We start from the raw sequence: 57,671 nt of genomic DNA, 5'->3' as shown, positions 1-57,671 counted from the left end.
AGGCTTCTATATCACAGGTCTCTGGAATTTTTTCTCTCATACTAATTACTTCTGTCATAGATAATTCTCTCGCAAGAACTATTCTCTTTACTCCCTGTTTATGCCAAAAAATTGCTGACTTATAATTTACATTATTTGCCTGTGTACTTAGGTGAAGCTCGAGATTAGGTACAACTTCTCTAGCAGTCATTATTATTCCAGGGTCCGCAACAATAGCGGCATCTACACCAAGTTCATAAAGCTCCTTAAGATATTCCTCAAGTCCCTCCATATCTTGGTTATGAGGAAAAACATTAAGTGTTACATGTACTTTTTTATTTCTATCATGAGCATACTTTATACCAGCCTCTAATTCCTTATTTCCAAAGTTATCTGCAAAAGCTCTTAAGTTAAGTTTATTTCCACCTAAATATACTGCGTCAGCTCCAAAATCAATAGCAGTCTTAAGTTTTTCCAAATTACCTGCTGGGGCTAAAAGCTCAGGTTTCTTGTTCATATTTCTATCTCCTCCTTGTAACAGCTATACCATCACCCATCGGTATAACAGATGTAATAAGGTTTTTATCTTCATTAACTAATTCTAAATACTTTTTCATCCTTTTAACTATAGTTATCTTTCTTCTAACTACTAGTTCCTTCGATGCTACCATACCCTTATAAAGAGCATTATCGGCAATAATGATTCCTTCATCATTTAAGAGTCGTAAACACTCCGGAAGGAAATGGTTGTAATGACCTTTTCCCGCATCCATAAATATAATATCATACTTTTCAACAAAAGCTTTAATTATATCCATACAATCGCCTTCATAAATGTTAATAACATGCGAAAAGTTTGCCGCAGCAATATTTTTTTCAGCCTGTTGTATCATTTCAGGGTTTCTTTCTATTGTATCTATCTTTTCTATCTTATCATATGCATTGGCCATGACAAGTGCTGAATACCCTACAGCAGTTCCAAGTTCCAATATTTTTTTAGGTTTTACTATCTTAATCATAAGTTCAAGGAAATTAGCTACCTCTTTCTGTACTATAGGCACTCCATTTTCCCTTGCGCTTTTCTCCAGTTCGGCTAAAAATCCTTGTTTTTCAGGAACTAATGATTTTATAAAATTATCCATATAGTCATAGGTTATATTGCTCATAAATTCCTCCATTAGCAAATTCACATTGAATTCTTATATATTGTTTCTAATTAATCTAATTTATTATACATACTTCAATGATTTAAAACATAGTTTTATATATAATAAATTAATAAATTGTTAGAAACTTTACTACAAGTATCCAATGTGAATTTTAAGTATTATTTATCCTGATATTTTCTTACAGCCCTAAGATGTTCACTGTATGTCCGACTAAAATAATGGCTTCCATTATTTTCAGATACAAAATACAAATAATTAGTTTTGTCTGGTGCAGCCGCAGCTTCAATAGATTTTTCTCCTGGATTACATATAGGTCCTTCAGGTAATCCAGCATACAAGTAAGTATTATAAGCTGATTTAACTCTATAGTCTGAAGGTTTTAAATCTGCTTTATGTTTACCTATTGCATATTGAACCGTAGCACAGGACTCAAGCTTCATATTTCTTTTGAGTCTATTATAAAAAACAGAAGATATGATTTTTCTTTCCTTTTCCTCTTTGGCTTCACCTTCTATAACAGATGCCATCGTAATAATATTATCCATTTTCTTACTAGTTATAACAACTCCAGTTGTCTCCTCGATGCTTCTAATCTTCTCTTCGAATATTGAAAGCATCATTTTTATAATGCTCTCTCCAGAAGCTCCTTTTTTAATATTATAAGTGCTTGGAAATAAATAACCTTCCAATGCATACTTGCGTTTAGTATCCTTCTTAATATAGCTTGGCAATTTATAATGCTTAATACTCTTTATAAAAGACGTTTTGCTAATAATTTCATATTTTTCTAAAACCGCTGCAATCTGATCTATCTTAAAACCCTCTGGTATTGTTATTTTCACTACGTCTTTCGGTAAAACCTCTTTAGTCTTATTCATTGAGGCAAGTAGTTTTTCAATATCCATATCATCATTAATTTTGAAAACACCTGGTTTCAGTTTCAGCTGAGCTGATAAATTGTTCTTACTTATATAGTATTTTATTATAAACAGATTTTTCATTTTCTTATTTTGAGATAAACTGTTAAGGACATTATTTAATGTATAACCTTGCTTTATCTCAAACTTTTCAGTGCCTTTTATGTTCTTAAGAGGATGTGTAACTACACCTTTATAATATTTCATACCTCCTAATACTAAAATCATTATAAGTAACCAAAATATTATAACAGTTTTTATGAGCTTCTTAATCATAATCTCTTCCACCTAAAATCTAAAATTTATTTGGTAAACCATTATATATGCAAATAAAATATAAGATTTTTTAATAAATAACTGTTTAAATTAAAACCCTGTTTAATAGAGATAACCTTAGAGTTCTGTTTAAACAGGACAGGACTCTAAGGAAACTTGTCTTTAGGCCCGAGACCTGTCCCGGAGATAACTGAAACTATAGTATTTTTCAATAAAAGGATTAATTTTTTAACTCTTTTATCTAAATTAAGCCTGATTTCTTCTAGCAGATTTCTTTCTAAGATCTGTATCAAGTATTCTCTTTCTCATTCGTATACTCTTAGGTGTGATTTCTACAATTTCGTCATTGTTTACAAATTCAATACACTGCTCAAGTGACATTTCTCTAACAGGAACAAGCTTTAATGCATCATCAGAACCTGATGATCTTGTATTTGTAAGATGTTTCTTTTTGCACACATTAACCTCGATATCTTCAGCTCTTGAACACTCACCTGCTATCATGCCTTCATACACTTTAGTGCCTGGTGTTAAGAACAGAGTTCCTCTTTCCTGAGCGTTAAAAAGTCCGTATCCTATAGCTTCTCCTGACTCAAATACTACAAGTGAACCTCTTGTTCTTTGCTGTATATCACCTTTGTAAGCATCATATCCCTCGAAAACATGGTTCATTATTCCATTACCCTTAGTATCTGTCATGAATTCACTTCTAAATCCAATAAGACCTCTAGCTGGTATAATAAACTCTATTCTTGAATATCCGTTTACAGCAGATGTCATATTAACCATTTCTGCTTTTCTAGGTCCAAGCTTCTGCATTACTGGTCCTACAAAGTCCTCTGGAACATCAATAGTCAAATATTCCATTGGTTCTAATGTTTTTCCATTTTCTTCCTTAAAAATAACCGTTGGCTTAGATACCTGAAGTTCATAGCCTTCTCTTCTCATAGTTTCGATAAGAATTGATAAGTGAAGTTCTCCTCTTCCGCTAACTTTAAAACAATCTGGTGACAATTCTTCCATTCTTAAACTTACATTTGTTTCTAATTCCTTAAGAAGTCTGTCTCTTAAATGTCTTGAAGTGACAAACTCTCCTTCTGTCCCCGCAAAAGGTGAATCATTTACCATAAAATTCATGCTTAGCGTAGGTTCATCTATTGCTACAAATGGAAGTGCTTCCGGATTAGCAGCATCTGCTATGGTTTCACCAATTGTTACATCACCAATTCCGCTTACTACTACTATATCACCTAGCTGTGCCTGATCAATTTCAGTTCTCTTTAATCCATCATACGTAAATAAGCCTGATACCTTAACATTTCTTGTGCTGCCATCTTTATTTATTACAGCTACGTTCTGATTTCTCTTTATTTCTCCTCTTTCTATTTTACCAATAGCAATCTTTCCTACATATTCACTAGAATCTACTGTAGTGATAAGCATCTGAAGTGGCATATCAAGATATCCCTTGGGAGGGTTAACATGCTCTATAATTGCCTTAAATAATGGTTCCATAGTTGTGCTTTCATCATTCAACTCTTTCTTAGCATATCCCTGTTTAGCTGATGCATATATTACTGGGAATTCAAGCTGGTCATCATCTGCTCCAAGCTCTATAAATAAATCAAGTACTTCATCAATGACTTCTGATGGACGAGCATCAGGTCTATCTATTTTATTAATTACAACCATAGGTTTTAACCCAAGTTCTAATGCTTTCTTAAGTACAAATTTCGTCTGTGGCATAGTACCTTCATAGGCATCTACTACTAGCAGAACACTATCTACCATTTTTAATACTCTTTCAACTTCTCCACCAAAATCTGCATGTCCTGGTGTATCAACGATATTTATCTTTACATCGTTATATTTTACCGATGTATTTTTAGAAAGTATTGTAATTCCTCTTTCTCTTTCAAGGTCATTAGAATCCATAACCCTTTCCTGAACCTTCTCATTGCTTCTAAAAACATGACTCTGTTTTAAAAGAGCATCTACTAATGTAGTCTTGCCGTGGTCTACGTGTGCTATTATTGCAACGTTTCTTATATCTTCTCTAATGAATTCTTTCATAAGTTCCTCCTAAATAATTTTAAACGCTATTAATAATTGGGTACACATCTAAAGCGGATGTCCCCAATTGTCAAAAGTGTGCAAATCTGAATATGATGCTTTAAAATATAAATGGTACACCCCTAAAGGTGATGTTCCACATAAATAAAATTGGATACAGGCGTACCCAATTTTATTAATATCATATTAATTCTAATATTCCAGACATATCTTGTCAACTTTTTATTAAATATATCAATTATATTTCCATTATTATAGGAAGTATCATTGGTTTTCTCTTAGTTTTCTCATATAGAAAATTTCTAAGCATATCTTTAATATTAGTTTTTATTGTAGCCCAATCAGTAATATGATTTTCCTCACAATTTCTCAATGCTTCCTTAACAACTGCTCTAGCACTTTCCATAAGATCCTCTGACTCTCTCACATATACAAAACCTCTCGAAATTATATCCGGACCGGCTATTACATTTCCACTTTCCTTCTCCATAGTAACAACTACTGTGAGAATTCCATCCTGAGATAAATGTTTTCTATCTCTAAGTACAATATTTCCTACATCTCCAACTCCAAGCCCGTCAACAAAAACATTGCCTGATGCAACTGTTCCATTTTTTCTTATACCATCTCTATTTACCTCAATTACTTCTCCATTATCCGCAATAATTACATTTGCAGGACTAAGTCCGAGATTTATAGCGAGCTCTGAATGCTGTTTAAGATGCCTGTATTCTCCATGTACTGGAACAAAGAACTTAGGCTTAACAAGTGTATGCATAAGTTTCAATTCTTCCTGACAAGCATGGCCTGATACATGTACATCAGCTAATGCCTCATAAATAACATCAGCACCATTTTTGAACATCTGATTTATAACTCTCGATATCAGTTTTTCATTTCCAGGTATTGGACTTGCTGATATTATAACCATATCTCCTTCAATTATGCTGACTTTTTTATGTTCATTGCTGGCCATTCTAGAAAGCGCAGACATAGGCTCACCCTGGCTCCCTGTAGTTATAATCGTAATTCGTTCAGGAGGATATTTATTTATAGCATCCACACTGATAAGACTTTCATCCGCAAATTTTATATATCCAAGTTCTGTAGCTACAGTTACTATATTTTCAATACTTCTGCCAGATATAGCAATCTTTCTATTAAACTTTTCTGAAGCTGTTATTATCTGCTGTATTCGATGTACATTCGAAGCAAAAGTAGCAACTATTATTCTTCCTGTAGCTTTTGCAAAAAACTTTTCAAACGTCTCTCCTACAGTGCTTTCAGACATGGTGTATCCCGGTCTCTCCACATTAGTACTATCAGCCAGCATAGCAAGGACGCCTTTTTTACCTAGCTCAGCTAATCTAGCCATATCACATACTTCTCCATCAATAGGAGTGTAATCTATCTTGAAATCGCCTGTATGAAGTATAACTCCTATAGGAGTGTGTATGGCTATAGCCACTGAATCCGCTATACTATGATTAGTTTTAATAAACTCTACTGATATAGAATTTAATTTCACTATGTCTTTCGGCTTCACTCTTACGAGTTTAACACTGCTTAAAAGGCCATGTTCCTTAAGCTTAGTCTCCACTATACCTAGTGTAAGCTTCGTTCCATATACAGGTACATTAAGCTGCTTAAGTACATATGGAAGAGCTCCTATATGATCCTCATGTCCATGAGTCAAGAAGATTCCTTTTACTTTGTCTATATTCTTTATTAAATACCCTATATCAGGTATTACTATATCTATTCCGAACATTTCTTCATCTGGAAATTTCAATCCACAATCTATTACTATAATTTCATCCTTATACTCGATAACCGTAAGATTTTTTCCAATCTCATTTAGTCCACCAAGAGGAATTATCTTAATCTTTTCTTTATCCCTCCGCATCAAATCGTCCTCCTCTATTTCTGCTTGCTGGCACATTCACTACACAGTCCAAAGAATTTTACACTGTGATTTTCTATTTTAAAATTATATTTGTTTTCTATGTTTGATTCAAGCTCTTCTAGTAGATCACCCTCTACCTCTATTACTTTGGAGCACTGCAGGCATATTAGGTGATGATGCTGGTGATTTTCATTTTCATGAACCAGCTCATACCTATTGCAGTTATCACCCAAGTCCAGATGTGAAACAAGCCCTATATCCTCTAACAATATTAACGTTCTATAGACAGTTGCGAGTCCTATCTCTGGGCAATCTACTTTAACTAAATCATAAATCTCTTCAGCAGTTAAATGTTTACCTTCATTCTCAGATATAATGTCTACTACGGCCCTTCTTTGTGGAGTTAATTTATATCCTTTTTCCTTTAAATTATCCTTTAATTTACTGTTTTCACTAATCCTTTTATCCGACATACTACAACCTCTCTCAAATTTTTATTTAGCGTTATTTCGATGTAACAATAACCCATAGAATATATAATAAGATTTGTTGTTTACACTTCTTCATCATCTGAAAAAATAGTGTTATATGCGTCGCAAACTATCTGAAATTCTTCTTCGTCTTCAATAGTTATAAGAGAATATCCCCCATTTTCATCATTTTCAATTCTTAATGCAATGGCTTCTTCTTCACTTCCATCCGAAGGTACAACTATAACATACTCTTTATCTTCGATATCAAGTTTTGTTACTACATCAAATTCTCTTTCTTCGCCATCTTCATCCTTCAATACTATCTTTTCCATATCATTTTCCAATAATTATCACTCCTTTTTATTAAGACTTAATCTGTCCAAATAGCCTTGCAATATATACATTGCTGCTATCTTGTCAACTATTTTTTTTCTTTTACTTCTTGAAAGATCTCCCTCTAACATAGATCTATGTGCTGCTACAGTCGTAAGCCTCTCATCCCACATTATTACTTCAATATGCAAAACATCCATTAATTTTTCTGAAAATTTTATAGCCTTTTCACCTTGTGATCCTATTGTTCCGTTCATATTTTTAGGCAGTCCTAATACTATTTGTGTACAATTATAGTATTCTACATATTTTCTTATTTCATCTATATCATAGTTAATATTTTTTCTATGTATAGTATCCACACCTTGTGCTGTAAAACCTAAGGGATCACTAACAGAAACTCCTATAGTCTTCTCCCCGAGATCTAATCCTAATATCCTCATTAAATTATCACTTCCGTTAAAGAAAAAATGCCCCGAAGGGCATTTCTCATTTTATATCCAAATAAGATTTTAAAACTTCTTCAAGAATATCATCACGTTCCAGTTTCCTTACTAAAGCTCGCGCACCATTATAATTGGTTATGTAAGTAGGATCACCAGATATCAAATAACCAACTAACTGGTTAACTGGATTATACCCTTTCTCTTTTAGTGAATCATAAACTTGAGTTAACACTGCCTTTGTCAAATCACTTTTATTATTAATAAAGTTGAATTTCATTGTATTTTGTTTATTATCCATATTTTACTGTATAAATCATACGGTATGATTTTAACAGTTCTCACCCCCTTGCCATAATTTAATCACAAGGTAATTGGCTTAAGCCACTTCATTTTTCTCACAAAAATGTATTTGCCGCATATCGTTAACTCTATTATAAAATAAAATCTTTAAAAAGTATACTATTTTACTGAACTTTCCAATACTTTTTCTACTCCAGCTAAAGCATCTTTCAATTTTTCTCCATACTTTCCACCAGCTTGAGCCATATCCGGACGTCCTCCACCGCTGCCTCCAACTACGGCAGATATCTCTTTTACAAGCTTTCCACAGTGAATTCCTTTCGACAGTACGTCTTTAGTAGCCATAGCAATTATTGATACTTTTCCTTCAAATTCAGATCCTAAAACTACCACTCCGCTCCCAAGCTGAGATTTTATTTTATCGCCAAGGTTTCTCAATGAGTTTGAATCAAGACCTTCTGCTATTTCTGCTACATATCTTACTCCATTGACTTCAGCCATACCTTTTAATATATCCTGTTCAGCAGAGCTTGCAATTCTGCTTTTTAATGTTTCTATTTCTTTATCCTTATTTTTTAATTCCTGAAGAGTATTTTGAAGTTTTGAAACAATTTCTTTTGAGGATGTTTTAAGTAGTTTTGCAATTTCATCAATCTCTGTCAGTTTATCATTGAAATTTTTAAGTGAGTTAATTCCAGTAACAGCTTCTATTCTACGTACTCCTGCTGCTACACCGCTTTCACTTACTATCTTAACAAGTCCGATCTCTCCTGAATTACTTACATGAGTTCCTCCGCACAGTTCCATGCTAAAGTTTCCTACTTCTACAACTCTTACTACATCGCCATACTTTTCATCAAATAATGCCATTGCACCTTTTTTCTTTGCTTCATCGATACTCATTTCCTCAGTAACCACAGGCACAGCTTTCATTATTTCATTATTTACAATCTTTTCTATCTTATCAATTTCTTCTTCAGTTACTGCTGTAAAATGTGTGAAATCGAATCTAAGTTTTTCATCGTCCACGTAGGAACCAGATTGATGAACGTGATCACCAAGTACTGCTTTAAGTGCTGCTTGAAGCATATGTGTTGCCGTATGATTTTTTCTTATATTATTTCTTCTTAGTACATCAATTTCAAAGTAAGCGGTATCGCCTTTAGAAATTTCTCCGTCAAGCACTTCTACTAAATGAAGAATTTTTCCTGATATATTCTTTTTGCAATCATATACATATGCTTTAAATCCAGCGCCATATATTATTCCTTTATCTCCGACCTGGCCTCCCATTTCAGCATAAAATGGAGTTTCACCACATACTATTATACCTTTTTCTCCCTTTGTAATAGTATCGGCAAAATCCTCATTTTTTATTAATATATCAACTGTAGATTTTGATTTTGTTTTATTATATCCATTAAAAACTGTATTGTATTCCTTAGAAATACTGTTAGTTATACCTTCGTCATTTCCCATATAGTTTGAATCTTCTCTTGCAGACCTTGCTCTCTCTTTCTGCTTTTCCATTTCTTTGTTAAAGCCATCTATGTCTATGCTTATTCCTTTTTCTTCAGCTATTTCCTGGGTAAGCTCCATCGGAAAACCATAAGTATCATATAATTTAAATGCAGATACTCCATCAAGTACTTTTTGATTTTTTGCCTTAAGATCATCTAAATACGATGTTAATATGTTCATTCCTGAATCTATTGTTTCAGAAAAACGCTGCTCCTCTATCTCAATTATGTTTTTAATATATTTTTCTTTTTCTTCTAACTCGCTATATGCACCTTTGGAATTCTTTATAACAACATCGCATAATTCTGAAAGAAAGCTACGATCTATACCTAAAAGTTTTCCATGTCTTGCTGCTCTTCTAAGAAGCCTTCTAAGTACGTAGCCCCTACCTTCATTAGAAGGAAGTACTCCATCGCTTATAAGGAACGTTACACTTCTCACATGATCAGTAATTATTCTTATAGATATATCATTTTGAATATTTTCACCATATTTTTTATTTGCTATCTTGCATACAGCATCAAGCACAGCTCTTATCGTATCCACTTCAAATATGCTGTCTGTTCCCTGCATTATTCCTGCTATTCTCTCAAGTCCCATACCTGTATCTATGTTAGGATGCGAAAGCCTATTATATACTCCATTTTCATCCTTATCAAACTGAGTAAAAACAAGATTCCAAAATTCTACTATCTTGTCTTCGTCTCCAGCCTTTACAAATTCCTCTGCTGTTGTTATCTTCCCTGCACCTCTATCAAAATGTATTTCTGAAGAAGGTCCACAAGGTCCTTGACCTATCTCCCAGAAGTTATCCTCTTTACCTAATCTGAATATTCTTGCAGGATCTATATCAGTGGATTTTGTCCAAATATCATAAGCTTCATCATCATCTAGGTAAATAGTTACATATAGCTTATCTTTAGGCATCTTAAGCACTTCTGTTATAAACTCCCAAGCCCATGGAATTACTTCCTTCTTAAAATAATCTCCAAAAGAAAAGTTTCCTAACATTTCGAAAAAAGTTCCATGTCTAGACGTTTTTCCTACATTTTCTATATCGCCTGTCCTTATACACTTCTGACAGGTAGTTACTCTGTTCCTTGGAGGAACCTGAAGTCCTGTGAAATATGGTTTTAGTGGTGCCATTCCAGCATTTATAAGTAATAAACTCTTATCATTTTTAGGTATTAGAGGAAAACTCTCTAACCTTAAATGTCCTTTTCCTTCAAAAAACTTCAGATAGGCTTCTCTGACTTCATTAAGTCCCATGTATTCCATCGTTATCTCTCCTCATATAAAAATTAAAGCTTCCATCCACACAAAGGGACGAAAGCATTTTTCGCGGTACCACCCTAATTGCAAAGTATATAAACTTTGCAGCTCATTTGGTAATTACAGCTCATAGACAGCTTCAACGATATCGTCAGAAAATTTTCACCAGCCATTTTCTCTCTATATAACTACCTTCGTTTACTAATCCTAATCATCGCTAACTATATTCAAATTCATACAGCAATTATAAAATATTAAGCATTTTATGTCAATACATATAATAATCTACATCCTCTTTTATTACCTTTAGTACCACCGCTACAGGTACGGCCAGCACCATACCAAAAAGTCCTCCTATTTTTCCTCCTATTATCAATAATATAATAATCACAAGCGGATGTATATTTACAGTATCACCAGTCATCTTAGGTGCTATTATATCACCCTCCACCTGCTGTATTAAATTCAGACATATCATAAGCCAAAGCAATTTTTTAGGAGCATTTAGCGCGCCTATGACAAGTATTGGCACAGCTCCAAATATGGGGCCGAAATAGGGAATTATATTAAACACTCCATTTAATAAACTTAACATAAGCGGAAATTTTATTTTAAATACAATAAGCACTAAAAATGTCATAATGATTACAATGAAGCTTAATAAAAATTGGGTTATGACGTAACGTGAAAGCACTATATTTATATCATATAAAAAATTTCTAAGTAGCCTTCTTTTTCTTACAGGTACTAACATCATGATAAACGTTGATAGATTCTTTCCATCAGTAAGAAAGTAATAGACTATTATAGGTACAACAGACAGTGAGAAAAGCTCATCGCCTTTCTTCATAAGATTTTCTACTATGCCGCTGCTAAAAGCTTTTATTCTGTTTTCAACTTTAAAGCTTACGTTACTTAGAAGCCTGCTTGTATATTTATTCTTAAAATATTTATCTACAAATATATTTACTTTTTCTGTAAAATCATTAATTTGTGAAAGATTTGTAGATATATTTACAATATCTTTTAGTACTCTTGGCATAAGATAGAACAGCATAATACCTACAGTAATAAACAGCACAAATAAAATCAAAATACAGGAAATTTTTTTACTCATCCCTTTTTCCACCAATTTTGATTGAATTGGTAATAAACTATATGCAATTATTGCAGACAGCGCAACTACACTAAATGCATCCTTTAGTATAGGACTTTTATATACAACAACAGCAAACAATAAAACCAATATGGTAATTACGATAAACTTAATCCTCTTATTCATAAATCTATTTCCTCCATATGGTGCCTTACACTGTACAAGCAGTAGCTATCTTTTCCGTAATAAATAACATTTTTGTCACCGATTATTATTCTACTGGTTGTTATTATCCTTTTTCCTACTATTATCTTATTAATAATACCTGGTGATATAATAAGCGCTCGTACATCAAATTTATCGTCAAATATTATGTCCTCTATTATTCCTAGTATATTTCCTTCACGATCGATTATCTCCATCTTTTTTATAGAGCTTAAATATATACCATTGGGGTCTTCATCAATATTTATAACTATTCTTCTGTTATAATACACTATATCCTTTGCAGAAAATCTTTTGACTTTTGCTAACATAAATCCACTTGGATTCACACTAAAGCCTGTAACTTTATTTTGATCAAAACTCAATAAAATATCATTTATATAACCTAATTTTTTCCCTCTAACATTCATCACAGTCATGTTCATGAAATTTCTGCTTTTGTATAACATATATATTCACCTTTCCATAGTTTCCTATGAAACTAGTATCCCAAAAAAATAAAAAATGAATCCAGGATAACTGGATTCGTTTTTTACTTTTTATCTAAGTGTCATACTTCTTACTTTTCCAACTGCTGTTTTAACAGCAGCTATAACTTCATCCACCTCTTTTTCTGTACTTCCATCTCCAAGCGTAAGCCTTAATGATCCCTTTGCAAGTTCGTGCGGAAGACCTAATGCTAATAGTACATGAGATGGATCAATTGCTCCTGATGTACATGCACTTCCGCTTGATGCACATATCCCTTCATTATCTAATAAAACAAGCACTGCCTCTCCCTCTATACCTTTAAAACAAACATTGACGTTTCCTGAAAGTCTACTTTTTCCACTTGGCCCATTAAGTATTGTACCAGGTATTTCCATTAAACCGGTAATGAGTCTATCTCTAAGTTTACTTATTCTCATGCTGTTTTCGTTCATATTTTTTACTGCAAGTTCCAATGCCTTACCTAATCCGACTATTGAAGGTATATTTTCAGTTCCGGCTCTTCTGCCTCTCTCCTGCGAACCACCATGCAGAAGATTATCAATGTGCACATTTCTTCTTATATAAAGAACTCCAATACCCTTAGGTCCATAAAATTTATGAGCCGCCAATGAAAGCATATCGATGTTCATTTCATCCACATCTATCGGAACATGTCCTGCTGCTTGAACAGCATCAGTATGAAAATACACATTATTTTTCTTGCAAATATTTCCTATAGCTTTTATATTTTGTATTGTACCAATCTCATTATTCGCAAACATAATAGATACCAATATAGTATCTTGTCGTATAACTTTCTCCAATTCATCAAGGTTAACAAAACCTTGCTTATCTACGGATAAATAGGTTACATCAAAGCCATGTTTTTCCAAGTAGTCACACACATGCAATATAGCGTGATGTTCTATTTTTGTTGTAATTATATGTTTTCCTTTATTTCTATTTCCAAAAGCAATTCCTTTAAGGGCCCAGTTATCTGCCTCTGACCCTGAAGCCGTAAAAAAGATTTCAGATGCCTTTGCATTTATAGCAGCCGCTACCCTGTCTCTGCTTCTATCTATTGCTCTTCTAGTCGTTCTCGCAATAGAATAAACTGACGATGGATTACCATAGTTTTCAGTAAAATACGGCAGCATTTCCTTCAATACTTCCGGTTTAGTATACGTAGTAGCCGCATAATCCATATATATAGTTTTATTCACATCAATCACACTCCAAAGATTATATATATCATGCGTTTATTCCATTTATCCTTTTATAGTCATTTACTATATCCATAAGTGTCGTAGTTTCTAATACTTTATCTATACTTACCTGTATTTTTTCCCATAAAAGTCTAGTAGCACAGCAGTCCTCATTGCTGCAGAAATTGTTGTCTAAGCATTCGGATATTTCTATAGGTCCTTCAAGCACATCTATAATCTGCGCTACTGTTATATCATTAGGATCTTTTCCCAGCACATATCCTCCCTGTGCTCCTCTAATACTTTTTATGAGTCCAGCTTTTCTTAATGGTGAAAATAATTGTTCTAAATAGTACTCAGATATTTTCTGCCTCTCTGCAATACTCTTTATTGATATTGGTTCATCACTATAATATATGGCCAAATCAACCATTGCCTTAACTCCATATCTTCCTTTAGTAGACAGCTTCATTTAACCACTTCCTTAATTCCGAGTTATTTACTAAACTTTATTTCTTTTTCAGAATAACAATTTTTATTAAGATTGTCAAATGCAATCCTGTTTAAGACTATTTAGTTATGAATACTAAACAAGGAATTAGAAATGAAGGTATGTACTTTGCCAGCTTTTAAGTATACGTAAAAGCACATAAGTTCTTTCTAACTTATGTGCTTATTTGATTTTATATTATGTTCTAAAATATTAATTAAATAATTTTTTTATTGTTTCACTAAGCTTTTCAATTTCATCACTAAAATTGTTTATCATATTTATTGTTAATGCATGATTCTGTATTTATAATATTCAATTATAAAGTTGCAACAATGACTGACTTTATTGAATGAAGTCTGTTTTCTGCCTGATCAAACACAACAGAATGCTTGCTTCTAAATACTTCATCCTCTACCTCCCTGATGTCTATTCCAAGCTCTTTATATTTCTTAGCAGTTTCGGTGCTAAAGTCATGATAAGCAGGAAGGCAATGCATAAACAACACATCTTCATTTTCTGTAGCTTTAAGCATGTCCATTGTAACCTTATAATTTGATAGTAATTTAACTTTCTCTGCTGTCTTATCCTCTTCTCCCATTGATGCCCATATATCGGTATATATTACATCAGTCCCTTTTAAATCTTCAATGTTATCTGTAACTATTATTTTGCCTCCGCTTTTCTGTGCCTCTTCATTAGCTTTTTTCAACACTTCTTCATCAGGTTGAAGTTCTTTGGGACAAAAAGCTACATATGTCATTCCCATTTTACTACATCCATACATTAGCGCATTGGACATATTATTTTTGGCATCTCCAACAAACACAAACTTGATACCCTTTAATGGTTTTTTTATGTGTTCTTCAATTGTTATGAAATCGGCTAATACCTGCGTAGGATGATCTTCATCTGTAAGACCATTCCATACTGGTACACCAGCGTATCTAGCTAATGTTTCCAATGTTTCAGGCTCATAGCCTCTAAATTCAATACCGTCATAAAATCTTCCAAGTACTTTAGCAGTATCCTCTATAGATTCTTTCTTACCTATCTGTGAATTACTTAAGTAGGTAACGTGTGCTCCTTCATCATAAGCCCCTACCTCAAATGAACATCTAGTCCTCGTAGAAGTTTTGTCAAATAGAAGTACAATATTTTTCCCCTCTAAAAGCTTACCTCTTATTCCAGCTCTCTTTTTACTCTTGAGGCTGTGAGCTAAATCCAACATATATCTTATCTCTTGAGCTGTAAAATCCATTATAGATAAAAAATTTTTCCCTTTTAAATTAATAGGCATATAAATCACTCCTTTGTATTAATATACATATGTATGTTTAAATATACATATATTATACACCAAGAAATCTTACTTTGCACAGTTTTTTTGAAAAAATTTAAAATTATTTTTTATAAATATTCATAATCATAGAATATACCAGTAAAATAAAAGCAGCGAAGTGCTTGATAATGTGTATCCAACACTTCACTGCTTTATATAAAATATATGTTATATTTGGCTTCCCATCTTTCTAAACTTTTCATATCGATTTTTTAATAGCAAATTCACATCTGATAAAACTAATGATTCCATTTCTTTTACCAACTCTTCTCTCAGATTTTTTACCATTAAATCTACATTCTTGTGTGCCCCACCGTCTGGTTCCTTTATTATTTTATCTATTACTTTTAGCTTAAATAAATCACTTGCAGTAAGTTTCATAGCCTCGGCAGCCTTTTCGGCTTTGGCTGCATCCTTCCATAGAATGCTAGCAAACCCTTCAGGAGATAGAATGGAATAAGTAGAGTTTTCAAGCATCCATACTTTATCAGCTACAGCTAACGCTAATGCTCCGCCACTACCGCCTTCACCAATCACAACTGAAATTATAGGTACTTTTAGATTCACCATACTGATTAAGTTATCTGCAATAGCTTCACCTTGACCTCTTTCTTCAGCTCCAATTCCGCAAAACGCACCTTGCGTATCAACAAAACAAATTATAGGTCGTTTAAATTTTTCAGCTTGCTTCATAAGTCTTAAAGACTTTCTATAACCTTCAGGGTTAGGACATCCAAAGTTTCTATAAAGTTTCTCCTTAGTATTTCCACCTTTTTCTTCACCTATAATAGTAACAGGCCTTCCGTTTAAGCGCCCTATTCCTCCTATTATAGCAGTATCATCTCCAAAGCACCTATCTCCATGTAGTTCAATAAAGTCTGTGAATATATTATCAATATAAGTTTTAGCAGTTGGCCTTTCCGGAAGTCTAGCAATACCAACTTTTTCCCATGCACTTTTTTCTGCTGACATCATACTCTATCTCTCCTTATGCAGCCTTAAAATTTTGCTTAGCTCACTTTTCATATATTTTCTTTCAACTATTTCATCAATAAAACCTTTCTTTAGCAAAAACTCTGCACTTTGGAAACCTTCTGGAAGTTCCTGATTAATTGTTCCCTTTATTACCCTTTTTCCTGCAAAACCAACTAAAGCTTTAGGCTCAGCTAAAATTATATCACCTTGCATAGCAAAGCTAGCAGTAACTCCGCCAGTGGTAGGATCTGTAAGTACTGTAATATATAGCAGTCCCTTTTCACTATGCTTAGCAGCAGCCGCACTTACCTTTGCCATTTGCATAAGAGATATTATGCCTTCCTGCATTCTGGCACCTCCAGAAGTAGTAAACACTATTATAGGCTTTGCATTTTCTGTAGCATATTCGAAAGCCCTTGCTAATTTTTCACCTACTGCATAACCCATACTCCCCATCATAAAATGACTGTCCATTACACCTATAACTGTTTCTTCTCCATCTATCTTTCCAATTCCAGTAACAACTGCTTCATTTATTCCAGAGCTTTCTCTCGCTGCTGCTACCTTTTCTTCATACCCTTTAAATTTAATTGGATTCCCTCCTGAAAGTACTTTATCAAATTCTTCAAAACTTTCCTTGTCTACTAAATATTCTATTCTCTTGTAAGCCGACAGTCTAAAATGATAATTACAATATGGGCAGACTTCATAACTGTTATCTATATCATCTTTATATAAAATTTTACCACAACCGCTGCACTTAACCCAAAGTCCATCAGGAATTATAGGTTTGTTCTCCTCTGATATACTGTCAAAACTAGTTGTGCTTACTGTTATATATTTATTTTTTTTGAATAAATCTCTAAGCATATTACTTCACCATCTTATCTTTTAAAAATGACGTATTATAATTCCCTTTTACAAATTCTTCATTTTCCAATATATCATATTGAAATTCTATATTATTCTTAGGTCCTTCTATAATTAACTCATACAGCGCTCTTTTCATTCTTGCAATAGCTTCTTCTCTATTTTCACCATAAGCCATAATTTTAGCTAACATTGAATCATAATATGGAGGAACAGTATATCCCTGATATATTGAACTGTCCATTCTTATACCTGGTCCACCCGGAATGTTTATTTCTGTTATTGTACCTGGAGACGGTTTAAAATTATTCTCCGGATCCTCAGCATTTATCCTGCATTCAATTGCATGACCTTTTATCACTATATCACTCTGCTGATATTTTAATGGTTCTCCACTAGCTATTTTAATCTGCTCTTTTACTATATCTATTCCTGTTACCAGTTCTGTTATTCCATGTTCTACCTGTATTCTGGTATTCATTTCCATAAAATAGTAGTTTAGATCCTTATCTACCAAGAATTCAATAGTTCCTGCATTCTCATAATTAACGCTTTTAGCCGCTCTAACAGCTACATTTCCCATTTCTTCTCTCAACTTTTCATCTATTAATGCTGATGGTGCCTCTTCCAGTACCTTCTGATTTCTTCTTTGTATTGAACAGTCCCTCTCGCCAAGATACACTGCATTTCCATATTTATCAGCTAATATTTGAATTTCTATATGATGTGGTTCTTGAATATATTTTTCCATATAGAGACTTCCATCTCCAAAGCAGCTTTCAGCTTCAGAAGCAGCAGTATTAAAAGCATTCTCAAGTTCTGATTCGCTGAATACAATTCGTATTCCTCTTCCGCCGCCGCCTGCAGAAGCTTTTATCATTACTGGATATCCAATTTCTTTAGCAGTTATAACAGCATCTTTTATGTTATTTAAAGTACCTTCCGTTCCTGGAACTATTGGTACTCCTGCCTTTTTCATCATTTTCCTTGCTTCTGATTTATTTCCCATAAGCTCCATACTCTTGTCGCTAGGCCCTATAAAAGCAATATTGCATTCATTGCATATTCGTGCAAATTTACTATTCTCAGACAAAAAACCAAAACCTGGGTGTATTGCCTCAGCTCCAGTAATAACAGCTGCACTTATTATATTCTCAATGTTTAGATAACTATCTTTTGACGCTGCCGGTCCTATGCATATAGCCTCATCAGCTAATTGAGTATGTAAAGAATATTTATCCGCCTCAGAATAAACTGCCACCGTGGAAATATTCATTTCACGGCAGGCTCTTATTATTCTTACTGCAATTTCTCCTCTATTAGCCACTAAAATCTTCTTAAACATATGTCCTCCTTATGCTCTACTGCTAAAATAAAAATATATTATTTCCCTATAGCAAACATTATCTCGCCTTCACACGCCTTCTGGTCACCAACAAAAGCTGTACCTTTACCTACTCCAAAGGTTCCTCTCATCTTAATTATTTCAACCTCCAAGGTAAGAGTATCTCCTGGAACCACATTTCTTCTAAACCTTGCTTTATCTATACCAGCAAAGTAAGCAATCTTACCTTTATTTTCTTCCAAACTAAGTATAGCAACTGCTCCTAGCTGTGCCAGAGCTTCAACAATTAATACACCAGGCATGACTGGTTCTTGAGGAAAATGTCCTTGGAAGAAATATTCATTCATTGTCACATTTTTGATTCCTCTAGCCTTTTTTCCTGGCTCTACAAGATCGACCCTATCCAATAACAAAAACGGATATCTATGTGGTATAATCTTCTGAATTTCTTTTATATCCATATATCTCCTCCTATTTTCTTATCTTAAACATAGGTTGACCGTATTCCACCATATCACCATCATGAACTAGAATATCAATAATAGTTCCATCTTCCTCTGCTTCAATTTCATTCATCAGCTTCATAGCTTCGATAATACAAATAACCTTTCCCTTTTCTATTCTCTGTCCTACCTCAACAAAAGTTTCCTTATCAGGAGATGGTGATGAATAAAAAGTTCCAACCATAGGTGACTTTATATAACTTATATCTTCTGCTTCTTCAAACTTCTTTTCTGCAATTCCTTCTTCTATCTTATTATCAACATTTGATACCTTTTTTTCTATCTTTTCCTGTTTTACTTCATTGAATGCTTCTGAACTGGTTACTCCAGACTTCTCAAGCTTTACTTTCATTCCTTCCCACTGCACTTCCATAGATGAAAGTGCAGACTTTTCCATCATTTTAATTAGTTGCTCTACAACATCTAAATTCATAATATCCTCCTAAAAACACTATCTATTCCACTTTTTAAGTACTATTGAAGCATTGTGACCTCCGAAGCCTAGTGAGTTAGAAAGCGTATAATCTACCTGTAACTCTCTTCCTTGGTTTGTAATATAATCCAAATCACAGTCTTCGTCAAATTCCTTATATCCTATTGTAGGGGGTACATAGTTATCAGTTATTGCATTTGCACAAACTATAGCTTCAACAGCTCCTGCTGCTCCCAAAAGATGCCCAGTCATAGACTTTGTAGAACTTACAGGAACTTTATATGCATATTCACCAAAAGCATTTTTTATTGCAGCAGTCTCAAATTTATCATTATAAACCGTGGATGTACCATGAGCATTTATATATGAAATCTGTTCCTTTTCAATTGCTGCTTCCTCAACTGCCTTTTTCATTGCCATAGCAGCTCCTTCACCACTTGGATCCGGTGAGGTTATGTGATATGCATCACAAGTAGCTCCATAGCCCACTACTTCACAGTATATATGGGCATCTCTTTTTAATGCATGTTCCAAACTTTCAAGTACAACTATACCTGCACCTTCTCCAACTACGAAGCCACTTCTATCCTTATCAAATGGTATTGACGCTCTATTTATATCGTTGCCGGTATTTAAAGCTGTAAGCGCTGTAAATCCTGCCATAGATATTTGTGTTACAGGTGCTTCTGCACCTCCTGCAATAATTACATCAGCTTCTCCATTTTTAATTAACCTAAAAGCATCACCGATGGCATTAGTGCCTGTGGCACAAGCTGTTACTACATTTGTGCACATAGCTTTAGCACCATATTTTATAGCTATATTTCCTGCTGCCATATTTGAAATAATCATAGGAATAAGCAGCGGTGAAACTCTGTCAGGTCCTTTGGCTTTAAGTTTATCATACTGATCCTCTATAGTAGATAACCCTCCTATGCCAGATCCAACAACAACTCCAAATCTGTATTTATCAATTTTTTCTAAATCAATACTGCTATCTTCTACTGCTTCCTTGGAAGCAGCCATAGCATACTGGCAGTATTTATCCATCCTTCTGCCTTCTCGTTTATCCATATAGTCTTCATACTTAAAGTTTTTTACCTCTGCTGCTATTTTAACCTTATAATTGCTAACATCAAAACTTTTAATATAGTCTATACCATTTTTGCCATTTTTGCAATTATTCCAGAATTCTTTTACGTTATTACCAATAGGCGTTATGGCTCCCATACCTGTAACAACCACTCTGTTTTTGTAATCATTAGTCATGTTAAACCATTCCTCCATCTATATTTATTACTTGACCTGTAATATAAGAAGCACTTTCTGAACATAAGAAATTAACCAATTCTGCTATATCCTCGGGTTTGCCAGCTCTTCTTAATGGAATACTATCAAGCATTGCCTTTTTCTGTTTTTCAGGAAGTACATCTGTCATTTCAGTTTCTATATATCCAGGTGCAACTGCATTTACAGTTATTCCTCTTGATCCAAGTTCCTTTGCTGTACTCTTAGTAATACCTATTATCCCTGCCTTTGAAGCACTATAGTTAGCCTGACCTGCGTTTCCAATAACACCAATAATTGAAGAAATATTAACTATTCTTCCTTTTCTCTGTTTAAGCATTACAGAACTTACATGCTTTGTGCAATTAAAACAGCCCTTTAAATTAACATTAATGACACTATCAAAATCTGCTTCTTTCATTCTCATGATAAGAGCATCTTTTGTTATACCAGCATTATTTACGAGTATATCTATCTTTCCAAATTTATCTACTGCAGCTTTTATCAAGGCTTCTGCATCGTCGAATTTGCTTACGTCTGCTTTTACAGCTATAGCTTCCACTCCTTCAGCTTCTAAGAGCTTTACTATCTCATTTGCCTCATCTTCACTCTTTCTGTAATTCACTACTATATTTATTCCTGATTTAGCTAATCTAAGAGCTATGGCTTTACCTATACCTCTTCCGGCTCCAGTTACAATAGCACATTCTCTATCTGACATATAAAATTCCTCCGTTACACAATTTATTTTAAACCTTCAACAGCATTTTTTAAACCTTTTAAATCTTGAACATTAAATATTTTTGCTTTTCTGTTTATTTTTTTTGCAAAAGAACTCAATGCTTTTCCAGGTCCAATCTCAATAAATGTATCTGCTCCATCTTCAATAGTTCTTTCTATTATATTCTGCCAGAGCACAGGACTCATTGCCTGTTTCTCCAGAATATCACGGACATCATTATGGCTTTTAATATAATTAGCAGTAACATCCGTAAGCACAGGTATTTTTATTGGATTTACATCAATTTTATCTAAATCTATTCTAAGTCTTTTGGCTGCACTCTTTAACATGCTGCTGTGAAACGGTGCACTAACCTTAAGACTTACATACCTTCCACCATTATCTACTACTATTTTTTCAGCCTTTTCTAAAGGCAATACCTCTCCAGCAATTACAATCTGTCCAGGGCAATTGAAATTAACTGGTTCAGCAACACCAAATTCTGAAACCTGCTTGCATATTTCAATCACTTTATCTGTCTCGAGACCAATAACTGCCGCCATCTTTCCAATACCAACAGGTACGGCCTCCTGCATATACCTTCCTCTGTTTCCTACAAGCTTTACTGTATCCTTAAAATTTAATACTCCGCTGTAAGTTAATGCAGAATATTCTCCAAGACTGAAACCAGCCGTCATATCTCCGAATATTCCACTAACCTCTAAAGCTTTTAACGCTGCCATACTCGTAGCATATACCGCCGGCTGAGTCACTTCTGTAAGATTAAGCCTATCTTCCGGTCCATTGAAGCATATATCTGAAAGACTATATCCTAAAGCCTCATCTGCTTCCTCGAATAACAATCTACACTCTTTGAAATTCTCGCTGAGTTCTTTTCCCATGCCTACATATTGTGCTCCCTGTCCAGGAAACATAAATAATATTTTTCCCATTATCTTACCTCACCTGCAAATTTACCTATAGTTTCTTTAGCTTCTGCGAAGATTTCCTTGATGATTTCTTCAGCGGACTGTTCTTTATTTATCAAACCTGCTATCTGGCCTGCCATTACAGAACCCATATCTATATCGCCATCATTTACTGCTTTAGGAAGAGCACCTTTTCCAAGTTCTTCGTAACATTCAAGTGCAGCATTCTCACTTTCTAACTTTTGAAACTTTCTTGTAAGTTTATTTTTAATTACTCTAACAGGGTGGCCTGTAGGTCTTCCTGTTACTATTGTATCTATATCTTTTGCAGCCAATACTCTATTCTTATAATTTTGATGTACCCTGCATTCATTTGCCACTAAAAATCTAGTTCCAAGCTGAACTCCTGCAGCTCCTAACATAAAGGAAGCAGCTACCCCTCTTCCATCTCCTATACCACCTGCTGCAATCACAGGTATGTTAACTGCGCTTACAACCTGAGGCACCAATGCCATCGTAGTAAGTTCTCCAACATGACCACCAGATTCACAGCCCTCAGCAATAACTGCATCTACACCTGTTCTTTCCATTCTAATTGCTAATGCTACTGAAGGTACCACGGGAATAACCTTTATACCGTGTTCTTTCCACATTTTTATATACTTACCAGGGTTGCCGGCACCTGTAGTTACTACTTTAACATTTTCTTCACAAACCACTTTAGCTAGCTCTTCTGCATTATCGCTAAGCAACATTATATTTACACCAAACGGCTTATCAGTAAGCTCTTTTGTTTTTCTTATCTGCTCTCTAACATAGGAAACGGGTGCATTAGCTCCTGCAATAAGGCCAAGTCCTCCTGCATTACTAACAGCAGCTGCCAGAGAGCTGTCTGCTATCCAAGCCATTCCCCCTTGAAATATTGGATATTGTATATTTAATAGACTGCATATATCATTATTAAACATTTATTTTCCTCCTATCGAATAGGTCAGATTTTCATCTGACCTATCTTATATAAATTCTATATATTCCCAACTTTCATTTAATTTGCACTTTCTTTATTTCCTTCTATATATTCAATTAGATCTCGAACACCGCTTATATTGTCAGTATCCTCTATTCTTACATTAAACGCTTCTTCTACTTCAATAATAATTTTAAATAAGTCCAATGAATCTACTCCTAGGTCCTGAAAGACTGTGTCCACTGTAATTTCTTTTCCTTCAATCCCAAGCTGATTCGTAATTATTTCTTTTATTTTATCTAACACCATATAACCCTCTCCAGTGCTTTATATTATTACCATTTTACGAGTGCAGCACCATGGGTAAGTCCTCCCCCAAAGCCGACAAAAATAAGAATATCCCCTTTTTCCAAAAGTCCTTTTTCATTCAGCTCATCCAATGCAATTGGTATTGTTGCACTAGAAGTATTCCCATAGTTTTGCAAATTAATATAAAACTTAGAAATATCAACTTTTAATCTTTTGCTTGTAAAATCTATTATTCTATAATTTGCTTGATGAGGTATTATATATTTAACCTCGTTAATGTCTATAGAGTTATCTTTAAGTATGTTTTCTATCCCTTCTGCCATAACAGTAGTAGCGAATCTAAATACTTCTCTGCCTTCCATTGATATAAATCTTAACTTATTTTGCTGATTAACTTGATCCATAAATGCATTATTAACAGGTACCGCATCACACTTTAATGCATGCCCCTTACTTCCATCAGCTCCAAGTTTTATTGACATTATCCCTTGTTCATCACTACTGCTTAAAATAATAGCCCCAGCGCCATCGCCGAAAAGTACACACGTATTTCTATCCTTCCAGTCTATAATTTTCGAAAGCACCTCTGCTCCTATTATCAAAATATTATTATAAGTACCTGATTTTATCATTTCTCTTGCTACTTGCATAGCATATACAAATCCTGAACAAGCGGCATTTAAATCAAAAGCAGCTGCATGCTTAGCTCCAAGAAGACCTTGCACAATACAGGCAGTAGCAGGAGTAAATGCGTCTGGTGAAACTGTTGCCACAATTATTAAATCTAATTCTTCCGCACTCATCTCAGCTGATTCCAAAGCTTTCTTGGCAGCTTTAAACGCTAAATCTGATGTATTCTCTCCTTTTGATATTCTTCTTTCCTTTATACCGGTTCTTGTAGATATCCACTCGTCACTAGTATCTACTAACTTTTCCAAGTCAAAGTTAGTAACAATATTATCTGGAACATATCTACCAGTACCTTTAATTTTTACATTTCTCATTCTTGTTCTCCTTGCTGCATTTATCTATTTTTTTAATTTTATACTTTTCTTTAAAGAAGTTACTCAAGTTTTCTAACGCATTAGTAAGTATTTCCTTTTCAATCTCATTTAATCCTTCAGTAGTAATTTTGATCATATCGTCATGAAACTTCTTATGTATCCTAAATGCTAGCTTACCTTTTTTTGTTAATTGTATCTGAACTACTCTTCTATCCTCTTCTATTCTTTTTCTTTCTACGTAACCTTTTTTTATCAACTTTTTAATAGCAGTTGTAAGTGTACCAACTGTAATATTTAAATCCGCAGCCACCTCAGACATGCTTCTGGCTTCATACATACCTATAGCATTTATTGTATGTATCTCTGTTACTGATATGTCGTTAAACGCACCGGACTGCAAGGCTGATTGTTCAATATATAAAATATCATCGAACAAATCTACCAGTAATTCATTAATAACTCTATAGGTTTTGTCCATCATTAATGTTCCTTTGCTTAGTATTTATTACTTGTACTTATATTTACTTTCAAATATTTTGATAATCAAAGTATATTACAAAGGAATTTTTATGTCAACATTAATAGGGGCTTGACGAGCCCCTATATTATAAGCAAACATCAGTAAAACCTTGTAACTGCTTCTTCTTTTAAATATACTATGCCTTAGTGTATCTAGCATAACATAATCTGCTCTGAGCTCCGAATTTTAAAAAGCCTTAAACTAATACTTTTTAAAATTGAAACCTAATATATCTATCTCTTCCTTCTTATCTAAATTCTTATCATAATTTTTTCGAAGTTGTATAAGGTTTAAATGATCAAACCCGCACTCACGATATAGTTTAATAGCACCAGTATTTCTTGGTATAGCATCTACAAACATTGAAACTACTCCTTCTAGAAGAATATTGTACACCGTTCCTTCTTTTGTCCAGCATTTTAGGTCTTCTTCAGATTCTTCATCTATCTGCCAATACTCCTTAGGAGCATTATTGAGTTTTCTATGGTAATTCATTAATTGTGTAATCATCTTTGCTGTTACTGAGAACAACTCTTTTGACATTTCTCTTATGACAATATTCACTTTCTTCACCTTCTTTAGAAAAATATTTTACTTCCTGTTAATCTTCTATAAGCAGTTATGTCCTTTTAGATATCTTAGATTAATCAAATTTTGATTTGCTTTCCACCAGTTTTTACTCAATGCCCATTCTTCTGGATATGCACCCCAATCCCAGTTAATGTTCCAGGTTCCATCATCATTCATTGTTTCAATGATAAATTCCACTTCATAATCTGCTAATTCTTTATTATCATTATAAAAAACACTATCAGGAGTAATCATAAAATATGATGGTTTGCACACATAATCTGTTTTCCATCTCTCTTTCTCATCTTCTATTGATAGCTTTACTTTTCGATTAATACTCTTACGCAGTTTAACCATGTCTATAATATTTGTTATTTTAGCTTTTTCACAGTACCCACAGAAACTTATAAAACAGGATAGTTCATGCATACCTTCTGGTTCTTCAGTGCTAAAAAACTTATGTACCGCTTTTTCAGCTATTTCTGAAGCTAATCCGTACAGTTTTGATTGTTTATCAGCAAAATACAGAATAAATCCAACCAGGCTAATGGTAGGATTATACCCCCAATGTTCAACTACATTTCCACGATCAGACCACCATGGGGCATGTGGATAGTCATCATTGCTAGGTATTTCTGCATACCAGTATCCTTCATGAAAGTCCTTTCCGCTTTCAAGATAAGATAATATTCCTTTTACTATCTCATTATTTTTATCAGTAATCCCCAATTCATGCAAAACTTCTGTGGCACACCAGGTTTGTATTGGCGCTGAATTCGGATTCCAGCTGTCTGCTTCAAGTGCATGTCCAAATCCACCATCTTGATTTTGATAAGCACCTAAAGCTGCTAATACTTCTTCTTTGGTTCCATTTTCAAAATGATATTTCCATCTAGCTATATCCAGTGGTCTCGCATTTCTATACATCCATCTTTTAACTAAGTCAAATTGACTTTTAGAAATTTTCATTATTTATTCCTCCAATTGTTTTATTCATGCTATTCCACTACTTCAGATATAAAAACACATTATTTCCTTGCTAAGTATAAATCTATAGTGTCATATATTTTTATAACATCATCATATTCCAAAATAGCATTTTCAATTTCACTTTCAAATAACTTTTTAATATGTTCTGGCATGGTTCTATGATCTGAATAAGTATTTAACAAAGAAATATAATCAGAAGAGGAAAACTCTCTTGTCTGATGATATAACTTCACTTCTACATCTCTAAACCCATAGGATTGTATTTTTTTCGAAATACTTCTATATCTTTCCACATCATTTTCTATCATCTTCTCACCTGAGTACCTATATTTCTGATATATACTCTGTATTCTTTGATGAAGCTGATCATTTTCTCGTGCTACAAAAGGCTTATTCCAAAATAGTGCCAAGATTCCATTCTCTTTTAGTAATTTTAATATCTTTGGATAACCTACTTCTTCAGGAATCCAATGAAACGCTGTAGCAGAATATAAAAGGTCAATACTGTTATCCTCACATTTAAAATTCTCAAATGAAGTATTATATACACTAAAATTCTTATAGTCTTTAAATTTATCTTTTGAATATTCTGCAAGGCTTTCACCAAGTTCAACAGCCATTAATTCACAACCAGCCTTAAGAAATGGACCTGTTGCTTGTCCAGTTCCAATTCCAACTTCTATCACCTTACTATTTTGATTCAGATTTGAATAATTTATAATCTCTTCAAATAACTCCTTACAATACGTTGGTCTCCATTTATCATAATTCTTAACATTTTCATTAAACGTAAGTCTCTTATCCCTCTCAGGATTCAACTTCCAAATACTATTGAATTCATAATATTTTGATTCAATTCCATCCTCAACAAAGCTATCGATTTTCACAAACCCTGTTTTTTCAAGCAATCCTATCGAACCATGATTAAAAGAATATGTAAAAGCTCCTATTTTGTCTATGCTGTACTTATTAAACACTTCCCCTATAAAAATTTTTGCAGCTTCTGCTCCTATACCTTTTCCCCACATTTTCTTTTCAAAAATCACAATACTAAGCATAGCCATTTTCTCATCAGCCTCATCTATGCCGTAACACCAGATATCACCAATGTATCTTCCATCATAACAGATTATTTTTCCGTAACTTGTCGCTTCTTCTTTTAAAGATTCCTCAAATAATCTTAATGCGTCCTCTAATGATTTAGTATAGAAAGGAAATAATCTTTGAAGCTCTTTATCTTGGGTTTTATTCCAATAAGTTTCAACATGCTCTCTCGTTCTTGATTTTAGTAAAATATTCACATATACTTCCCCCTAAATTATTTTTCAGCAATTCTATAAAATGTGTAATCTTCAGGCCTAATTGGCTTTTTTATGCCGCTAAACCAATCCTCTTTACAATCAAAACCTAATTTTTGTGCAACTGCAATTGCAAACTCTCTGTAAGCTGACCCAAACGCTGTTATAATATTGCCATCTGTAACGAGCGGCGCCTTTATTATATCGTTTCTGTTAAGAAAGCTATACTCATCAATATCTTCTTCAAATAGGCCTACACAATACTTTCTTCCTTCAAGTACTCCTGCCTTTGCCAATAATATTGGTGAACTTGAAATACTTCCTATTGTGATATCCTTGTTACCTTTAAATTGCCTTAAGAAGTCTATATACCTTTCATCCTCAATAACATTCGGAAAACACCACATACCTGGTAATATTAAGCAGTCATATTCCTTAATGTCAAATTCCTCAAATGTCTTATCAGGAATAAAATGAAATCCTTCCTCACTATCTACAGGGATTTTTTCAGCAGAAAATACTACAATTTCCTTTTCAAAATTTTTGAAGATTGCTGCTGCAATGCTCATTTCATAATTACTAAAATCTGGGTAAATTAATACCGCTGCCTTTTTTTGCTTTGCCATAGTCTATCACCTCATATTTTTTTATCCGTATCCATAGAATTAATTGAAAAATAAAAATACCCTGGTGCAATTTTTATAACTACTCCAGAGTAAATTAATTCAAATATATTCTTTAAATAACGTCAAAAACTTTTTTTATCTATAACAAACTATATTCGGAGCAGCTATAAAATTAGATTTAAGCCCATTAATCTCTACACACAAAATCCACAACTATATCTCTATATTTTTCAGGTTTATTAAGATGAATAAAAATGCCGCAATCCTTCACAACAGTCAACTTAGCTTCATCTACATTATCTAAATATAAGTTCATATACTCATTGCTTAGAACACAATCATGTTCTCCTTTTATCAGCAATGATGGGCATTGAATTTGTTTTATAAATTGCAAGCTGTCCTTGTATATTTCAGGATCAGTTATTATTTTTTGTAAATGCATATAGCTATTTGCCCAATGCTCTTCAGGCAGCTCATTCCAAGGCTTGTCGTAAAACACTTCTTCTCTTATAGTATAGCTGATAGTAAGCCAATTAAAAACTAGTTCCTTAAAGTTATTATTCTTTAAAACATAATTTTCAATTTCTTTTGCACTCTGTTCAAATCCACTATTTCTAAGAATTCTAATTGCTTTTCTGTAAAAAGATTTAACTGCATATAACAGATCGAAACTTGGATTTTCAAAAACTAATTTTTCAATATACTCCGGATATTTTACCTCATACATAAGTGCAAGATATCCGCCAAAGGATTGTCCCAATACAGACCACCTATCAATTTTTAAGTTTCTTCTTAAATCCTCACAATCCTCTATTATGGTATCTACACTGAATTCATTTTCATTATAGATTTTTTCTGATCTTAACACGCCTCTTTGGTCAATCAGTATAACATTCATATATTCGGCTAATAATTCTGCTTCATGCTGAAAAGTATAACAACTTAATCCTGGTCCTCCATGTAAATATAGAATAGTTTTTTTATGACCATTATTATAAATCCTTGTGTATATTCTTTTGCCATCTCTCATTGCAATCATTTTTTCTTCCAAGTAAAACACTCCTCGTCTATTTATAAAATATATTCTCTGTTAAAAAACATTTATTCAAATGTCTATAGTTCTTTCAACGGATTAAGAGTAATATTTGTTACTGGTAGTCTATTTTTAATGGTACACCGCTTATTTCGAATATATTCTTTTTTTCTGTCGTTCAGGCTTCTATTCTTTTCTAATTTGTTCATTTTTCTTATTCTATCTAGTCATATACTATAAATATCGGTATCTTCTTTTGAAACTCTATAATTCTCATTAAAATAATAATAAATATATTACTATCATACCAATTATATTATATATTACCATATGTTGCAAAAAAAATGTGACCGCAGGCATTTAATCTGCCGCGGTCACAACCTTTTTTAGGCTAACTCTATTTTTCTGTTTTTAAAATATACTATATTTAAACCAATTGTCCTACACATATCTTGAGCTGTAGCAAAATATGCACCTATATTTTCTTTAACATGTGCATCTGAAGCTAAAGTAACATACTTTCCGCCAAAAGATCTGTAGACCTTATATATCTTTAATAAATTATCAATAGCCATTCTATCATTCAACCTTCTGGTATTCAGTTCTAAAACTATACCTTTATCTATAACAAGCTTTAAAATAGCATCTATCTTTTCTTGATATTCCTCATAGTGCAATTCTTTATCTTCATATATCGCATATCTACATATATAATCTATATGTGCAAGTGTATCAATAAAATCAGCCCTCTTAACGTTTTGATACATTGAATCAAGATATTTATTAAATGCCTGCTCCCTAGTCTTTCCATTATAGGCTTCTGAGAAATATAAATCATACCCATCTAGAAAATGAATTGCTCCAATTACATAATCAAAAGAATTATTGTTAGCAATTTCTTCATTTTTCTTTAGGAATTCTAGTGAAAGTCCTATTTCTATGCCCAATAAAAGTTTGTCATCTCTGTATTTGTTATACTTTGCAAAATACTCATCAACGTCAAATACAAACATGCCTGGCTTTGGATGATTTGTATCCATATGATCTGTTAATGTAATACCAATATCTTCTTCATTTGCAGCCGCTATAGCTTCCTCGATCTTCATTTCCGAATCAGTGGAAAACTCAGTATGAATATGAGTATCAAACATTTTGATCTTCCTTATAAAAATCTACAATTTCTCCATGATACAATGTATGGTAATCGCCCTCTTCATAACATGCTTTTTCAGCTGCGCTGTCTGAGAAATCACCCTTCATTTCGTTTCTGTAGATAATCTTGCATTCATATTGAAGCATATTCCCTTTAATAACTGGAGTACTAACAGTCCTTCCAGGCTGCAATTCCAGATTAGCAGCCTGGACCTTATCTATATCTCTTCCCGATTTTGTACCGCATAATCCTAAAGCACTTTTGAATTCATTAGTTAGTGGGATACTTACAGTAAATTCATCAGCATTTTCTAAAATTTTATGAGTATATCTTGATTTTCTCACCATGATCTCAAATAAGTTCTTGCCCCAGGCAAAACCTATAAAGCCCCAGCCTATGGTCATCGTATTAATTTTATCTCCGCTTTTAACTGTTAGAAATGCTCCTTTTTTAAGATTTTCTATAGCAGTATCAGTATATTCCAAACGTTTAGCAGCCATAAAAAGACCTCCTCTACTTATATATTGGAAATTTGCTGCAGAGCCCTTTTATTTCTTCTCTTATAGCGGTTAAATCCTTATCTCTGTTTTCTATTGCATAATTAATATAATAGGCTATCTTCTTCATTTCCTCTTCTTTAAAGCCCCTTGTAGTCACTGCTGGAGTACCTATTCTTATACCACTTGTAATAAATGGACTAAGCTTTTCAAATGGGATGGTATTTTTATTTGCCGTAATACCTATTGAATCTAATAACTTTTCAGCATCTTTTCCTGTTATACCCTTGTTTGTAAGGTCAACAAGCATTAAATGGTTATCTGTTCCGCCAGATACAAGTCTAAAATCATATTTGATAAGTTCCTCTGAAAGAACTTTTGCATTCTTAACTACCTGAGTCATATACTCCTTATATTCAGGGCTCAAAGCTTCCTTAAAACATACTGCCTTTGCTGCAATAATATGCATAAGCGGTCCTCCCTGAATTCCAGGAAATATAGCTTTATCCAAGGCTTTAGCATATTTCTCCTTGCACATAATAGCTCCGCCTCTTGGTCCTCTTAATGTTTTATGAGTAGTAGTTGTTACAAAATCAGCGTATGGAACAGGTGATGGATGGAGTCCAGTAGCAACTAAGCCAGCTATATGAGCTATATCTACCATCATATATGCACCAACTTCATCACAGATTTCTCTTATCCTCTTAAAATCTATTACTCTTGGGTATGCACTTGCTCCTGAAACAATCATTTTAGGTTTATGCTTAAGTGCTAGCTCCCTTAATTCATCATAATTTATATTTTCAGTCTTGTCGTCTACACCGTAGGAAACGAAGTTAAATAACTTTCCAGAAAAGTTTACTGGACTTCCATGAGTAAGATGTCCTCCATGGCTTAAATTCATTCCAAGTACAGTATCTCCTGTTTCGAGTACTGAAAGATATACTGCCATGTTTGCTTGAGATCCTGAATGAGGCTGTACATTCACATGTTCTGCTCCAAAAAGCTCTTTCATTCTATCCCTTGCCAAATCCTCTACCTCATCTACTACATGACACCCGCCGTAATATCTTTTTCCAGGATATCCTTCTGCATATTTATTCGTAAGCTGTGATCCCATTGCTTCCATAACGGCTTGACTTGTGAAATTCTCAGAAGCTATAAGTTCAATGTTATACTCCTGTCTATCATTTTCTTTTTCTATTAAGTTAAATATTTCTTGATCATTATGGCTTAAATTTGAAAAATCCATCGTATCACTCCTTAACTTTTGCTATATTTTTATTATAATGTTCAAATATACTTTTATCAACTCACAATAATGAATAATTATGAATTTTGTTTTTACGCCAAGTGCATATGGGAAGTGCCTATTTTTTGTGCTATAATACTTGAGTGATATCTACTAAAACTTAAGCAGGTGATTTATTTGGACGTTAACAAAGTAGCTTATTGGGCCGTAAAGGCCGGAAAAATCATTCTTGAAAATGGTGGTGAAACCTATCGAGTTGAGGACACCATTATAAGAATATGTAATGCCTTCGGTGTAGCTTACGCCGATAGTTTTGTGACTCCTACAGGAATAATGATGTCAGTAATCGATAAAGATGGGCATACTGTATCAAATATAAAAAGAATACGTAAAAGAACAGTAGATTTACATAAAATTGCTATGGTTAATGATTTATCAAGAAAAATATGTGATCACAAATTAACAGCTGACGAATTTATTGAAGCACTTAAAGCTATTGATAAAGAACCTCCTTACAGCAAAAATATGACTGTAATTTGTGCTGCCGCCAGTGCTGGTTTTTTCACCCTTATGTTCGGTGGAAATCCTAAAGATTTTGTCGGTGCGTGTATAATTGGAGCAATTATTCAATTACTTATTTATGCATTTTCTAAATTTGATATAAATAGTTTTTTTACAAATGCTCTAGGCGGAGCTATAACCGCACTTTTGGCGTTGGTATTCATAAACTTAGGTGTATCTTCTAACATGGATTATGTAATAATAGGTGCTATAATGCTTTTAGTACCTGGTATCGCTATTACTAACGCAATAAGAGATGTTATCGGCGGTGATCTTGTATCCGGTGTAGCTAGAATAGCTGAAGCCTTATTGATAGCTGCTGCGATATCATCAGGCAGCGGTATCGTATTGAAAATATGGATAAGCATTTTCGGAGGTACAATAATATGATATTAAAAGTTATTTACGCCATGCTGGCTACGCTTTTCTTCTGTGTTCTTTTTAATATTAGAGGAAAAAATTTAATCTACACTTCCATTGGCGGCGGCATAGGCTGGTTTGTTTATTTATTTATGCAATCATTCTCTCTTTCTATTACAATGTCTATGTTTGTTTCCTCCATATTCATTGCAGCATATTCAGAAATAATGGCAAGGATAAATAAAGCCCCTGTTACTACCTTTATAATATGTTCATTACTCCCGATAGTTCCAGGCGGCGGTATGTACTATACAAGCTATGAATTAATAAAAGGAAATGTCACTTCCTCACTGCATTACGGAATTCAAACTCTGATGAGTGCAGGGGCATTGTCTATTGGCATATTACTTGTTGCTTCTGTCTCAAGAATATTACATTCAAACGTAAAAAGAACTGCTAAAAATTAAGTTTCTACTTCAACTATTAACTTATACACGCTGAATCATCGTTAAAGCTTTCGATAATTCAGAATGTATAAGTTAATTTTATGTATAGAAACCCTATCAACAACTTTTCTAATTTGTACACTTCTGATTATATAAAGGTAAATATCCTGTAGATTCTTTAATTAATGTATTATTTAATTTTCTAAATTCTCTTAAAGCATAATCCGCATCTTTTTGACCTTCTTTGTTAAGATAACTTGTCAGTTTGCTTGGATTAGATTTATATATGCTTAGTGCTTTTTTATCTGATGCAACTATATTATCATTTAATTGTTTATTTACTGTCGTTTGAAATGGCTGTATAAACTTACTAAGAAAATCGTTATAATGTGGTGTTGCTAATACCTGCGTCATACGATATGTCCAAAAAGCTGATTTTGTATCTGGAGTATTCGTTCCAATCTGATAAGCCTTAGGTGTAGTTGTTATTCCAGCATAAAACGGTACATAAACTGATGTTTCCGGTGATGCCATTGCAACCCACTGTATCCCAGAAATTTGATCTGGCATATTAGGTCTAAGTTGAATTATATGTGATTCTTGATTTGTTGGATTATTTATTGGCCAATAATTATATTTACTATAATCTTTTTCAGTTACATCATAATCAGTTCCTGCAAAATGTGAACTAAGTACCTTGCCTACATCTTCCACAGTTATCTTTTGATCAGGTGTACGAAACAACGGAATATCTTTAGCGGTTACTTTTTGATCCTTAGTTTGTGAAGGAGATAAAATTCTTTGCCCGTCCCATACACGAGGAATATTTCCTATCGCATCACCATCATTATTAGTGCCAAAAATATCTCTGAATATGAATTTTCCGTTTTCATCTGGATTTAATTTATTATTCTCTACAAATGACTTTAAATCGCTAGAATACATATAATCTTTACTATCACTAAAATCTACATCTTCAATTGCAGTCTGATTTGCTATTACAGCATAAGAATTATCCGGGACCCTTCTCGCTACCCATTCATGTCCCGAACCTATTTCCATGTACCATACCTCATTTTTGTCTGAAAATATAATTCCATCTGCTTCCCCTGCACCTTGTTTAGTTATAATATCGCCTAGTCTTTGAACTCCTTCCCTTGCAGATTTTATGTAAGGTAGAACTACTGTCTCCATAGCATCTTCCTCTATTCCATTCTCAACAAATGGATCTACAGCCATCACCTTAGCATTGGAACCTATAGTTTCAGTTGCACTCATAGCTACTCCCTTTTCATTGATTCCAGCTTCTTCAAACTGTCCTTCAAAATCGCTCCACTCCGGTGTCGCTGTATATTTATATTGATGCTTCGGCAGCACGCACTTAAACCCATTTCCCTTGGATGTATATATAGTGCCAGCTGGATTATCCTTAGCTTTTCTTACAACAAAATGTTTTGCCGATGCAGGATTGGAATCCTCATTTCTCGCTATTACCGTAGAACCGTCTGCCGTGGCATCCTTACCAACTATAACTGTAGTGCAGGCAAACGTGCCTAGAGCTGGAGATGCTGCACTTAGTGCAATTATACTTACTAAAACTTTACTTAAAAACTTTTTTTTAAACATTCTTTTTCCCCCTATATACCTAAATTAATTTCATAAATACACAAATTGTATTGTTCCTATTTATTCAATGTAAGTAATATTATCCCATCAACACATTAAATATGCAAGTATACCATATCATTTATTCCAACATTATCAATTTACACGCACTGAAAGACCATTGGAGATTTGAAGTTTTCAAACAAGCTGAAGTTAAATTTTTTCAGTGTTTCCCTATATAGGGTTTCTAACTCAACTATTAATTTATACATGTACCAAAATCTCCAGAAGCCGAGATTTTGGTACATGTATAAATTAAGTTTCGATACAGAAACCCTATAATTGTTGCATTACTATTTCATAATGATAAAATAAAATTAGGGATTATGTAAAAGTTCAAAGCCTGCTGTATCAATTCAAAGGAGATGGACTTAAAATGAAAATAGCTGAAACTATAATAACTAAAAATTTATTTTCATATTTAGATGGTAAAAAAGTTTTAGAAGTAGCCTGTGGGGATTCTAATTTTAGTTTAGCTGCATGTAAATATGCTAAAAAAGTTGTAGCTACTGATATTTCGCTTGATAGACTGAGGAAAAGAAATTTGCAGGCCTTTCCTAGCAATATTGAATTTAAAGAAATGGATGTAACAAATTTAGCTTTAGAGGATAATTCCTTTGATGCGACTGTCTGTTATAACGCATTAGGGCACTTACAAAACGTCTTGAAGCCAGCTCTAGATGAAATGATAAGAGTTACAAAACCGAACGGTTATCTGCTATTAATAGCAACATGGTCAATGGATATAAGGGTACTTTCAAAACTTGAAAATATTATCGATACTTATAGCAATTTGATTGTTGACTCCGTTATTGAAGATGCTTCCTTTAAAATATTGGTATTACAAAAATCCGATATGAGCAAAGGGTAATGGGCGTGTAATCGTAGGAGACATTTTATGTCCAGGGTTATCCTTTTCTCTCATTACCATTTGAAGATAACCCGTTAAAGGTCATTTAGAACCTTAACCCAACGGAAATTATACGCCCATTTTTTATTTATTTCATAAATGTATTTATAGTATTTACAAGCTGCTTTATTCCATCCTCTAAATCTTCCCCTTCTGCTCCCATCATACAGTGAGTTGCATATCTTTCTATCAGCATAGCTCCAACTTTATTTATGGCAGCTCTTACTGCAGCTATTTGTACAAGAACTTCCTTACAGCATGTATCACTTTGTATCATCTTTTCTATACCCTTTACCTGTCCATCAATTCTTCTAAGTCTTACCGTTATATCTTTCTTCAATTTATCTTCTTCCATAATTGTTCACCATACCTATACCCCGTATATTTTCAAATTAATTATAGCATTTTCATAGAATATTCTCAATTATATTATATCCACTAATATCTTAAAAGTTTCAAATATATATAAGTTTCTAAAGTTCTAATACATTCTGACTCCTAAAAGATCCTAGGGTCGAACCTACTTAGCAGTGATATTTTAGAAGTCACAATGTAAGAACTTTATTAGAACTTATATATAAGGACGAAAGCTTAATGTAACTGAAAAATTCTCTCTACACTTTCACTCTATAATAAGCCAGCCTACAGCAATATAGAAAACAGCGCATAACCTCAGTCAGCTTGATACTTTCTGAGATTACACGCCGTTAACTTATATCTAACTATTCTTCACTGCTTTCTTTATCCTTCTTAACTGTCTTTATGCTAAGTTCCTCTAATTGTTTATCATCAACTACATTCGGTGCCTCTGACATTGGGCAATATGCATTCTGGTTTTTAGGGAATGCTATAACATCCTTTATATTATCTGTATTACAAAGGAACATAATCATTCTGTCAAAGCCAAATGCTAAACCACCGTGTGGTGGTGGTCCAAATTTAAAGGCTTCCATTAAGAACCCAAATCTCTCCCATGCTTTCTCTTGAGTAAAACCAAGCACTTTAAACATTCTCTCCTGAAGTTTCGTATCATGTATTCTGATACTTCCTCCACCAAGCTCTTCTCCGTTTAATACTATATCATAAGCCTTAGCTCTTACCCTGCCTGGATCTGACTCAAGGTATTGTATATCCTCATCCATAGGCATTGTAAATGGATGATGCTCTGCTGTATATCTCTGTTCTTCTTCATCATAGGCCAGAAGTGGGAATTCCGTTATCCATACAAAATTAAATTCCTTGTTGTCCTTAAGAATCTCAAGCTTTCTTGCAAGTTCAAGTCTCAACGCACCAAGAGCGGCAAACACTGTTTTGTTCTTATCTGCTACTATAAATATAGCATCGCCTTTCTCAGCTTCCATTTTCGTAATTATTTCATTCATTACATCTTCGGACATAAACTTAGCTATAGGTGATTTAATTCCTTCATCCTTGATTGTAATCCATGCTAAACCTTTAGCCTTATATGTTTTTACAAATTCTCCAAGTCTGTCTATATCCTTTCTTCCCATAGAAGCTGCTCCTGGAACTCTTATAGCTCTTACAGATCCGCCGTTTTCAAGAGCACCCTTGAATACGCCAAACTCTGTCCTAGCTGCTATATTTGAGATATCCTGTATTTCCATACCAAAACGAAGATCTGGTTTATCTGAGCCATACTTTTCCATAGCTTCTTTATAGGTCATTCTCTTTATTGGTACCTGTACATCATAATCGAGTATATCTTTAAATATCTTTTTTATAAGTCCTTCGCTTAATGCAATAACATCATCTTCCTCAACAAATGACATTTCCATATCTACCTGCGTAAACTCTGGCTGCCTGTTAGCTCTAAGGTCTTCATCTCTAAAACATTTTGCTATCTGGAAATACTTATCAAATCCAGATACCATAAGCAGCTGTTTGAATAGCTGCGGAGATTGAGGAAGTGCATAAAACATTCCTGGATAATTTCTGCTTGGAACGAGATAATCTCTAGCTCCTTCTGGAGTACTCTTATTTAATATTGGAGTTTCTACCTCTAAAAATAAATTTTCATCCAAATAATCTCTTATAGCCTTTGCAGTCTTATGTCTTACTTTGAAAATTTTCTGCATATCAAGTCTTCTCAAATCCAAATATCTATATTTAAGTCTTATGTTCTCTGATGCATCTAAATCGTCTTTTATGTATATAGGAGGAGTTTCTGATTCAGATAATATCTTTAATTCTTCTCCTTTGAGTTCAACCATACCCGTTTTCATTGTTTCATTTGGAGACTCCCTTTTTACTACCATGCCTGTTACAGCTATACAATACTCTGATCTTAATGTGTCCGCTTTTTCAAAGGCGCCTTTATTAATTTCCTCTCCAAATACTATCTGCAAAATGCCTTCTTTATCTCTAAGGTCTACAAATATTAGTCCTCCAAGATTTCTTTTTCTTTGTACCCATCCCATTACGGTTATCTTCTTATCAATGCTTGTTTCTGTTACGTCGCCACACATAATGGTTCTCTTGAGTCCATTTAATGTCTCTGCCATGATTTTTCCTCCTAAAACTTATTTGTATTTATACATAAAGGGTGTTTAATATTTTCAATTTACCCTGTACTAGCTCTTCTGTTCTATTCACATATTCTCTTACATCCTTCAAATTAGGATATCTTTCAAGTCTGTTCTCTTCTGAAAAATATATCTTCGAAACTGCTCCTGCTCCTAAAGCTATAACTGTCTGTCTTTCTTCCATCATTTCTATATTATATATACCTTCAAAACCAGGTTTACAGAATCCAACATTCTCCATGCTGCCTACCATATTTTTCTGTCTATACATATAGTATGGATGCAGCTTCAACTCCTTTGCAGCAATTTTAGTTTCCTCATACATTGCATTTAATTCTTCACTATTGAGTTTCGAAAAATAGTTTGAATTCATGTTGATTTCATGAAGCTTGGAAGCTCTTTTTATAGCCATACCATGTACTGTTATACTTTCTGGACTAAGTACCTTAAGTTCATTACAGGTATTTTTAATCTCTGCAAGTCCTTCTCCTGGCAACCCAACAATTATATCCATATTTATATTATCAAAACCTAATCGTCTAGCTAAATTGAATTTATCTATAACATCTTTTGTAAAATGTTTCCTGCCAATTCTGCTAAGCGTATCATCATTCATGGATTGAGGATTTATGCTTATCCTATCGACCTTATATCTTTTCATTGTTTTCAATTTATTTTCAGTAATGCTATCTGGTCTTCCTGCTTCGACTGTAAACTCCTTCACATTTCTGCCTTCTACCAATTTATTATATACGCTTTTCATTATATACTCGAAATCTGCATCACAAACTGAAGTTGGTGTGCCGCCTCCAAAATATACACACTCCACATTAAGTCGTTTTTCATCTAAATACTCAGCTATTTGTTCTATTTCATAGTTTAATTTTTCTAAATACTGTTTAACTAATTTATCATTTCCAGCTATTGGATTGGAAGCAAAAGAACAATAGGCACATCTAGTTGGACAAAAGGGCATACCTACATAAATGCTTATAATTTTAGTATCCTTATTGATAAATTTCTTTTCAGCCTTCGCTACACTCAGACTAAGTTCCGCCTTATCATGACGAACCAAATAATACTTTTCATAGTAATTTATGATTTGCTCATCATTATAACCTTCGTCTATAAGCGTTTGCGCTATTTTAGTAGGTCTTATACCTATCATTATCCCCCAAGGGTGTTGCAGTCCAGTGATTTCTGATAAAAACAAATACATACTTTTCTTTACAAAATCTTTTATACTTAACTCATCTTGAAAATGAAATTGTTTTTTCAACTCAGCTTTTTTAATGTATATCTTATTATTTTCAAGTAATACCATCATGTTTTCATTTTTTTCCACAAAGGATATTACTGCATCCGGATAAAATACATTTACCATGTGATAAACATCATATCTGTATTTTTCATTATTTAAATTTATATTGATATCCATACTATTCTCCAAGTTCCCATCACTATAATGTATAAGGATTATTCTGCTTTTCATAACCTATTGTACTAGTTTCTCCATGTCCTGGCAATACTATCGTTTCTTCTGGAAGAATATATAACTTTTCTTTTATATTTCTAATAAGCGCCTCAGTATCTCCGCCAATAAAATCTGTTCTTCCTACTGATGCTCTAAACAATGTGTCACCTGTAACAAGAATATTATCTATATAAAAGCACATACCTCCTGGTGAATGTCCAGGAGTATCAATACACTTTATTTTTACATTACCAAGACTAAGTTCTGTTTTTTCATCGATAAACTCATATTTTATTGCCTGCTTATTTTCCACATTAAAAAGCTCACTGCCACTTTTCATTATCATATGATGCTCTTTTGAATTTAAATACACTGAAGCTTTGTATCTACTATACACCTCAAATAGCGCACCCACATGATCAAAATGACTGTGAGTAAGTATTATATATTTGACTTTTCCTTTAAATTCATGAATAAATTTAAATATAGTATCCTCGCTTCCGCCAGGGTCAATTACTGCAATTTCTTTACTTTCCTCTTCAAATATAATGTAACAGTTTTCACCTATATAATTTGTAACCAATGATTTATATTTCATAAATCCCTCAGCCTCCTTACTAAAAAGCTTTTCTGCTATCGAGAAGAATCGTAACAGGGCCATCATTAATAAGCGATACATCCATATCTGCACCAAACTTTCCTGTCGCCACTATTTGCACTTCAGCTTTACACTGAGCTACAAAGATATCATACAATTTTTCAGCTTCATCTCCCGATAACGCTTCCATAAAATTAGGTCTTCTACCTTTCCTGCAATCTCCATACAGTGTAAATTGAGACACTATAAGAAGTTCTCCATTGACATCCCTTAATGACAAATTCATCTTTTCATTGTCATCCTCAAAAACTCTAAGATTAACTATTTTATCTTTAATATATTTTATGTCTTCTTCAGTATCAGTCTTACTAATTCCAAGAAGCACCATAAAACCTTTCTCTATTTTTCCTATTACCTCATCATTCACCGTAACATTCGCTGATTTCACTCTCTGCACTACAGCTCTCATAAATTACCTCCACTAATTCTTAGTTCTAAATACTTGTATTACACCTGGAAGTCTCTTTATCTTTTTCATCAATTCTTTTAATTGATCTACATCCTCAATTTTGAGTTTTATAGTTACTGTAGCAAAACCAGCTTTTGATGTTTTAGCATTTACAGCATGAAGGTGAATCCTGCTTTCCGTAATTACTACCATTATATCAGACAGCAGTCCATTCCTATCTTCTCCAGTTATCTGTACCTCAGTTATATAACCTGAAGCTTTAACACCAGTCCAAGCTACTTCAACAATCTTGTTATCGCCATCCTCAGCTAATAATTCTGCATTTTTGCAATCTTTTCTATGAATTGAGATTCCTCTTCCCTTTGTTATATATCCCATTATTTCATCCCCAGGAACAGGATTACAGCATTTAGCAAATCTTACAAGCATATTACTTAATCCCTTTACCTCGATTCCGTAACTGTTATTGCTTTTATTTATGAGCTGTGTCGTATTTTTATTAATCTGTTCTTCGGCACCTTTAATTAATGCAGCATTATCAAGCTCAGTTGGTTTGTTACTCTTAAGTGCTTCCCTTAGTTTAGTAACAATAAATGCAGAAGATGCAGAGCCAACTCCTACTGCAGCATACAAATCATCGATATTGTTCATATTATATCTTTTAAGTATTTTTTCTAGTTCTTCACTTTTAGCTAATTCGCCGAAATTTGCTTCCTGCCTTTTTGCTTCTTTTTCTAATAAATCTTTACCTTTATTAATATTTTCTTCTCTTTTAGCTTTTTTAAACCAAGCTCTTATTTTACTTTTAGCCAAATTACTTTGAGCTATGTTAAGCCAATCTATATTAGGTCCCTTAGCCATATTTGAAGTCAAAACTTCTACTATTTGGCCTGTTTTTAATTGATAATCTAGCGGAACCATCTTTCCATTTACTTTTGCTCCAACACATCTATTACCTACATCAGTATGTATTCTATAAGCAAAATCAATTGGAGTAGCATTTGCAGGCAAATCAATTACAGTACCTTTAGGTGTAAAAACAAAAACCTCATCTGAAAATAAATCTATCTTAAAAGCTTCCATAAACTCTTCTGCATCAGAAGCTTCCTTTTGCCATTCAATAATGTCACTAAGCCATGAAAAGTTCTTATCTAGATCAGTATTCGGAAGTGAATTATTATTCTCCTTATACTTCCAATGAGCTGCTATACCGTATTCAGCGGTTTTATGCATTTCAAAGGTTCTTATCTGTATTTCAAACGTTTTTCCCTTTGCACTTATCACTGTTGTATGTAGAGATTGGTACATATTGGGCTTAGGCATAGCGATATAATCTTTAAATCTCCCAGGAATGGGTTTGTACATCGTATGAACTATTCCTAACACAGCATAACAATCCTTTACAGTTTCAACCAATACCCTAACTGCAGTCAAGTCAAATATCTGATCTATAGTCTTATTCTTATTATGCATCTTTCTGTAAATGCTATACAAATGCTTCGGTCTGCCTTCGATTTCGGATCGTATATTAGATTTTTCTAACGACGTGTACAGCTCATTAATTATTTCTTCAGTATAGGCTTCTCTTTCCGTTCTTTTTTCTACAATCTTTTTAACTAAATCATAATATTGCTCCGGATCACTATATCTAAACGCTAAATCTTCAAGCTCCCATTTTATCTTAGACATTCCTAGTCTATGTGCCAGCGGAGCGTATATATCAAAGGTTTCTTTTGCAATTCGCTTTTGGCCTTCTTCAGATTTATATTTAAGCGTACGCATATTATGAAGCCTATCTGCCAGCTTAATTAATATTACCCTTATATCTTTTGTCATGGCTAATAACATTTTTCTTATATTATCTGCCTGTTGCTCTTCCTTGGTTTTATATTTAATTTTTCCGAGTTTAGTAACTCCTTCTACCAAATCTGCTATCTCTGCACTAAATTCATTTTCTATATACTCGTAGTCATATGGTGTATCTTCAATTACATCATGTAAAAGGCCAGCCGCTATAGTAGCTGTATCCATTCCCATATCTGCTAAAATGCAAGAAACCTGAAGCGGATGTACAGAATATGGTTCTCCAGAGTCCCTTTTCTGCATCTTATGGGCTTCACATTCAAAATTGTATGCCTTTTCAATTAAATCTTTATTCACATTTGTGCAATTTTCATCAATCTTTTTCATTAAATCCTGCAGCATATGAGTTACTCTCCTCTAATATACAACGTTCATGTAAATTCAAAGGCTGGTATGTAAACCAGCCATGATTTTTCTATATTATATAATAACTAATAATTTTTTTCAATTATTTTTGACATGAACCGCAGATAATTCTTCACTTCTGTTCGTCATACACAGATAATTTAAACATCATATTTTACTAAAGAATTAACTTCATATTTTCTAAGTTTCTCTCTTCCCTTTAGTTCAGTAAGTTCAATTATGAAATTTAATGAAACAACTTCCCCGCCTACTGACTCGACTAATCTAGCAACGGATTCTATTGTCCCTCCAGTAGCAAGTAAGTCATCAACTATAGCAACTCTTTGTCCAGGTTTTATAGCATCTTTATGTATTTCCAAAACGTCTGTACCATACTCTAAAGAATACTCTGCTTTTATTGTTTCAAATGGAAGTTTACCCTGTTTTCTAACTGGTACAAATCCAATGCCTAATGCATAAGCAAGTGGTACTCCAAAAATAAATCCTCTAGCCTCAGGTCCAACTACTAAATCCACATTTTTATCTTTAAGTAATGCTGCTATCTGATCAATCGATTCTCTTAAGCCATCCTTATCTTGAATAAGTGTAGTAATATCTTTAAAGCTGATTCCTTCCTTAGGAAATCCTTCAATAACTCTGATTTTGCTTCTTAAATCCATTTTTATTCCTCCAAAACAAATTTATATTTTAATTTATATATTTTTTATAAGTAAATTATGAACAAAAAAATATTAATAATTACCTGCTGAAAAACCTGTTAATCTATACTACTTTCCCAAAACTCTGTTTTCGAAGTTATAAAATCTGTGACAGAAAGTAGTAAAATTAATTTTCGTACTTTCTACTCCTCTATAAACTCACATAATTGTTTACTTCATTTATTAAATACTTCGCTATTTGCTTTGCTCTATAGGCCTCTGTAGTAGTAAATAATTCAACTGCAATTCTTGCATTATCCATTCTTCCTACTGCATTGGTAGTTGGTTTTATACATTCGGCTAATGTCGTCATAGTATCTATATTAATTATTTCTAAATTGTTAGCACGTATAAGTGCATTAACTCCATAGTTTTTTGATCTTGCAGCCTGCTTTAGTCCATTTTCTATAAAAATCTCATTTTCATCTCTGATGGGCATACCTGATGCTAACGTTCCCAACAATACCAAATCAACATATTTTGCTATACACTTCATATCGTAATACATTGAAAGAGCTTGTGCAAGCTTAAATGCTATACCGCTCAAAGATAATCCTTTAAATTTATATAAACAGTCTTTTTGATTGGGATTTATTGCTATAATGTTATCATAGTTCTCTTTTTCATTGTCCAACACTATAAAATCTAAGCCTATATTTTTACATAGCTCTATCTCATTTTGAGATTGCGGCCTGCATCCAACTGTTATCATCAGCTTAGGTCCAAGATATTTTATATGATTTTCTATATTATCAGAGCTTATATCCCTTGAGATACTATCCTGTATATAATATTCTACATCTGCATTAAGATATTTAAACAGAAGCAGCAATAGTGATACTCCGCAAATTGAATCCGAACTGCATATACCATAAATAACTACTTTTTCTCTCTCATTTATTGCTTTAACTGTCCTCTCCATTACCTTACTCATATTTTTAAGAAAGAATGGATTGTATGTAGTTAAAAATCCAGGATAATTTAAATTCTCTAAGAATCTCGACATACTTTAAGCCTCCAATAACCTATATAAATTTTAAAGTAAATATACTGGCTTACTATAGGTAACTAAACGTAAGCAATATAAGACAGAGCCACTATTTACAAAATAAAATTTAATAAAAGAAAACATATTAATTATAATTGAAAAATCCTGTTTTGACAAATATTTTTATATATAATCAAATTTTTTTCTATTTATAGTTTTACTGGGGCTAAAAAACACAGCTTTATGGAATAGTTTCATTCCATAAAGCTGTGTTTTTTACTATATTAACTTATGCCCTAGCGGCAGCTAATTTTTTCTTTTTATGCTTCTGCTGCATATCTTTAATTAGTACCCAAACCGGTGTAGCTATGAATATTGAAGAATAAGCTCCTGAAACAATACCTATTATTAGAGGAAACGCTAGTTCTCTTACACTTGGAACAAAGAAATATACTGCTGTAATTGTAATCAAAACTGTCATTACAGTATTTATAGATCTCGTTATTGTCTCATTTACACTTATATTTCCGATCTCTTCTTTAGTCCTTCCTCTAAGCTTCTTATTATTCTCTCTTATCCTATCAAATATAACTATAGTATCATTAATGGAGTAACCTAATATGGTAAGGATAGCTGCAATAAATGGAGAATTAACAGTTACATGAAACACTGCATATACACTTATTGTTATCAGCAAATCATGAATTAACGCGATTATAGCCGCAAATCCAAAGCTGAATTCTTTAAATCTTACGCCAATATATACTAGCATTAGTAGATTAGCAACCACTAGTGCCCACAAAGCCTTACGAGTCATTTCAGCACCTATTGTTCCTCCTATTTGGTTCTGAGAAATCAATGCTTTATCTTTAAGCTTATATGTTTTCTTCATTTCAGCAAACATTTTAGTAAAATTCTTTTCAGTTAAACTGTTAGATTTTATTTCAAGCTGAGTTCTATTAACAGTATTTGTAACTTCATCTGAAGCATATTTTTTTACAATTGTTTCTACTTTTTCTTTGTCAAATGATTTGCCCATTTCTATAGTTATTACAGAACCGCCTTTAAAATCTATACCGAAATTTAAATGTCTAACAAATAAAAATCCTGTACCTATTAATATTAATATTAATGAAATTGTAAACCAAACTTTAGTTTTTCCAATTATATCAAGCACCTAATCTACCCCCTTTTCACACCAAAGTATACTGGTTTGTTCATGATTCCCATATTCAGCCATAAGTTAAGCAACGTTCTTGTAACTGTTATTGCTGTAAACATACTAATTAAAGTTCCTGCAACAAGTGTAAGTGCAAAACCTTTAACAGAACCAGATCCCATAACGTAAAGTACAAGACCTGCTATAATAGTTGTAACGTTGGAATCAACGATAGAGGATAGTGCTCTATGAAATCCTGCTTCTACTGAACTTCGAACTGATTTTCCGAGTCTCAGTTCTTCTTTTGTTCGTTCGAAAATTAGTACATTAGCGTCTACAGCCATTCCTATCGTAAGCAGTAAACCAGCTATACCAGGGAGCGTTAATACAACATTAAGTACATTGAAGGCAGAGAATACTAATAGTATAAATACTGTTAACGCCAAATCTGCGAGAAGACCAGGAATCCTGTAGTATATCAGCATAAATAAAAATACAAGTGATATTCCAACTAATCCAGCTCTTACACTCATAGGAACACCAACTTCTCCTATAGTAGGACCAACAGTCTTAGTTTCTACATTCTTAAGAGTTACAGGAAGAGCTCCAGACTGAATTATGCTTGCTAATTCCTTAGCTTTTTGCAGTGTAAAACTACCAGAAATTTCAGCAACGCCATTAGTTATCTGACTTTCTACCGTAGGAGGAGTAGTAACATCTTCATTATCCATTTTTATGCTTATTGTCTGCCCCAAAAACTTTTTAGTAGCATCTGAAAACTTTTTCTTTCCAGAAGCATTCAATTCAAGGCTTACTGCATACTTTCCATAATCATCTGTGTATGCCTTAGCAGATTTTACATCCTTACCAGTAAGTATTGTCTTATTATCAGGTCCTACAAATGTTAACTTTCCTGATTTAGTAAGCATTTCATTAATTGATCCCGAATCATACTTTCCAGGAATGTCAACCCTTATTCTATTTTTTCCTTCTATAGATACTGCGGTTTCACTTACTCCCAGCTTATTAACTCTGACACTCAATAACTCTTTTGTTCTTTCAAGAGTTTCTCTACTCGGCGTTTTCTTAGACTGAATCTCTTGAAGCACACTAACTCCGCCCTGCAGATCCAAACCTCTTTTTAGTACCTCACCAAATGATTGTACTCTATATCCTGCTACATTCAGCCCATAAACTCCAATATATGAGAATGCAGCTATTAACAGGACACAAATAGTAAAAATAACTCTACTTCCCGCTTTTGTCTTCATTATTCTCCCCCTCTGCGCGTTTTCATAGACTTTATTATATTACTTAAATAATTAATAGTCAATATAAGGCAATCTATGCGTTTTTCTCTTCGTACATACATTTTAATGCTATGGCACATTCTATTCTCTTCTTAGCTAACTTACAACCAAATTCATAAGGTTCATGTATGTCGCCGCTAAAATTGTAATTATTTGCCTGACAGCCACCGCTGCAATAAAATCTTGCCCAGCAATTCTGACATTTAGGTTTGTTGTATATATGTGCCTTTTTAAAATCTTCACACACTTCCGGTTTAATTATCCCTTCATCTAATGTACCAATTATAAAGTCTTTATTTCCAACAAATTGATGACATGGATATATATCTTCTGATGGTGTTATTGCTACATATTCATGGCCGGCACCGCAGCCGCTTATTCTCTTATAGACACATGGTCCTCCATTTAAATCTATATTAAAATGATAGAACTTAAACTCTTTATCCGTACCAATTCTACTTGCCATTTCATCTACAAGCTTATCATAGGATTGATAAATTTCATCAATATCCTCATCACGCAATGAAAGAGGATCACATTTTTGAAGTACAACTGGTTCCACAGATACCTCTTTAAAACCTTCATCTGCTAGATAAATTACATCCTTATAGAAATCCAAATTATTATGAGTAAAAGTTCCTCTAGCATAGTATTGTTTTCCTGCTGTTCTTCTCTTAACCATTTCCTTTATGTTTTTAAGTATTTTTTCATGGCTTCCGCTGCCATCAACTCTTACTCTCACTTTATCATTTACTTCTTTTCTTCCATCGATAGATAATACTATATTTCCCATATTCTTATCAATGTAATCCATTATCTCATCTGTAAGCAAAGTAGCGTTTGTTGTCATTGTAAATCTTATATTTTTACCATGAAGCTTCTCTACCTCTTTTGCATATTCAACTACCTGCTTTACAGTTTCAAATGCCATAAGAGGTTCCCCTCCAAATAAATCCACCTCTATATTTTTTCTTGGTCCTGAATTTTTTATTACAAAATCTATAGCTTTTTTAGCAGTCTCCGGACTCATTATCTCTCTCTTACCTTGATACTCTCCCTCATCTGCGAAGCAATACTTACATCTTAAATTACAGTCATGCGCTATATTTAAACATAAGGCTTTTATATAAGATTTTGACTTGTCTCTTACTGCTATCTCTTTATATAAGTCCTCAGAATACAGAAGTCCTTCTGATACAAGTTCATTTATGTCTTCAAAAGCCTCGTCTATATCTGTTTTATTATACTTTTCATATAACTTTTTATCTATATTATCCTTATTAGGTATATTATTTTCATCCAATATATCATAAACAAGCTCATCGATTATATGTACACTACCTGAGTTAACATCAATGGCATAATAATTGCCAGACTGCATAAATTTATGAATTAACGACACTTTAAATTCCTCCTAAAATATGTTTCCAATAATAAAGCACATTCAAAAAAATAACTAGCCGATCTGCTTGGCTAGTTTCCATCTTACTGCGTCAGCAGATTCCTTCAATAGCATCACCATCAAAGAAATCCGCTTCCTTGTCTAATGAAAAATATTCGTCGCATCTTAGGCTTGTTATTTTCTTTCATGTGCTTAAAGCAGTAACTTTATCGTTTCTACTTTGCTTTTTTAGTTTTCACAAGCTAAATTTGCAACTGTACAAGAAGTTTTGCAAGCTGACTGACATGAATTTGCACACTCTTTGCAGCCAGGTTTTGCTAAACTATTCTTTAGATTTGGCTTGTTCATAGTTCTTATATGTTTCATTTAAATGCCTCCCATTTTTAACTATTTCGCTAACATTATAGCATAACACTAATTATAAATAAAGTACTGCTAGATATTTATTCCTAACATTCCAGAAAGAGCGCCAACTAAAATTGCGATAATGAGTCTAAAAAAATCATTCATATGTAAAGTAGGATCTTGAAAAATAATAGCAGAAATAATATACAGAAGAAGCATATAGAAAATAGCTACAAGCATTCCTATAAGCCAGCCATTTTTATTATTTCTCCTTGTTGCGTATATAGAACCATATAATACGCTAAAACACGTTATAATAATATAGCTCACTGACATTACCTGATTATTTATACTCACGAAATTCATAATAGCTGTAAATACAATCAAAAGTAAGACTGTTAGTATTATAGCATGTAATACTCCCTTTGCTGAATTTACTAATAAGTTTCTCGACTCCATAATAAAACACCTCCCATATAACTATTTATGCTATATAGAAGTGCTTTATTACCTTTAAATAATATAATTTATTTACTTTTCAGGAGTACTAGTATTAGCTGATTTAGTAACTTCAAGGATTCCATTTTTGCTAAGCTTTATTCTAGTTCTATCCGGTCCTGACTGAACAATAATAAAATCATCTTGAATATTAGTTATCTTGCCTATTATTCCACCTTTTGTCATAATTTCATCATTTAATACCAATGAATTCAACATATTATTATATTTCTTTTTTCTTCTATTTTCAGGTACAAGTACTAATACGTAAAAGATCACAAGCATTAAAACAAATGGTAAAATAACACCTACAAAATTTTGCATTATGAAAAACCTCCTTATGTATGCTTATATAGATAAATCCAGTGAAAAAGTTTTCTGATGTTTACCTATACATTATGATTTTATATGTTTTCAGAAAACTGTTCAACTGTTTTTTGCTTAAACTCACTAAATTTATCTTCATCTAGAGCTTTTCTTATATCTTCCATAAGTTTATTATAAAAATATAGATTATGCAATACACAAAGTCTCATAGCTAACATTTCTTTAGCTTTAAACAGATGGCGAATATACGCTTTAGTATAATTTTTGCAGGTAGGACACTCACATCCCTCTTCTATAGGCGAACCATCCAATTCATATTTTGCATTAAGCAAATTTATTTTACCGCTATGAGTATATACATGTCCATGCCTTCCATTTCTTGCAGGTAGTACGCAATCAAAGAAGTCCACTCCTCTCTCTACTCCCTCAAGTATATTAATAGGTGTTCCAACTCCCATTAAATATATAGGTTTATCTTCAGGAAGATGTGGTACTACTGCTTCAATAATTCTATACATCTCCTCATGAGTTTCACCTACTGCAAGGCCGCCTATAGCATATCCATCTAAATTTAATTTGGATATTTCCTTTGCGTGTTCAATCCTTAAATCATCATAAACACCGCCTTGGTTTATTCCAAACAGCATTTGCTTTTTGTTTATAGTAGTCTCCATAGAATTAAGTCTTGCCATTTCATCCTTACATCTATAAAGCCATCTAGTAGTTCTCTCTACAGATCTCTTTACGTAATCTCTAGGAGATGGATTTTCTACACATTCATCAAAAGCCATAGCTATCGTAGAAGCTAAATTACTCTGAATCTGCATACTTTCTTCAGGTCCCATAAATATTTTTCTGCCGTCAATATGCGAATTAAAGTATACCCCTTCCTCCTTTATCTTTCTCATACTTGCAAGAGAAAACACCTGAAAACCGCCTGAGTCTGTAAGTATTGGTCTATCCCAGTTCATAAACTTATGAAGGCCTCCAAGCTTATAAACAGTTTTGTCTCCAGGTCTGAGATGAAGATGATAGGTATTTGAAAGTTCAACCTGACATCCGATATCTTTAAGATCCATTGACGATACGGCACCCTTAATTGCTGCAAGTGTACCTACATTCATAAATACTGGGGTCTGAACAGTGCCATGAGGTGTAGTAAAAGTTCCCCTTTTTGCATTTCCGTTTCTTTTTAGTACCTTAAACAAAATAATCACGCCTTTAGTAAAATTTATGTTAATTGATGTTTAAATACAAAATATTTATAATTCAAACTATCTTATAAACATAGCATCTCCAAAACTGAAAAATTTAAATCTTTCTTTTACAGCCTGTTCATAAGCTTTCATAATGTGTTCTCTTCCCGCTAAAGCGCTTACTAGCATTATCAGCGTTGATTGCGGAAGATGAAAATTAGTTATCAGTGCATCGACAATTTTAAATTTGTAGCCTGGATATATGAATATATCTGTCCATCCGCTTTTTGCATTCACAGTCCCATCCTCTCCAGCTATGGTCTCCAGTGTTCTGCAAGACGTAGTACCAACAGCAACAACTCTCCCGCCGTTCTTCCTTGTGTTGTTAATTATAGAAGCATTCTGTTCGTCCATTATATAAAATTCAGAGTGCATTTTGTGTTCTTCTATAACCTCTACTTTCACGGGTCTAAAGGTTCCGAGTCCTACATGCAGTGTGAGATATGCAATATTTATTCCTTTATCCTGTATATCTTTTAATAATTCCTTTGTAAAATGTAGACCAGCAGTAGGTGCCGCAGCTGAGCCAAGTTCCCTAGAATAAACTGTCTGGTAGCTTTCATTATCTTCGAGCTTTTCCTTTATATATGGCGGCAATGGCATTTGACCAAGTCTATCAAGTACCTGCTCAAAAATACCATCATACTGAAATTCTACAATTCTATTTCCTTCTTCAACTATATCTACTACCTTCGCCTTCAGCATACCATCGCCAAACACAAATTCCGTGCCTATTTTAGCTCTTTTACCAGGTTTCACCAAGGTTTCCCATCTATCCCCCTCAAGTCTTTTAAGCAGCAAGAATTCCATTTTGCCTCCAGAATCCTTCTTTTCGCCTATAAGTCTCGCAGGTATTACTCTAGTATCATTTAATACTAAGCAATCTCCCGGGTTTAATAAATCTATAATGTTTTTAAAAATTTTAAGTTCAGTTTCTCCAGTTTTTTTATCCAGCACTAATAATCTAGCTTCATCTCTATTTTTTAATGGATGCTGTGCTATAAGTTCCTCTGGTAAGTAAAAATCAAAATCTGTTACGTTCAAGTTTACACCTTCCTTATTCTTCATTAAGTATTGAACACTGCTCTATCGGAAGCTCATTTACAATTTTTCGCTTAAGATGTTTATAAGCTTTTTCTGTAGCCACTCTTCCCCTTGGTGTCCTTACTATGAAACCTTTCTGAAGCAGATAAGGTTCATATACATCTTCAATTGTATCAAGCTCTTCACCAATAAAATATGACAAAGTTTCAATTCCAACTGGTCCGCCTGAAAAGTTATCTATTATAGCTTCTAATATTCTATTATCAATTCTGTCAAACCCTTCTTCATCCACTTCCATCAAATCCAGTGCTTTCTTAGCCGAATCTAGAGTTATAATTTCCTCCTCTAGCACTTGAGAATAATCTCGCACTCTTTTTAATAGCCTTATAGCTATTCTAGGTGTCCCCCTTGACCTTTTAGCAACCTCTTCAGCTGCCTTTTCTTCTATTCTGCATTTAAATATATCCGCAGATCTTACTACTATCTCTTTCAGTTCATTAGTCTCATAAAACTCCATAGAGCATAATACACCAAATCTATCTCTAAGCGGTGCAGTTAAAAGTCCTATTCTCGTTGTAGCACCTATTAACGTAAATTGAGGCAAGTCAAGACGTATGGACTTAGATGCAGCGCCTTTACCAATTACTATATCAAGCGCATTATCTTCCATGGCAGGGTACAATATTTCTTCTACATTCCTGTTTAGTCTATGTATCTCATCAATAAACAACACATCATAATCATTTAAAGTCGTAAGAATAGCTGCTAAATCACCTGCTCTCTCTATAGCTGGTCCAGATGTTATTTTTAAATTTCCTCCCATTTCATTAGCTATTATATTAGCTAAAGTGGTTTTTCCAAGTCCTGGAGGACCATAAAGCAGTACATGGTCTAACGATTCTTTTCTTTTCTGAGCTGCTTTTATAAAAATATCCAGTTTCTTTTTAACCTTGTTCTGTCCTATATATTCTTTAAGGCTGGACGGTCTTAAATTATACTCTACAGAATTATCTTCTGCAAAACTATCTGGTGAGACAATCCTTTCGCTCATGAAACTTTCCCCCTCTAACCCATAAGATGCTTTAATGCATTTTTAATAATATTCTCTAGTGAATCATCTAAAGCAATATCTTTTAGAACCTTAGCACATTCTTTCTCAGTATATCCAAGCGATTGCAGCGCTTGTAAGGCTTCATGATATGATGAGCTAGATTCTTCAACAGATGTATCATCTTCCGAATTTATATCATTTACTATAAGTTTGTCTTTTAGCTCAAGTATTATTCTCTGTGCCAGTTTGGGGCCCACTCCAGGAGCTCTGGTTATCATTTTTACATCAGAATTCTTTATTGCCCTGCTCAGTTTCTCAGAATCCATAATAGAAAGCATGGATAGTGCTGCCTTAGCTCCGACTCCATTTATATTAAGCAGCATCGTAAAAAGTTCCAGTTCATCACGAGATATAAATCCATATAGGCCAATAAAATCTTCTCTAACTATTTGATGTATATATAGTAGAACTTCATCATTTATTTTAGGAAGTCTAGTGAGACTGCTTCCTGGTACATATATCTTATAACCTATACCACAATTATCTATTATTGCATAGTCCTTATAATATCCAGCATATTTTCCTTTAATGTAATCATACATAAAAAACACCTCAAATAATTTTATCACTAAGTAATAATCTATAGCATTAAATACATTATATACTTTATCATTCGAAATGAAATAATTCAAGGGATGTTTATCAGTACCCTATAGCTTGTCCGGTAAAACGACATTTAAATAGTGAATAGCATCTTACAAAACTTCGATGCATAAAGAAATTTGCCAAACGCGTATATGCTATTCACTAACATTTTTATTACGATCCCATAGACATAAGCTCATCCATGGCTTCACTTTTACTTTTATATTCATATGCAAATTTTCTTAAATATTCTTGATCCTTTTTAGGTAGGTCATGTATATTTATGTTAGATGTATCTGAATTGATGTTTTCTATATACAAATCTCCTTCACTGTTACATTTGAATATAGCGATATATCCCTGCGGATTAGCACCTAGATAAAAGTGGCCAGGAGTATATTTACCATTTTTCTCAAATACAATTTTATTACCTTCACTGCCCATAAATTTATAGTCCTGAGTCTTATAGTAGTTCTTAATTTTGCTTAATGTAAGTTTTCCAGAAATCTTATTTGATATTTCTTCTGCCTTTAAATTTTTAGTTTCTAGAAAGGTACTTCCCCTTTTAAGTTTTAATAATATATCAGTGTTATTGCCTACAAGTCTCTCTACACCATCTATGCTGACTCTTTTACTATTCTCTCTAAATGCGTTTTGAACTGCCCCATTTTTATCAGTAAGAATCTTTTCTGTTATATGAAAGCTTAACAAAAAAAGAATCACTAAACTTGTTCCAATCAAACCAGCATATAAATATCTTTTCCTTTTCATAACACCACTCCTCTAAGTGGTATTATTTCCATAATTCATTATTTTATACATATATATATTAATTTTATAAGCTTCCTTAAGATAAACTCTTCTAATGACCTTTTTCTAATAAAATGTAAACACCTCCAAATGAATTTTTACATTCATCATGGAGGTGTTTATATCATAGTCTAAAAACACGTATGTCATTACTGCCATAAGTTAATAAGTACTCTAAACCTGCTATTCTTCCCAGCCTTCTGGGAACTCTGCATTGTGGTAAACGTCCTGAACATCATCGTCGTCTTCAAGCTCATCAAGCATCTTTTGGAACTTAGTTGCTGTCTCTTCACCGATAGAAGTATAAGTATCTGGCACCATTTTTACTTCAGCTTCTAAGAATTCAAGACCGTTCTTCTCTAAGGCTTCTCTCACTTCTCCGAAACTTTCTGGAGCAGTTGTTACAACATACACTTCATCCTCTGCAACAAAATCCTCTGCTCCAGCATCTAAAGCCATCATCATAAGTTCGTCTTCATCAAGTTCATCATTCTTCTCGATTACAATTTCGCCCTTTTCCTGAAACATAAATGAAACACAGCCTGTTGCTCCAAGATTTCCACCGTGCTTTGTAAATGCATGTCTAACATTTCCTGCACTTCTATTCTTATTGTCAGTCAAAACATTGACAATAACAGCGATTCCTTCAGGTCCATAGCCTTCATAAACAATTTCATCGTAATTAACATTGTTCATATCCCCTGAAGCTTTTTTGATTGATCTCATTATTGTATCCTGCGGCATATTACTAGCTTTTGCCTTTGCTACAACATCTCTTAATTTATTATTCGTTTCAGGGCTAGGTCCACCATTTTTTACAGCAATAACTATTTCTTTGCCTATTTTAGTGAATACTTTTCCTCTTTTAGCATCGGCTTTTCCTTTTTTAGCCTGTATATTATGCCACTTTGAATGTCCTGACATTTAGTTTTCCTCCCAACAAATATTCATATATTTTAATAGAAATAATACATTTATATGTAAATTTTAACATAAACTAATTTATAAAATCCAAAAATATTATATCATTTATTTATATACTGTCAAGAATAGTGTCGTTTTCCTTAAAATAATATCCTTCTTTTTCGGATGATATTTTTACCTTGTTAGCAGTCATATCAATAACAGCGTTAACTATTTCCTGCTGTCTGCTAACCTCACTTATTATATTAACTATAACCTTTTCTCCATATTCTACATTTAATATCTGCCAATTGTTCTGATCAAATTTATATTGCAGCTTTCCAAGCATGTCGTATTCTATCTCCGCGTTTGTTACTACTGCTTTTACCTTTTCTACAGAGCCACTGCTTTTTACAGCCATAGCTGCAGCCCTCGAATACGCCCTGCATAAACCCGACGCTCCTAGTAATATTCCTCCAAAGTATCTTGTTACTACTACCACGGCATCAGTAATATTATTTTTCTTAATAACCTCAAGCACGGGTATTCCACCCGTACCCTGGGGTTCACCATCATCACTGTATCTTTGAATTTCTGATTTTTGTCCAATAATATACGCATATACATTATGCCTAGCTTCTCTGTTTTGCGCTTTAATCGAATTTATGAATTCTTTTGCTTCCACCTCTGTCTCAACCCGCTTAGCAGAACCTATAAATGTAGATTTCTTTTCCTCAAAGCTTTCAGTACTTAAATCTTTTAACGTTTTATAACACATAGTTCTCTCCTACTTTATCGATTGTGAAAGTATATTATAAATAACTGTTATCCCAGTTGAAATACTTTCATTATCTGTCTGTGAAAAACTTATTCTAAAAAATTTATTTCCTTCCGTATAATCTTTATAAAAAAGTCCTCCCGGAGTTATTAACACCTTATTTGCTTTACATTTTTGAAATAATTCCATAGAACTTATATTAACATTTTCTTTCAATTTAATAAAGAAATTTAGTCCTCCTCCAGGCTCACAAAACTCTATAAAATCATTTAGTTTTTCATAGAGTTGTTTTTTCATATAATTGTATCTTAGATTATATTCGCTTTTCAAAAATTCCATATGCTTAACCCAATGCCCTGTATTTAAATATAATTCCAAAGCTCTCTGCATAAGGCTTGAAGTAGATATGTCAGAATTTATTTTTGC

The 57,671-nt window shown here is 33.4% G+C and carries 61 protein-coding genes and 1 other annotated feature (2 of these 62 cut by a window edge); of the genes, 3 read left to right on the top strand and 58 right to left on the bottom strand.

Translation table 11 applies throughout. The annotated features are described in order from the left end of the window. From CLORY_RS05760 to glyA, 35 genes are all read right to left on the bottom strand, one after another. Nucleotides 1–496, bottom strand: partial view of a peptidase U32 family protein gene (locus tag CLORY_RS05760; RefSeq protein ID WP_079422558.1) — the start only. The gene continues 725 nt to the left of window position 1, outside the view; 496 of the gene's 1,221 nt are visible here — the first part of the coding sequence; it begins with the start codon at nt 494–496; the stop codon falls past the left edge of the window. Nucleotides 497–500: 4 nt separating this feature from the next. Further along, nucleotides 501–1,145, bottom strand: coding sequence for an O-methyltransferase (locus CLORY_RS05755; RefSeq protein WP_079422557.1), 645 nt, complete (start codon nt 1,143–1,145; stop codon nt 501–503). A 161-nt stretch (nt 1,146–1,306) separates the two neighbouring features. After that, complete coding sequence (mltG, locus tag CLORY_RS05750) at nt 1,307–2,341, bottom strand: endolytic transglycosylase MltG (protein ID WP_079422556.1); 1,035 nt, start codon at nt 2,339–2,341, stop codon at nt 1,307–1,309. A 246-nt stretch (nt 2,342–2,587) separates the two neighbouring features. Further along, nucleotides 2,588–4,414, bottom strand: coding sequence for a translational GTPase TypA (gene typA, locus CLORY_RS05745; RefSeq protein ID WP_079422555.1), 1,827 nt, complete (start codon nt 4,412–4,414; stop codon nt 2,588–2,590). A 238-nt stretch (nt 4,415–4,652) separates the two neighbouring features. Then, on the bottom strand, nt 4,653–6,320 hold the full coding sequence (locus CLORY_RS05740) for a ribonuclease J (RefSeq protein ID WP_079422554.1): 1,668 nt from the start codon (nt 6,318–6,320) through the stop codon (nt 4,653–4,655). A 14-nt stretch (nt 6,321–6,334) separates the two neighbouring features. Beyond that, the gene (locus tag CLORY_RS05735; RefSeq protein ID WP_079422553.1) at nt 6,335–6,793 is read right to left on the bottom strand and encodes a Fur family transcriptional regulator; all 459 of its coding nucleotides are present in this window, start codon (nt 6,791–6,793) and stop codon (nt 6,335–6,337) included. Between the two features lie 80 nt (nt 6,794–6,873). Then, a complete protein-coding gene (locus tag CLORY_RS05730; RefSeq protein ID WP_079422552.1) occupies nt 6,874–7,137 on the bottom strand; it encodes a DUF1292 domain-containing protein in 264 nt (87 codons plus the stop codon). Between the two features lie 6 nt (nt 7,138–7,143). Continuing rightward, nucleotides 7,144–7,569 (bottom strand): Holliday junction resolvase RuvX, encoded by a 426-nt coding sequence (gene ruvX, locus CLORY_RS05725; protein ID WP_079422551.1) that lies wholly within the window; start codon nt 7,567–7,569, stop codon nt 7,144–7,146. 46 nt (nt 7,570–7,615) lie between these two features. Further along, nucleotides 7,616–7,870 carry an IreB family regulatory phosphoprotein gene (locus tag CLORY_RS05720; protein WP_079422550.1) on the bottom strand — a complete coding sequence of 85 codons (255 nt, stop codon included), beginning with the start codon at nt 7,868–7,870 and terminating at the stop codon, nt 7,616–7,618. Nucleotides 7,871–8,031: 161 nt separating this feature from the next. Further along, complete coding sequence (gene alaS / locus CLORY_RS05715; protein ID WP_079422549.1) at nt 8,032–10,671, bottom strand: alanine--tRNA ligase; 2,640 nt, start codon at nt 10,669–10,671, stop codon at nt 8,032–8,034. A 41-nt stretch (nt 10,672–10,712) separates the two neighbouring features. Beyond that, nucleotides 10,713–10,889: a binding site (T-box leader), on the bottom strand. 44 nt (nt 10,890–10,933) lie between these two features. Beyond that, nucleotides 10,934–11,947 (bottom strand): AI-2E family transporter, encoded by a 1,014-nt coding sequence (locus tag CLORY_RS05710; protein ID WP_079422548.1) that lies wholly within the window; start codon nt 11,945–11,947, stop codon nt 10,934–10,936. Next, nucleotides 11,944–12,435 carry a PRC-barrel domain-containing protein gene (locus CLORY_RS05705; protein WP_079422547.1) on the bottom strand — a complete coding sequence of 164 codons (492 nt, stop codon included), beginning with the start codon at nt 12,433–12,435 and terminating at the stop codon, nt 11,944–11,946. The genes CLORY_RS05710 and CLORY_RS05705 overlap by 4 nt, the downstream gene beginning before the upstream one ends. A 90-nt stretch (nt 12,436–12,525) precedes the next feature. Next, nucleotides 12,526–13,662, bottom strand: a complete 1,137-nt coding sequence (gene nifS, locus CLORY_RS05700) for a cysteine desulfurase NifS (protein ID WP_079422567.1) — start codon at nt 13,660–13,662, stop codon at nt 12,526–12,528. Between the two features lie 46 nt (nt 13,663–13,708). Next, complete coding sequence (locus CLORY_RS05695) at nt 13,709–14,134, bottom strand: RrF2 family transcriptional regulator (RefSeq protein ID WP_079422546.1); 426 nt, start codon at nt 14,132–14,134, stop codon at nt 13,709–13,711. A 337-nt stretch (nt 14,135–14,471) separates the two neighbouring features. Further along, the gene (gene argF / locus CLORY_RS05690; RefSeq protein WP_079422545.1) at nt 14,472–15,452 is read right to left on the bottom strand and encodes an ornithine carbamoyltransferase; all 981 of its coding nucleotides are present in this window, start codon (nt 15,450–15,452) and stop codon (nt 14,472–14,474) included. A gap of 210 nt (nt 15,453–15,662) precedes the next feature. Beyond that, nucleotides 15,663–16,469: an acetyl-CoA carboxylase carboxyltransferase subunit alpha gene (locus CLORY_RS05685; RefSeq protein WP_139375969.1), complete on the bottom strand. Its 807-nt coding sequence runs from the start codon at nt 16,467–16,469 to the stop codon at nt 15,663–15,665. A 3-nt stretch (nt 16,470–16,472) separates the two neighbouring features. Then, the gene (gene accD, locus CLORY_RS05680; protein WP_079422544.1) at nt 16,473–17,339 is read right to left on the bottom strand and encodes an acetyl-CoA carboxylase, carboxyltransferase subunit beta; all 867 of its coding nucleotides are present in this window, start codon (nt 17,337–17,339) and stop codon (nt 16,473–16,475) included. Between the two features lies 1 nt (nt 17,340). Then, the gene (locus tag CLORY_RS05675) at nt 17,341–18,684 is read right to left on the bottom strand and encodes an acetyl-CoA carboxylase biotin carboxylase subunit (RefSeq protein ID WP_079422543.1); all 1,344 of its coding nucleotides are present in this window, start codon (nt 18,682–18,684) and stop codon (nt 17,341–17,343) included. Nucleotides 18,685–18,722: 38 nt separating this feature from the next. Further along, nucleotides 18,723–19,145: a 3-hydroxyacyl-ACP dehydratase FabZ gene (gene fabZ, locus CLORY_RS05670; RefSeq protein ID WP_079422542.1), complete on the bottom strand. Its 423-nt coding sequence runs from the start codon at nt 19,143–19,145 to the stop codon at nt 18,723–18,725. A gap of 10 nt (nt 19,146–19,155) precedes the next feature. Continuing rightward, nucleotides 19,156–19,620, bottom strand: coding sequence for an acetyl-CoA carboxylase biotin carboxyl carrier protein (gene accB, locus CLORY_RS05665; RefSeq protein WP_079422541.1), 465 nt, complete (start codon nt 19,618–19,620; stop codon nt 19,156–19,158). 18 nt (nt 19,621–19,638) lie between these two features. After that, the gene (gene fabF, locus CLORY_RS05660) at nt 19,639–20,889 is read right to left on the bottom strand and encodes a beta-ketoacyl-ACP synthase II (RefSeq protein ID WP_079422540.1); all 1,251 of its coding nucleotides are present in this window, start codon (nt 20,887–20,889) and stop codon (nt 19,639–19,641) included. 1 nt (nt 20,890) lies between these two features. Further along, complete coding sequence (gene fabG, locus CLORY_RS05655; RefSeq protein WP_079422539.1) at nt 20,891–21,628, bottom strand: 3-oxoacyl-[acyl-carrier-protein] reductase; 738 nt, start codon at nt 21,626–21,628, stop codon at nt 20,891–20,893. A 23-nt stretch (nt 21,629–21,651) separates the two neighbouring features. Continuing rightward, nucleotides 21,652–22,581 carry an ACP S-malonyltransferase gene (gene fabD, locus CLORY_RS05650; protein ID WP_079422538.1) on the bottom strand — a complete coding sequence of 310 codons (930 nt, stop codon included), beginning with the start codon at nt 22,579–22,581 and terminating at the stop codon, nt 21,652–21,654. After that, entirely contained in the window at nt 22,581–23,525 is a 945-nt protein-coding gene (gene fabK / locus CLORY_RS05645) for an enoyl-[acyl-carrier-protein] reductase FabK (RefSeq protein WP_079422537.1), read from the bottom strand. Before fabK ends, fabD begins: the two co-directional genes overlap by 1 nt. A 77-nt stretch (nt 23,526–23,602) precedes the next feature. Next, on the bottom strand, nt 23,603–23,833 hold the full coding sequence (locus CLORY_RS05640; protein WP_079422536.1) for an acyl carrier protein: 231 nt from the start codon (nt 23,831–23,833) through the stop codon (nt 23,603–23,605). Nucleotides 23,834–23,859: 26 nt separating this feature from the next. Further along, the gene (locus tag CLORY_RS05635; RefSeq protein ID WP_079422535.1) at nt 23,860–24,837 is read right to left on the bottom strand and encodes a beta-ketoacyl-ACP synthase III; all 978 of its coding nucleotides are present in this window, start codon (nt 24,835–24,837) and stop codon (nt 23,860–23,862) included. Further along, nucleotides 24,818–25,315, bottom strand: coding sequence for a MarR family winged helix-turn-helix transcriptional regulator (locus CLORY_RS05630; RefSeq protein WP_079422534.1), 498 nt, complete (start codon nt 25,313–25,315; stop codon nt 24,818–24,820). The genes CLORY_RS05635 and CLORY_RS05630 overlap by 20 nt, the downstream gene beginning before the upstream one ends. A gap of 243 nt (nt 25,316–25,558) precedes the next feature. Continuing rightward, nucleotides 25,559–25,921 carry a hypothetical protein gene (locus CLORY_RS05625; protein WP_079422533.1) on the bottom strand — a complete coding sequence of 121 codons (363 nt, stop codon included), beginning with the start codon at nt 25,919–25,921 and terminating at the stop codon, nt 25,559–25,561. 45 nt (nt 25,922–25,966) lie between these two features. After that, complete coding sequence (locus CLORY_RS05620) at nt 25,967–26,896, bottom strand: hypothetical protein (protein ID WP_079422532.1); 930 nt, start codon at nt 26,894–26,896, stop codon at nt 25,967–25,969. A 59-nt stretch (nt 26,897–26,955) separates the two neighbouring features. Further along, the gene (locus CLORY_RS05615; RefSeq protein ID WP_079422531.1) at nt 26,956–28,218 is read right to left on the bottom strand and encodes a GNAT family N-acetyltransferase; all 1,263 of its coding nucleotides are present in this window, start codon (nt 28,216–28,218) and stop codon (nt 26,956–26,958) included. 17 nt (nt 28,219–28,235) lie between these two features. Beyond that, a complete protein-coding gene (locus CLORY_RS05610; RefSeq protein WP_079422530.1) occupies nt 28,236–28,841 on the bottom strand; it encodes a DJ-1/PfpI family protein in 606 nt (201 codons plus the stop codon). 187 nt (nt 28,842–29,028) lie between these two features. Beyond that, nucleotides 29,029–29,892 (bottom strand): alpha/beta fold hydrolase, encoded by an 864-nt coding sequence (locus CLORY_RS05605; protein ID WP_079422529.1) that lies wholly within the window; start codon nt 29,890–29,892, stop codon nt 29,029–29,031. Nucleotides 29,893–30,260: 368 nt separating this feature from the next. Beyond that, nucleotides 30,261–31,025, bottom strand: coding sequence for a histidinol phosphate phosphatase (locus CLORY_RS05600; protein WP_079422528.1), 765 nt, complete (start codon nt 31,023–31,025; stop codon nt 30,261–30,263). Then, entirely contained in the window at nt 31,018–31,527 is a 510-nt protein-coding gene (locus CLORY_RS05595) for a flavin reductase family protein (RefSeq protein WP_079422527.1), read from the bottom strand. Before CLORY_RS05595 ends, CLORY_RS05600 begins: the two co-directional genes overlap by 8 nt. Nucleotides 31,528–31,540: 13 nt before the next feature. Further along, complete coding sequence (gene glyA, locus CLORY_RS05590) at nt 31,541–32,776, bottom strand: serine hydroxymethyltransferase (protein ID WP_079422526.1); 1,236 nt, start codon at nt 32,774–32,776, stop codon at nt 31,541–31,543. A gap of 177 nt (nt 32,777–32,953) precedes the next feature. On the opposite strand from glyA, the gene CLORY_RS05585 reads away from it, so the two are divergent. Both CLORY_RS05585 and CLORY_RS05580 read left to right on the top strand, forming a co-directional pair. Then, nucleotides 32,954–33,727: a threonine/serine exporter family protein gene (locus CLORY_RS05585; protein ID WP_079422525.1), complete on the top strand. Its 774-nt coding sequence runs from the start codon at nt 32,954–32,956 to the stop codon at nt 33,725–33,727. Next, nucleotides 33,724–34,164: a threonine/serine exporter family protein gene (locus CLORY_RS05580; protein ID WP_242954350.1), complete on the top strand. Its 441-nt coding sequence runs from the start codon at nt 33,724–33,726 to the stop codon at nt 34,162–34,164. The genes CLORY_RS05585 and CLORY_RS05580 overlap by 4 nt, the downstream gene beginning before the upstream one ends. Before the next feature lie 108 nt (nt 34,165–34,272). On the opposite strand, the gene CLORY_RS05575 is transcribed toward CLORY_RS05580, so the two are convergent. Then, nucleotides 34,273–35,769 carry a C69 family dipeptidase gene (locus CLORY_RS05575; protein ID WP_079422523.1) on the bottom strand — a complete coding sequence of 499 codons (1,497 nt, stop codon included), beginning with the start codon at nt 35,767–35,769 and terminating at the stop codon, nt 34,273–34,275. A gap of 415 nt (nt 35,770–36,184) precedes the next feature. Between CLORY_RS05575 and CLORY_RS05570 the strand changes: the two genes are divergently transcribed. Further along, entirely contained in the window at nt 36,185–36,679 is a 495-nt protein-coding gene (locus tag CLORY_RS05570) for a class I SAM-dependent methyltransferase (protein WP_079422522.1), read from the top strand. A 127-nt stretch (nt 36,680–36,806) separates the two neighbouring features. Here the strand turns inward: CLORY_RS05570 and CLORY_RS05565 are convergent, their stop codons facing one another. From CLORY_RS05565 to pdxR, 22 genes are all read right to left on the bottom strand, one after another. Continuing rightward, a complete protein-coding gene (locus CLORY_RS05565; RefSeq protein WP_079422521.1) occupies nt 36,807–37,073 on the bottom strand; it encodes a metal-sensitive transcriptional regulator in 267 nt (88 codons plus the stop codon). 367 nt (nt 37,074–37,440) lie between these two features. Then, complete coding sequence (aspS, locus tag CLORY_RS05560; protein ID WP_079422520.1) at nt 37,441–39,240, bottom strand: aspartate--tRNA ligase; 1,800 nt, start codon at nt 39,238–39,240, stop codon at nt 37,441–37,443. Nucleotides 39,241–39,268: 28 nt separating this feature from the next. After that, nucleotides 39,269–40,699 carry a coproporphyrinogen III oxidase gene (locus CLORY_RS05555; protein ID WP_079422565.1) on the bottom strand — a complete coding sequence of 477 codons (1,431 nt, stop codon included), beginning with the start codon at nt 40,697–40,699 and terminating at the stop codon, nt 39,269–39,271. A gap of 22 nt (nt 40,700–40,721) precedes the next feature. Continuing rightward, nucleotides 40,722–41,333: an MBL fold metallo-hydrolase gene (locus CLORY_RS05550; RefSeq protein ID WP_079422519.1), complete on the bottom strand. Its 612-nt coding sequence runs from the start codon at nt 41,331–41,333 to the stop codon at nt 40,722–40,724. Between the two features lie 19 nt (nt 41,334–41,352). Next, nucleotides 41,353–41,802, bottom strand: a complete 450-nt coding sequence (gene dtd / locus CLORY_RS05545; RefSeq protein ID WP_079422518.1) for a D-aminoacyl-tRNA deacylase — start codon at nt 41,800–41,802, stop codon at nt 41,353–41,355. Between the two features lie 12 nt (nt 41,803–41,814). Next, nucleotides 41,815–44,007: a RelA/SpoT family protein gene (locus tag CLORY_RS05540; RefSeq protein WP_079422517.1), complete on the bottom strand. Its 2,193-nt coding sequence runs from the start codon at nt 44,005–44,007 to the stop codon at nt 41,815–41,817. A gap of 164 nt (nt 44,008–44,171) precedes the next feature. Further along, a complete protein-coding gene (locus CLORY_RS05535) occupies nt 44,172–44,690 on the bottom strand; it encodes an adenine phosphoribosyltransferase (RefSeq protein WP_079422516.1) in 519 nt (172 codons plus the stop codon). A gap of 190 nt (nt 44,691–44,880) precedes the next feature. After that, on the bottom strand, nt 44,881–45,735 hold the full coding sequence (locus CLORY_RS05530) for a DHH family phosphoesterase (RefSeq protein WP_079422515.1): 855 nt from the start codon (nt 45,733–45,735) through the stop codon (nt 44,881–44,883). Nucleotides 45,736–46,006: 271 nt separating this feature from the next. Then, nucleotides 46,007–46,894: a protein translocase subunit SecF gene (gene secF, locus CLORY_RS05525; protein ID WP_079422514.1), complete on the bottom strand. Its 888-nt coding sequence runs from the start codon at nt 46,892–46,894 to the stop codon at nt 46,007–46,009. Between the two features lie 5 nt (nt 46,895–46,899). Continuing rightward, nucleotides 46,900–48,147: a protein translocase subunit SecD gene (secD, locus tag CLORY_RS05520; protein WP_079422513.1), complete on the bottom strand. Its 1,248-nt coding sequence runs from the start codon at nt 48,145–48,147 to the stop codon at nt 46,900–46,902. Between the two features lie 73 nt (nt 48,148–48,220). Beyond that, nucleotides 48,221–49,588: a thioether cross-link-forming SCIFF peptide maturase gene (gene scfB, locus CLORY_RS05515; RefSeq protein ID WP_079422512.1), complete on the bottom strand. Its 1,368-nt coding sequence runs from the start codon at nt 49,586–49,588 to the stop codon at nt 48,221–48,223. Between the two features lie 228 nt (nt 49,589–49,816). Continuing rightward, nucleotides 49,817–49,954 (bottom strand): six-cysteine ranthipeptide SCIFF, encoded by a 138-nt coding sequence (scfA, locus tag CLORY_RS05510; RefSeq protein WP_079422511.1) that lies wholly within the window; start codon nt 49,952–49,954, stop codon nt 49,817–49,819. Between the two features lie 69 nt (nt 49,955–50,023). Then, on the bottom strand, nt 50,024–50,392 hold the full coding sequence (locus CLORY_RS05505; protein ID WP_079422510.1) for a TIGR04086 family membrane protein: 369 nt from the start codon (nt 50,390–50,392) through the stop codon (nt 50,024–50,026). Nucleotides 50,393–50,464: 72 nt separating this feature from the next. Further along, on the bottom strand, nt 50,465–50,755 hold the full coding sequence (gene yajC, locus CLORY_RS05500) for a preprotein translocase subunit YajC (RefSeq protein WP_079422509.1): 291 nt from the start codon (nt 50,753–50,755) through the stop codon (nt 50,465–50,467). Nucleotides 50,756–50,835: 80 nt separating this feature from the next. Next, on the bottom strand, nt 50,836–51,966 hold the full coding sequence (gene tgt, locus CLORY_RS05495; RefSeq protein ID WP_079422508.1) for a tRNA guanosine(34) transglycosylase Tgt: 1,131 nt from the start codon (nt 51,964–51,966) through the stop codon (nt 50,836–50,838). Between the two features lie 66 nt (nt 51,967–52,032). Next, nucleotides 52,033–53,058, bottom strand: coding sequence for a tRNA preQ1(34) S-adenosylmethionine ribosyltransferase-isomerase QueA (queA, locus tag CLORY_RS05490; RefSeq protein ID WP_079422564.1), 1,026 nt, complete (start codon nt 53,056–53,058; stop codon nt 52,033–52,035). 13 nt (nt 53,059–53,071) lie between these two features. Continuing rightward, on the bottom strand, nt 53,072–54,109 hold the full coding sequence (gene ruvB / locus CLORY_RS05485) for a Holliday junction branch migration DNA helicase RuvB (RefSeq protein ID WP_079422507.1): 1,038 nt from the start codon (nt 54,107–54,109) through the stop codon (nt 53,072–53,074). Nucleotides 54,110–54,123: 14 nt separating this feature from the next. After that, a complete protein-coding gene (gene ruvA / locus CLORY_RS05480; protein ID WP_079422506.1) occupies nt 54,124–54,711 on the bottom strand; it encodes a Holliday junction branch migration protein RuvA in 588 nt (195 codons plus the stop codon). A 217-nt stretch (nt 54,712–54,928) separates the two neighbouring features. Further along, complete coding sequence (locus CLORY_RS05475; RefSeq protein WP_079422505.1) at nt 54,929–55,525, bottom strand: hypothetical protein; 597 nt, start codon at nt 55,523–55,525, stop codon at nt 54,929–54,931. 222 nt (nt 55,526–55,747) lie between these two features. Beyond that, a complete protein-coding gene (locus tag CLORY_RS05470; RefSeq protein ID WP_079422504.1) occupies nt 55,748–56,488 on the bottom strand; it encodes a YebC/PmpR family DNA-binding transcriptional regulator in 741 nt (246 codons plus the stop codon). A gap of 109 nt (nt 56,489–56,597) precedes the next feature. Beyond that, nucleotides 56,598–57,245, bottom strand: coding sequence for a YigZ family protein (locus tag CLORY_RS05465; RefSeq protein WP_079422503.1), 648 nt, complete (start codon nt 57,243–57,245; stop codon nt 56,598–56,600). A 9-nt stretch (nt 57,246–57,254) separates the two neighbouring features. Beyond that, a protein-coding gene (pdxR, locus tag CLORY_RS05460; RefSeq protein ID WP_079422502.1) for a MocR-like pyridoxine biosynthesis transcription factor PdxR crosses the window boundary here: on the bottom strand, nt 57,255–57,671 show its end. It continues 1,005 nt past the right edge of the window; only the last 417 of its 1,422 coding nucleotides appear in the window; its start codon lies off the right edge, out of view; the stop codon is at nt 57,255–57,257.

The sequence above is a fragment of the Clostridium oryzae genome (assembly GCF_002029235.1).
Classification (GTDB): Bacteria; Bacillota; Clostridia; order Clostridiales; family Clostridiaceae; genus Clostridium_AE; species Clostridium_AE oryzae.
This window is presented reverse-complemented; position numbering and strand designations above follow the sequence as displayed.

Excerpts from the sequence above, each read along its gene's own strand:
- argF (WP_079422545.1), bottom strand. The coding sequence starts at position 15,452 with ATGCCTATTAATTTAAAAGGGAAAAATTTTTTATCTATAATGGATTTT.
- CLORY_RS05735 (WP_079422553.1), bottom strand. The coding sequence starts at position 6,793 with ATGTCGGATAAAAGGATTAGTGAAAACAGTAAATTAAAGGATAATTTA.
- scfA (WP_079422511.1), bottom strand. The coding sequence starts at position 49,954 with ATGAAACATATAAGAACTATGAACAAGCCAAATCTAAAGAATAGTTTA.
- nifS (WP_079422567.1), bottom strand. The coding sequence starts at position 13,662 with ATGGATTATGCGGCTACTACGTATACTAAACCGGAAGTATTGAAGGAA.
- CLORY_RS05620 (WP_079422532.1), bottom strand. The coding sequence starts at position 26,896 with ATGAAAATTTCTAAAAGTCAATTTGACTTAGTTAAAAGATGGATGTAT.
- CLORY_RS05630 (WP_079422534.1), bottom strand. The coding sequence starts at position 25,315 with ATGGACAAAACCTATAGAGTTATTAATGAATTACTGGTAGATTTGTTC.
- CLORY_RS05555 (WP_079422565.1), bottom strand. The coding sequence starts at position 40,699 with ATGGATATCAATATAAATTTAAATAATGAAAAATACAGATATGATGTT.
- ruvA (WP_079422506.1), bottom strand. The coding sequence starts at position 54,711 with ATGTATGATTACATTAAAGGAAAATATGCTGGATATTATAAGGACTAT.
- CLORY_RS05570 (WP_079422522.1), top strand. The coding sequence starts at position 36,185 with ATGAAAATAGCTGAAACTATAATAACTAAAAATTTATTTTCATATTTA.
- CLORY_RS05635 (WP_079422535.1), bottom strand. The coding sequence starts at position 24,837 with ATGAGAAATGTAAAAATTAAAGGTACTGGTAGATATGTTCCAGATAAT.
- accD (WP_079422544.1), bottom strand. The coding sequence starts at position 17,339 with ATGCTTAGAGATTTATTCAAAAAAAATAAATATATAACAGTAAGCACA.
- aspS (WP_079422520.1), bottom strand. The coding sequence starts at position 39,240 with ATGGCAGAGACATTAAATGGACTCAAGAGAACCATTATGTGTGGCGAC.
- fabG (WP_079422539.1), bottom strand. The coding sequence starts at position 21,628 with ATGTCAGATAGAGAATGTGCTATTGTAACTGGAGCCGGAAGAGGTATA.
- alaS (WP_079422549.1), bottom strand. The coding sequence starts at position 10,671 with ATGGAATACATGGGACTTAATGAAGTCAGAGAAGCCTATCTGAAGTTT.
- CLORY_RS05705 (WP_079422547.1), bottom strand. The coding sequence starts at position 12,435 with ATGTTATACAAAAGCAGAAATTTCATGAACATGACTGTGATGAATGTT.
- dtd (WP_079422518.1), bottom strand. The coding sequence starts at position 41,802 with ATGAGAGCTGTAGTGCAGAGAGTGAAATCAGCGAATGTTACGGTGAAT.
- CLORY_RS05675 (WP_079422543.1), bottom strand. The coding sequence starts at position 18,684 with ATGTTTAAGAAGATTTTAGTGGCTAATAGAGGAGAAATTGCAGTAAGA.
- ruvB (WP_079422507.1), bottom strand. The coding sequence starts at position 54,109 with ATGAGCGAAAGGATTGTCTCACCAGATAGTTTTGCAGAAGATAATTCT.
- glyA (WP_079422526.1), bottom strand. The coding sequence starts at position 32,776 with ATGGATTTTTCAAATTTAAGCCATAATGATCAAGAAATATTTAACTTA.
- CLORY_RS05720 (WP_079422550.1), bottom strand. The coding sequence starts at position 7,870 with ATGGATAATAAACAAAATACAATGAAATTCAACTTTATTAATAATAAA.
- CLORY_RS05575 (WP_079422523.1), bottom strand. The coding sequence starts at position 35,769 with ATGTTTAAAAAAAAGTTTTTAAGTAAAGTTTTAGTAAGTATAATTGCA.
- CLORY_RS05710 (WP_079422548.1), bottom strand. The coding sequence starts at position 11,947 with ATGAATAAGAGGATTAAGTTTATCGTAATTACCATATTGGTTTTATTG.
- CLORY_RS05470 (WP_079422504.1), bottom strand. The coding sequence starts at position 56,488 with ATGTCAGGACATTCAAAGTGGCATAATATACAGGCTAAAAAAGGAAAA.
- accB (WP_079422541.1), bottom strand. The coding sequence starts at position 19,620 with ATGAATTTAGATGTTGTAGAGCAACTAATTAAAATGATGGAAAAGTCT.
- CLORY_RS05540 (WP_079422517.1), bottom strand. The coding sequence starts at position 44,007 with ATGCTGCAGGATTTAATGAAAAAGATTGATGAAAATTGCACAAATGTG.
- CLORY_RS05565 (WP_079422521.1), bottom strand. The coding sequence starts at position 37,073 with ATGGAAGAAGATAAATTGAAGAAAGATATAACGGTAAGACTTAGAAGA.
- CLORY_RS05640 (WP_079422536.1), bottom strand. The coding sequence starts at position 23,833 with ATGGTGTTAGATAAAATAAAAGAAATAATTACGAATCAGCTTGGGATT.
- CLORY_RS05595 (WP_079422527.1), bottom strand. The coding sequence starts at position 31,527 with ATGGCTGCTAAACGTTTGGAATATACTGATACTGCTATAGAAAATCTT.
- CLORY_RS05530 (WP_079422515.1), bottom strand. The coding sequence starts at position 45,735 with ATGTCGAGATTCTTAGAGAATTTAAATTATCCTGGATTTTTAACTACA.
- fabK (WP_079422537.1), bottom strand. The coding sequence starts at position 23,525 with ATGTTTAATAATGATATATGCAGTCTATTAAATATACAATATCCAATA.
- fabZ (WP_079422542.1), bottom strand. The coding sequence starts at position 19,145 with ATGGATATAAAAGAAATTCAGAAGATTATACCACATAGATATCCGTTT.
- CLORY_RS05465 (WP_079422503.1), bottom strand. The coding sequence starts at position 57,245 with ATGTGTTATAAAACGTTAAAAGATTTAAGTACTGAAAGCTTTGAGGAA.
- fabD (WP_079422538.1), bottom strand. The coding sequence starts at position 22,581 with ATGGGAAAAATATTATTTATGTTTCCTGGACAGGGAGCACAATATGTA.
- CLORY_RS05535 (WP_079422516.1), bottom strand. The coding sequence starts at position 44,690 with ATGGATTTAAGAAGCAAAATCAGAGTTATTGAAGGATTTCCTAAGGAA.
- CLORY_RS05610 (WP_079422530.1), bottom strand. The coding sequence starts at position 28,841 with ATGGCAAAGCAAAAAAAGGCAGCGGTATTAATTTACCCAGATTTTAGT.
- CLORY_RS05755 (WP_079422557.1), bottom strand. The coding sequence starts at position 1,145 with ATGAGCAATATAACCTATGACTATATGGATAATTTTATAAAATCATTA.
- secD (WP_079422513.1), bottom strand. The coding sequence starts at position 48,147 with ATGAAGACAAAAGCGGGAAGTAGAGTTATTTTTACTATTTGTGTCCTG.
- fabF (WP_079422540.1), bottom strand. The coding sequence starts at position 20,889 with ATGACTAATGATTACAAAAACAGAGTGGTTGTTACAGGTATGGGAGCC.
- CLORY_RS05600 (WP_079422528.1), bottom strand. The coding sequence starts at position 31,025 with ATGTTTGATACTCATATTCATACTGAGTTTTCCACTGATTCGGAAATG.
- CLORY_RS05580 (WP_242954350.1), top strand. The coding sequence starts at position 33,724 with ATGATATTAAAAGTTATTTACGCCATGCTGGCTACGCTTTTCTTCTGT.
- ruvX (WP_079422551.1), bottom strand. The coding sequence starts at position 7,569 with ATGAGGATATTAGGATTAGATCTCGGGGAGAAGACTATAGGAGTTTCT.
- CLORY_RS05550 (WP_079422519.1), bottom strand. The coding sequence starts at position 41,333 with ATGAAATATAAATCATTGGTTACAAATTATATAGGTGAAAACTGTTAC.
- CLORY_RS05740 (WP_079422554.1), bottom strand. The coding sequence starts at position 6,320 with ATGCGGAGGGATAAAGAAAAGATTAAGATAATTCCTCTTGGTGGACTA.
- CLORY_RS05475 (WP_079422505.1), bottom strand. The coding sequence starts at position 55,525 with ATGAAAAGGAAAAGATATTTATATGCTGGTTTGATTGGAACAAGTTTA.
- CLORY_RS05695 (WP_079422546.1), bottom strand. The coding sequence starts at position 14,134 with ATGAAGCTGTCTACTAAAGGAAGATATGGAGTTAAGGCAATGGTTGAT.
- mltG (WP_079422556.1), bottom strand. The coding sequence starts at position 2,341 with ATGATTAAGAAGCTCATAAAAACTGTTATAATATTTTGGTTACTTATA.
- yajC (WP_079422509.1), bottom strand. The coding sequence starts at position 50,755 with ATGCAAAATTTTGTAGGTGTTATTTTACCATTTGTTTTAATGCTTGTG.
- typA (WP_079422555.1), bottom strand. The coding sequence starts at position 4,414 with ATGAAAGAATTCATTAGAGAAGATATAAGAAACGTTGCAATAATAGCA.
- CLORY_RS05685 (WP_139375969.1), bottom strand. The coding sequence starts at position 16,469 with ATGATGTCAGCAGAAAAAAGTGCATGGGAAAAAGTTGGTATTGCTAGA.
- CLORY_RS05505 (WP_079422510.1), bottom strand. The coding sequence starts at position 50,392 with ATGGAGTCGAGAAACTTATTAGTAAATTCAGCAAAGGGAGTATTACAT.